This is a genomic window from Hydrogenophaga sp. L310 (assembly GCF_055703065.1).
The window spans coordinates 333,691-389,982 of the sequence record NZ_JBVPZA010000003.1; the positions used below are offsets into that span (position 1 = coordinate 333,691).

The 56,292-nt window shown below is 65.0% G+C and carries 51 protein-coding genes and 1 tRNA gene (2 of these 52 cut by a window edge); 22 read left to right on the forward strand and 30 right to left on the reverse strand.

From position 1 onward, the window contains the following. Positions 1-390: the 3' portion of a hypothetical protein gene (locus AC0GNO_RS08300; RefSeq protein ID WP_472903673.1), read on the forward strand. The gene continues 54 nt to the left of window position 1, outside the view; 390 of the gene's 444 nt are visible here — the last part of the coding sequence; its start codon lies off the left edge, out of view; the stop codon is at positions 388-390. A 74-nt stretch (positions 391-464) separates the two neighbouring features. Here the strand turns inward: AC0GNO_RS08300 and AC0GNO_RS08305 are convergent, their stop codons facing one another. The 3 genes from AC0GNO_RS08305 to AC0GNO_RS08315 all read right to left on the reverse strand — a co-directional run bounded on the left by AC0GNO_RS08305 (position 465) and on the right by AC0GNO_RS08315 (position 3,580). Next, positions 465-1,580 carry an acyl-CoA dehydrogenase family protein gene (locus tag AC0GNO_RS08305; protein WP_472903674.1) on the reverse strand — a complete coding sequence of 372 codons (1,116 nt, stop codon included), beginning with the start codon at positions 1,578-1,580 and terminating at the stop codon, positions 465-467. Positions 1,581-1,591: 11 nt separating this feature from the next. After that, a complete protein-coding gene (locus AC0GNO_RS08310) occupies positions 1,592-2,773 on the reverse strand; it encodes an acyl-CoA dehydrogenase family protein (RefSeq protein WP_472903675.1) in 1,182 nt (393 codons plus the stop codon). Between the two features lie 78 nt (positions 2,774-2,851). Beyond that, positions 2,852-3,580: a YceH family protein gene (locus AC0GNO_RS08315; protein WP_472903676.1), complete on the reverse strand. Its 729-nt coding sequence runs from the start codon at positions 3,578-3,580 to the stop codon at positions 2,852-2,854. Between the two features lie 14 nt (positions 3,581-3,594). Between AC0GNO_RS08315 and purN the strand changes: the two genes are divergently transcribed. Next, positions 3,595-4,188, forward strand: coding sequence for a phosphoribosylglycinamide formyltransferase (gene purN / locus AC0GNO_RS08320; protein WP_472903677.1), 594 nt, complete (start codon positions 3,595-3,597; stop codon positions 4,186-4,188). Here purN and AC0GNO_RS08325 read toward each other — a convergent pair whose 3' ends face one another. Beyond that, complete coding sequence (locus tag AC0GNO_RS08325) at positions 4,189-5,808, reverse strand: peptide chain release factor 3 (RefSeq protein ID WP_472890106.1); 1,620 nt, start codon at positions 5,806-5,808, stop codon at positions 4,189-4,191. It lies immediately after the preceding gene. A gap of 34 nt (positions 5,809-5,842) precedes the next feature. Here AC0GNO_RS08325 and AC0GNO_RS08330 point away from each other — a divergent pair, with 34 nt between their 5' ends. Further along, the gene (locus AC0GNO_RS08330; protein ID WP_472903678.1) at positions 5,843-7,111 is read left to right on the forward strand and encodes an RsmB/NOP family class I SAM-dependent RNA methyltransferase; all 1,269 of its coding nucleotides are present in this window, start codon (positions 5,843-5,845) and stop codon (positions 7,109-7,111) included. A 166-nt stretch (positions 7,112-7,277) separates the two neighbouring features. Next, entirely contained in the window at positions 7,278-8,504 is a 1,227-nt protein-coding gene (locus AC0GNO_RS08335; protein ID WP_472903679.1) for a DesA family fatty acid desaturase, read from the forward strand. 187 nt (positions 8,505-8,691) lie between these two features. Here the strand turns inward: AC0GNO_RS08335 and rpmG are convergent, their stop codons facing one another. The 3 genes from rpmG to trxB all read right to left on the reverse strand — a co-directional run bounded on the left by rpmG (position 8,692) and on the right by trxB (position 10,266). After that, positions 8,692-8,862: a 50S ribosomal protein L33 gene (gene rpmG / locus AC0GNO_RS08340; protein ID WP_068173845.1), complete on the reverse strand. Its 171-nt coding sequence runs from the start codon at positions 8,860-8,862 to the stop codon at positions 8,692-8,694. 11 nt (positions 8,863-8,873) lie between these two features. After that, positions 8,874-9,107, reverse strand: coding sequence for a 50S ribosomal protein L28 (gene rpmB, locus AC0GNO_RS08345; protein WP_177136162.1), 234 nt, complete (start codon positions 9,105-9,107; stop codon positions 8,874-8,876). Positions 9,108-9,318: 211 nt separating this feature from the next. Beyond that, on the reverse strand, positions 9,319-10,266 hold the full coding sequence (gene trxB, locus AC0GNO_RS08350; protein ID WP_472890109.1) for a thioredoxin-disulfide reductase: 948 nt from the start codon (positions 10,264-10,266) through the stop codon (positions 9,319-9,321). A gap of 160 nt (positions 10,267-10,426) precedes the next feature. Between trxB and AC0GNO_RS08355 the strand changes: the two genes are divergently transcribed. The 10 genes from AC0GNO_RS08355 (at position 10,427) to AC0GNO_RS08400 (ending at position 22,140) form a co-directional block, all read left to right on the forward strand. Beyond that, a complete protein-coding gene (locus tag AC0GNO_RS08355) occupies positions 10,427-11,101 on the forward strand; it encodes a Crp/Fnr family transcriptional regulator (protein ID WP_305361967.1) in 675 nt (224 codons plus the stop codon). Positions 11,102-11,230: 129 nt separating this feature from the next. Then, entirely contained in the window at positions 11,231-13,585 is a 2,355-nt protein-coding gene (locus AC0GNO_RS08360; protein ID WP_472903680.1) for a DNA translocase FtsK, read from the forward strand. Positions 13,586-13,632: 47 nt separating this feature from the next. Beyond that, on the forward strand, positions 13,633-14,280 hold the full coding sequence (lolA, locus tag AC0GNO_RS08365; RefSeq protein ID WP_472903718.1) for an outer membrane lipoprotein periplasmic chaperone LolA: 648 nt from the start codon (positions 13,633-13,635) through the stop codon (positions 14,278-14,280). A gap of 28 nt (positions 14,281-14,308) precedes the next feature. Further along, positions 14,309-15,604: a replication-associated recombination protein A gene (locus AC0GNO_RS08370; RefSeq protein WP_472903681.1), complete on the forward strand. Its 1,296-nt coding sequence runs from the start codon at positions 14,309-14,311 to the stop codon at positions 15,602-15,604. 226 nt (positions 15,605-15,830) lie between these two features. Then, positions 15,831-16,760: a branched-chain amino acid ABC transporter permease gene (locus tag AC0GNO_RS08375; RefSeq protein WP_305361970.1), complete on the forward strand. Its 930-nt coding sequence runs from the start codon at positions 15,831-15,833 to the stop codon at positions 16,758-16,760. Between the two features lie 17 nt (positions 16,761-16,777). Next, positions 16,778-17,863 (forward strand): branched-chain amino acid ABC transporter permease, encoded by a 1,086-nt coding sequence (locus tag AC0GNO_RS08380; protein ID WP_472890112.1) that lies wholly within the window; start codon positions 16,778-16,780, stop codon positions 17,861-17,863. A 15-nt stretch (positions 17,864-17,878) separates the two neighbouring features. Then, on the forward strand, positions 17,879-18,649 hold the full coding sequence (locus tag AC0GNO_RS08385) for an ABC transporter ATP-binding protein (protein ID WP_472890113.1): 771 nt from the start codon (positions 17,879-17,881) through the stop codon (positions 18,647-18,649). Positions 18,650-18,661: 12 nt separating this feature from the next. Further along, the gene (locus tag AC0GNO_RS08390) at positions 18,662-19,378 is read left to right on the forward strand and encodes an ABC transporter ATP-binding protein (RefSeq protein ID WP_472890114.1); all 717 of its coding nucleotides are present in this window, start codon (positions 18,662-18,664) and stop codon (positions 19,376-19,378) included. Positions 19,379-19,541: 163 nt separating this feature from the next. Then, the gene (gene lysS / locus AC0GNO_RS08395; RefSeq protein WP_472903682.1) at positions 19,542-21,089 is read left to right on the forward strand and encodes a lysine--tRNA ligase; all 1,548 of its coding nucleotides are present in this window, start codon (positions 19,542-19,544) and stop codon (positions 21,087-21,089) included. 22 nt (positions 21,090-21,111) lie between these two features. After that, on the forward strand, positions 21,112-22,140 hold the full coding sequence (locus AC0GNO_RS08400) for a metallophosphoesterase (protein ID WP_472903683.1): 1,029 nt from the start codon (positions 21,112-21,114) through the stop codon (positions 22,138-22,140). Between the two features lie 6 nt (positions 22,141-22,146). Here AC0GNO_RS08400 and AC0GNO_RS08405 read toward each other — a convergent pair whose 3' ends face one another. From AC0GNO_RS08405 to AC0GNO_RS08420, 4 genes are all read right to left on the reverse strand, one after another. Then, positions 22,147-23,949: a sensor domain-containing diguanylate cyclase gene (locus AC0GNO_RS08405; protein ID WP_472903684.1), complete on the reverse strand. Its 1,803-nt coding sequence runs from the start codon at positions 23,947-23,949 to the stop codon at positions 22,147-22,149. Positions 23,950-24,106: 157 nt separating this feature from the next. Then, positions 24,107-25,066, reverse strand: coding sequence for an RNA polymerase sigma factor RpoH (gene rpoH, locus AC0GNO_RS08410; protein ID WP_472903685.1), 960 nt, complete (start codon positions 25,064-25,066; stop codon positions 24,107-24,109). 257 nt (positions 25,067-25,323) lie between these two features. Next, a complete protein-coding gene (locus tag AC0GNO_RS08415; protein ID WP_472903686.1) occupies positions 25,324-25,923 on the reverse strand; it encodes a PAS domain S-box protein in 600 nt (199 codons plus the stop codon). A gap of 42 nt (positions 25,924-25,965) precedes the next feature. Further along, complete coding sequence (locus AC0GNO_RS08420) at positions 25,966-28,524, reverse strand: chemotaxis protein CheB (protein WP_472903687.1); 2,559 nt, start codon at positions 28,522-28,524, stop codon at positions 25,966-25,968. A 339-nt stretch (positions 28,525-28,863) separates the two neighbouring features. Here AC0GNO_RS08420 and AC0GNO_RS08425 point away from each other — a divergent pair, with 339 nt between their 5' ends. Then, positions 28,864-29,457: a hypothetical protein gene (locus AC0GNO_RS08425; protein ID WP_472903688.1), complete on the forward strand. Its 594-nt coding sequence runs from the start codon at positions 28,864-28,866 to the stop codon at positions 29,455-29,457. Between the two features lie 224 nt (positions 29,458-29,681). Here AC0GNO_RS08425 and AC0GNO_RS08430 read toward each other — a convergent pair. From AC0GNO_RS08430 to AC0GNO_RS08470, 9 genes are all read right to left on the reverse strand, one after another. Next, positions 29,682-29,769 (reverse strand) — tRNA-Ser (locus AC0GNO_RS08430). 66 nt (positions 29,770-29,835) lie between these two features. Next, positions 29,836-30,519: an urease accessory protein UreG gene (ureG, locus tag AC0GNO_RS08435; protein ID WP_472903689.1), complete on the reverse strand. Its 684-nt coding sequence runs from the start codon at positions 30,517-30,519 to the stop codon at positions 29,836-29,838. A 50-nt stretch (positions 30,520-30,569) separates the two neighbouring features. After that, entirely contained in the window at positions 30,570-31,292 is a 723-nt protein-coding gene (locus AC0GNO_RS08440; RefSeq protein ID WP_472903719.1) for an urease accessory protein UreF, read from the reverse strand. Next, positions 31,279-31,875: an urease accessory protein UreE gene (gene ureE, locus AC0GNO_RS08445; protein ID WP_472903690.1), complete on the reverse strand. Its 597-nt coding sequence runs from the start codon at positions 31,873-31,875 to the stop codon at positions 31,279-31,281. Before ureE ends, AC0GNO_RS08440 begins: the two co-directional genes overlap by 14 nt. A gap of 21 nt (positions 31,876-31,896) precedes the next feature. Continuing rightward, entirely contained in the window at positions 31,897-33,615 is a 1,719-nt protein-coding gene (gene ureC, locus AC0GNO_RS08450) for an urease subunit alpha (protein WP_472903691.1), read from the reverse strand. A 27-nt stretch (positions 33,616-33,642) separates the two neighbouring features. Beyond that, entirely contained in the window at positions 33,643-33,948 is a 306-nt protein-coding gene (locus AC0GNO_RS08455; protein ID WP_472903692.1) for an urease subunit beta, read from the reverse strand. 9 nt (positions 33,949-33,957) lie between these two features. Continuing rightward, complete coding sequence (locus tag AC0GNO_RS08460; protein ID WP_472903693.1) at positions 33,958-34,119, reverse strand: hypothetical protein; 162 nt, start codon at positions 34,117-34,119, stop codon at positions 33,958-33,960. A 128-nt stretch (positions 34,120-34,247) separates the two neighbouring features. Beyond that, positions 34,248-34,550, reverse strand: a complete 303-nt coding sequence (locus tag AC0GNO_RS08465; protein WP_077329814.1) for an urease subunit gamma — start codon at positions 34,548-34,550, stop codon at positions 34,248-34,250. A gap of 55 nt (positions 34,551-34,605) precedes the next feature. After that, positions 34,606-35,469: an SHOCT domain-containing protein gene (locus AC0GNO_RS08470; RefSeq protein WP_472903694.1), complete on the reverse strand. Its 864-nt coding sequence runs from the start codon at positions 35,467-35,469 to the stop codon at positions 34,606-34,608. Between the two features lie 205 nt (positions 35,470-35,674). On the opposite strand from AC0GNO_RS08470, the gene AC0GNO_RS08475 reads away from it, so the two are divergent. Both AC0GNO_RS08475 and AC0GNO_RS08480 read left to right on the forward strand, forming a co-directional pair. After that, positions 35,675-39,085 (forward strand): hybrid sensor histidine kinase/response regulator, encoded by a 3,411-nt coding sequence (locus tag AC0GNO_RS08475; RefSeq protein ID WP_472903720.1) that lies wholly within the window; start codon positions 35,675-35,677, stop codon positions 39,083-39,085. Further along, the gene (locus tag AC0GNO_RS08480) at positions 39,085-40,122 is read left to right on the forward strand and encodes a response regulator (protein WP_472903695.1); all 1,038 of its coding nucleotides are present in this window, start codon (positions 39,085-39,087) and stop codon (positions 40,120-40,122) included. The genes AC0GNO_RS08475 and AC0GNO_RS08480 overlap by 1 nt, the downstream gene beginning before the upstream one ends. A gap of 81 nt (positions 40,123-40,203) precedes the next feature. On the opposite strand, the gene AC0GNO_RS08485 is transcribed toward AC0GNO_RS08480, so the two are convergent. The 3 genes from AC0GNO_RS08485 to AC0GNO_RS08495 all read right to left on the reverse strand — a co-directional run bounded on the left by AC0GNO_RS08485 (position 40,204) and on the right by AC0GNO_RS08495 (position 42,325). Then, the gene (locus AC0GNO_RS08485; RefSeq protein ID WP_472903696.1) at positions 40,204-40,527 is read right to left on the reverse strand and encodes a hypothetical protein; all 324 of its coding nucleotides are present in this window, start codon (positions 40,525-40,527) and stop codon (positions 40,204-40,206) included. 402 nt (positions 40,528-40,929) lie between these two features. Then, a complete protein-coding gene (locus AC0GNO_RS08490; protein ID WP_472903697.1) occupies positions 40,930-41,130 on the reverse strand; it encodes a hypothetical protein in 201 nt (66 codons plus the stop codon). Between the two features lie 28 nt (positions 41,131-41,158). After that, positions 41,159-42,325 carry an ATP-binding protein gene (locus AC0GNO_RS08495; RefSeq protein ID WP_472903698.1) on the reverse strand — a complete coding sequence of 389 codons (1,167 nt, stop codon included), beginning with the start codon at positions 42,323-42,325 and terminating at the stop codon, positions 41,159-41,161. Between the two features lie 229 nt (positions 42,326-42,554). On the opposite strand from AC0GNO_RS08495, the gene urtA reads away from it, so the two are divergent. From urtA to urtE, 5 genes are all read left to right on the forward strand, one after another. Beyond that, the gene (gene urtA, locus AC0GNO_RS08500) at positions 42,555-43,817 is read left to right on the forward strand and encodes an urea ABC transporter substrate-binding protein (RefSeq protein ID WP_472889554.1); all 1,263 of its coding nucleotides are present in this window, start codon (positions 42,555-42,557) and stop codon (positions 43,815-43,817) included. A gap of 141 nt (positions 43,818-43,958) precedes the next feature. Next, complete coding sequence (gene urtB, locus AC0GNO_RS08505) at positions 43,959-45,584, forward strand: urea ABC transporter permease subunit UrtB (protein WP_472903699.1); 1,626 nt, start codon at positions 43,959-43,961, stop codon at positions 45,582-45,584. Positions 45,585-45,589: 5 nt separating this feature from the next. Then, on the forward strand, positions 45,590-46,720 hold the full coding sequence (gene urtC, locus AC0GNO_RS08510) for an urea ABC transporter permease subunit UrtC (protein ID WP_472903700.1): 1,131 nt from the start codon (positions 45,590-45,592) through the stop codon (positions 46,718-46,720). Beyond that, positions 46,717-47,592 (forward strand): urea ABC transporter ATP-binding protein UrtD, encoded by an 876-nt coding sequence (gene urtD / locus AC0GNO_RS08515; protein ID WP_472889535.1) that lies wholly within the window; start codon positions 46,717-46,719, stop codon positions 47,590-47,592. Before urtC ends, urtD begins: the two co-directional genes overlap by 4 nt. A 25-nt stretch (positions 47,593-47,617) precedes the next feature. Then, the gene (urtE, locus tag AC0GNO_RS08520) at positions 47,618-48,310 is read left to right on the forward strand and encodes an urea ABC transporter ATP-binding subunit UrtE (RefSeq protein WP_472889553.1); all 693 of its coding nucleotides are present in this window, start codon (positions 47,618-47,620) and stop codon (positions 48,308-48,310) included. 33 nt (positions 48,311-48,343) lie between these two features. Here urtE and AC0GNO_RS08525 read toward each other — a convergent pair whose 3' ends face one another. The 7 genes from AC0GNO_RS08525 to AC0GNO_RS08555 all read right to left on the reverse strand — a co-directional run. Beyond that, entirely contained in the window at positions 48,344-49,174 is an 831-nt protein-coding gene (locus tag AC0GNO_RS08525) for an urease accessory protein UreD (protein ID WP_472903701.1), read from the reverse strand. Between the two features lie 26 nt (positions 49,175-49,200). Then, a complete protein-coding gene (locus AC0GNO_RS08530; RefSeq protein WP_472889533.1) occupies positions 49,201-49,677 on the reverse strand; it encodes a nucleoside deaminase in 477 nt (158 codons plus the stop codon). Continuing rightward, positions 49,674-50,435, reverse strand: a complete 762-nt coding sequence (locus tag AC0GNO_RS08535) for an ABC transporter permease (RefSeq protein WP_177136246.1) — start codon at positions 50,433-50,435, stop codon at positions 49,674-49,676. The genes AC0GNO_RS08530 and AC0GNO_RS08535 overlap by 4 nt, the downstream gene beginning before the upstream one ends. 10 nt (positions 50,436-50,445) lie before the next feature. Next, positions 50,446-51,279 (reverse strand): ABC transporter ATP-binding protein, encoded by an 834-nt coding sequence (locus AC0GNO_RS08540; RefSeq protein ID WP_472889531.1) that lies wholly within the window; start codon positions 51,277-51,279, stop codon positions 50,446-50,448. 68 nt (positions 51,280-51,347) lie between these two features. Next, positions 51,348-52,379, reverse strand: coding sequence for an ABC transporter substrate-binding protein (locus AC0GNO_RS08545; protein ID WP_472903702.1), 1,032 nt, complete (start codon positions 52,377-52,379; stop codon positions 51,348-51,350). A gap of 302 nt (positions 52,380-52,681) precedes the next feature. Then, positions 52,682-54,979, reverse strand: a complete 2,298-nt coding sequence (locus tag AC0GNO_RS08550) for an NADP-dependent malic enzyme (protein WP_472903703.1) — start codon at positions 54,977-54,979, stop codon at positions 52,682-52,684. A gap of 91 nt (positions 54,980-55,070) precedes the next feature. Continuing rightward, positions 55,071-56,292 carry the 3' portion of a M20 family metallopeptidase gene (locus tag AC0GNO_RS08555; RefSeq protein ID WP_472903704.1) on the reverse strand. It continues 32 nt past the right edge of the window, so the window shows 1,222 of its 1,254 coding nt (coding positions 33-1,254); the start codon falls outside the window, past its right edge — the gene reads right to left on this strand; the stop codon is at positions 55,071-55,073.

Sequence of the window (56,292 nt, forward strand, 5' to 3'; positions counted from 1 at the left end):
AGCGTGTGTTCTGTGCTCATAGCGGTTGTAGCGGGATGCGGTGGAGGATCTGATCCACTTGGAGTTGCAGATGGTGGCGGGAGTGGCGGTGACTCGTCTTCAAGTGTGAGCGAGCAGCGCTTATTAGAGGCCTATGACAAGGTCTCATGTGGAATGAAAATCGAGGATGTGGAGAATCTCACCGGAGCAAAAGCATCCCCAAATGGCGACACATGGTCTTGGTATGAGTCGTTTTTTGAAGACAAGGCAGAACTCAGGGTTTATGCTGGAACCGCAAGTACTACTTCATATGGGTTTCCAGCAGATGGCATCGCTAGAGCCCATAGTGCGTACTATTCATACGAATCTCGCGGCTACTTTGTGAATCGTGATTTGTGCTCATCTAAGTAATTGCCTCTGAAGAATCCTCCGGCCAGCATGAACACTGGCATCTGAGGCGATTTTGGAGGTCACAAGGGGAGGACTCAGGCAAACACCCCCGCCGTGTCCTCCATCCGCGCCGACACCTCCCCCAGGTGGTGCAGCGTGTCGCCAAAGGTCAACTCCAGCTGGGTCAGCTTCTTGAAATAGTGGCTGCCGATGTACTCGGCGGTCACGCCGATGCCGCCGTGCAGCTGCACCGACTGCTGGCCTACGAAGCGCATCGATTGGCCCAGTTGCACCTTGGCCCGCGCCATCGCGCGGCGGCGCTCGGTCGCCGGGGCGTTCAGCTTCAGGCAGGCGTAGAAGCTCATGGAGCGGGCCAGTTCCAGCTGCATCTTCATGTCGGCCACGCGGTGGCGCAGGGCCTGGAAGCTCGCGATCGCCACGCCGAACTGCTTGCGCGTGTTCATGTAGTCCACCGTCAGCGCCACGGTCTTGTCCATCACGCCCACGGCTTCGGCGCAGGCCGCGGCGATGCCGATGTCCACCGCATGTTCCAGCGCGGTCAGGCCGTCGGTGGTGATCAGGCTGGCGGGTGCATTCTGCAGCGTCAATTCGGCGGCACGGCCGCCGTCCTGCGTGCCGTAGCCCTGGGTGCTCACACCGCTGGCGCTGCGCTCCACCAGGAACAAGGCGAACTGTCCGTTGGCCACCGCGGGCACGATGAAGGCGTCGGCCTGGTCACCGGCGGGCACCACGCTCTTGGCGCCGCTCACCGTCCAGCCACTGCCGGCCGGGGTGGCGGTGGTATTGCAGGCATCCAGCCGGTAGCGCGCACCGCGTTCCTGCTGCGCCAGCACCACCAGTGCCTCGCCCGAGGCGATCTTCGGCAGCCAGGCGGCCTTGACGTCCGCGCCGGCGTAGCCACCGATCACGCCGCCCGCGGTCAGCGTCTGGGCCAGCGGCTCCAGCACGATGCCGCGGCCCAGCTCTTCCATCACCACCATGCCCTCGACCGGGCCCATGCCCAGGCCGCCATCGGCTTCGCTGATGTACAGGCCCGCCAGGCCGAGATCGGCCAGCTCGTTGTAAGCACCGCGGTCAAAACCGCCGGCCTTGACGATGGCGCGGCGGCGTTCGAAGTCGTAGCCCTTGTCCACCCATTTGCGCACGGCGTCGCGCAGATGTTCCTGATCGTCGGAAAAATCGAAGTCCATGTTGTGTCTCCTTAGCCGAGGACCGTCTGGGCCACGATGTTGCGTTGCACTTCGTTGCTGCCACCGTAGATGGTGGTCTTGCGCAGGTTGAAGTAGGTGGATGCGAGCGGCGCGTTGCCCACCTCGCCACCCGGGAAGTCGCCCTGCCAGCCGGCTTCCATGGCTTCTTCGATGAAGGGCGTGGCAAACGGGCCGGCGGCCAGCATCATGAGTTCGGCGTAACGTTGCTGGATTTCGCTGCCCTTGATCTTGAGCAGGCCGGCGATGTCGAGCGAGTTCTTGCCCGATTTCTCGGCGCTCAGCACGCGCAGCACCAGCATCTCCAGCGCCACCACGTCCACCTCCAGCAGGGCGATCTGGTCGCGGAAGCGGCTGTCGTCCCACACGCCTTCGGTTTTGGCGATGCGCTTCAGGCGCTCCAGCTCGCGCTTGGCGCGGTTCACGTCGGCGATGTTGGTGCGCTCGTGGCTCAGCAGGTGCTTTGCGTAGGTCCAGCCCTTGTTCTCTTCACCGATCAGGTTCTCGGCCGGCACCTTCACGTTGTCGAAGAAGACCTCGTTGACTTCGCACTCGCCGTCGAGCAGCTTGATCGGGCGCACGCTCACCCCCGGCGACTTCATGTCGATCAGCAGGAAGCTGATGCCGGTCTGCGGCTTGCCCTCGGTGCTGGTGCGCACCAGGCAGAAGATCCATTCGCCGTACTGGCCCAGCGTGGTCCAGGTTTTCTGGCCGTTGACGAGGAAGTGGTCGCCCTGGCGCTCGGCGCGGCATTTGACCGAGGCCAGGTCGGAGCCCGAGCCCGGCTCGCTGTAGCCCTGGCTCCACCACACGTCGCCGCTGGCGATGCCGGGCAGGAAACGTTCCTGCTGCTCCTTGTTGCCGAAGGCCATGATGACCGGGGCCACCATCACCGGGCCGAAGGGCACGATGCGCGGCGCACCGGCCAGTGCGCATTCTTCTTCAAACAGGTGTTTCTGCACCGCGGTCCAGCCCGGGCCGCCGAACTGCTGGGGCCAGCCGTAGCCCAGCCAGCCCTTTTTGCCGAGTATCTTCGCCCAGCGCTGCATGTCGTCGCGGCTCAGGCGCAGGGCGTTGTGGACCTTGTGGGCGATGTCGGCGGGCAAATTGTCCTTGACCCAGGCGCGAACTTCTTCGCGGAACGCCTGCTCTTGCGGCGTGAATGCCAAATCCATGCTTGTCTCCTGGTGGATGGCAAGTCCCAGATAGCAGGGCCTCGCTCAACGCCGCACAGTTTGGCACGACCGTTCGTTTTACCCCTGTCCGGGCTGCGACAAGCCCAGTTGCTCGTGCAGGTTTTGCAGCTGGGCCCGCAGAGATTCCACTGTCTCCTCCAGGCTGGCCAGTCGACGGGTGAGTGCGATCACTTCGTCTTCGGTGGCACCGCTACCGCTGTGGCTGGCGGGTGCACTCAGCGCGTACATGTCCACCGGACCGCAAAGCAGGTGGGCCCAGCGCTGTTCCCGGGCACCCGGCGCGCGCGGCAGCTTCACCACCAGCGCACCGCCCTTTTCAGGCGAACGGTCCTGCAGCTCTTCGAGGAACGCGTCCACCGAGGCGATGTCGAGGAACTTGTACCAGCGCTCGGTGTTCAGGCGCAGCTCGCCCGCGGTCTGAGGCCCGCGCAGCACCAACATGCCCAGCAGCACGGCGGACTGTTCGGGCACGCCCACGGCGCGCTGGAAGTTGTGTTCGTAGCGCGTGACGCGGCCACCGCTGGTCTCCACCACCATGTGCAGCTGACGCAAGCCGTCGATGGCTTCGGCGATTTCGCCCTCGGTCAGCGAGAGCACCGGTTCCCGGCTCGACTTCTGGTTGCAGCCGCTCTGCAGGCTGTTGAGTGTCAGCGGGTAGCTGTCGGGCACGGTGCGCGCCTTTTCCATCAAGGTTCCCAGGACACGGGCCTCGGTGATGGACAGGGGGCGCTGGTCAAAGCGGTGCACGCGGGGACCGGCGGGAGAGGTTGGGTGTTCCAGGGTCATTACACTTCTTGGCCATGTCAGCCGTTCATAAAAACATCGTTATTCTGATCTCAGGCAGCGGCTCGAACATGGCCGCCATCGTCAAGGCCGCCGAGCGGCGTCATTGGGGTGCTCGGTACGGCGCCCGTGTGGCGGCCGTCATCAGCAACAAGGCCGACGCCGCAGGTCTTGAATTCGCACGCAAACACCAGATCGCCACCGCCGTGTTCGATCACAAGGCCTTCGCGTCGCGCGAAGCCTTCGATGCCGCGCTCATGACCGAAATCGACCACCACGATCCAGCGCTGGTGGTGCTGGCCGGCTTCATGCGCATCCTCACGCCCGGCTTTGTGGCGCACTACGAAGGCGGGCTGGTGAACATCCACCCCAGCCTGCTGCCCGCGTTCACAGGGCTGAACACCCACCAGCGCGCCATCGACATGGGCTGCAAGTTCGCCGGCGCCACCGTGCACCGCGTGACCGCTGAGCTCGACCACGGCGACATCCTGGATCAGGCCGTGGTGCCCGTGCTGCCGGGCGACACCGCGCAAGCGCTCGCCGAGCGTGTGCTGACGCAGGAACACATCATGTACCCGCGCGCAGTGGAGCAGCTGCTCGCCGCCGGCTGATCAGACGCCTTTTGCGAATACCAGGCCCGCGTGTTCCCGCATGGCGTGGAACTTGATCTTCGGCCAGTTGGCCTCGACCGCGCGCAGCGTGGCCGCGTGGTCCACCAGCAGCGTGGGCGCGTCCACGGCGTCCAGCGCCACGCGGTGGCTGTTGGCGTCGATGAACTTCTTGAGCTCGATTTCGCCACCGTCCTCTGGCGCACAGGTGACCCAGCGTGCCACCTGGTAAGGGCTGCCCATGATGCGGGCCTTGACGCCGTATTCGTGTTCCAGCCGGTGCGCCACCACTTCAAACTGCAGCTGGCCCACGGCGCCCAGCAACAGCACCGAGCCCGCCACCGGGCGGAACACCTGGATCGCACCTTCTTCACCGAGCTGGGTGAGGCCGGCGCGCAGCTGCTTGCTGCGCAGCGGATCGGCCACTTCCACGCTGCGGATGATTTCCGGCGCGAAGAAGGGCAGGCCGGTGAACTGGAGGCTTTCGCCTTCGGTCAGCGTGTCGCCGAGCTGCAGCACACCGTGGTTCGGGATGCCGATGATGTCGCCGGCAAACGCCTCGTCCAGCAGCTCGCGCCGCTGCGACAGGAAGCTCACCACGGTGTTGGGCCGCAGGTCCTTGCCGCTGCGCACCACCCTGAGCTTCATGCCGCGCTCGAAATGACCGCTGGCCACGCGCACGAAGGCGATGCGGTCGCGGTGCGCCGGGTCCATGTTGGCCTGGATCTTGAACACCACGCCGGTGAATTTGGCTTCTTCGGGGTGCACCACGCGCTGGATGGCGGGGCGGTCTCCCGGGGGGGGCGCCAGGTCCACCAGCGCGTCCAGCACTTCGCGCACGCCGAAGTTGTTGACGGCGGAGCCGAACAACATGGGCGTCTGTTTGCCGGCGAGGAATTGCGCTTCGTCGAACGCGGGCGAAGCGCCTTCGACCAGTTCCAGTTCGCCTTTGGCCTGTTCGAACTCCGCGCCAAAGCGCTTCAGGCTCTCGGGGTTGTCGAGGCCAGCGAGCACGTCTTCATCGCCGCCGCGGCGGTCCTCGCCCGCAGCGAACACGCGCATCTGGTCGGTGCGGCGGTCGTACACGCCGCGGAAGGTTTTGCCCATGCCCACGGGCCAGGTGAACGGCACGACCGTCATGCCCAGCTCGCGCTCGATCTCGTCCATCAGGTCCAGCGGCGCCTGCACCTCGCGGTCCATCTTGTTGACGAAGGTGAGGATGGGCGTGTTGCGCGCGCGGCAGACCTGCAGCAGGCGCCGCGTCTGAGGTTCCACGCCGTTGCCCGCGTCGATCACCATCAGCGCGGCATCCACGGCGGTCAGCACACGGTAGGTGTCTTCGCTGAAGTCCTGGTGACCGGGCGTGTCGAGCAGGTTGATCACGCAGTCGCGGTATTCCATCTGCATCACGGAGGAGGCCACCGAAATGCCGCGCTGCTTCTCGATCTCCATCCAGTCGCTGGTGGCGTGGCGCGCGGCCTTGCGTGCCTTCACGCTGCCGGCGATGTTGATGGCGCCCGAGAACAGCAGCAGCTTCTCGGTCAGGGTCGTTTTACCCGCGTCGGGGTGGGAGATGATGGCGAAGGTACGGCGACGCTTCACCTGTTGGGCAATTTCGGACATAGCCCATGATTATCGCGGGTGGGACAATAGGACGATGCACCCCAAAGCCCTCCTGGACGAATGTTCCGCCCTGATCGAACAGGTTTTCAAATTTGACCACCCCACCGACGCCGTGGTCGCGCGCCATTTTCGCGAGAACCGGTCGCTCGGGCCCCGCGAGCGCGCCACGTTGTCGGACACGGTTTACGCCATCCTGCGCGAGCGCCTGAAGTTCGAATGGCTGGCCCGCTCGGGCACAGGTTCCAAGTGGCGGCGCCTGGCGATCCTGGGCTTCCCGGGTGATCGCGACTTCCTCAAGAGTGCGTTGACCGAGGTTGAAAAGACCTGGTGGGACCACTGTCTGGCGGTGAAAGATGCCGACCTCATGGCGCAGCACCGCCACAACCTGCCCGACTGGCTGGCCACAGCGCTGGGTGAACAGGTGGGCGACGAGTTCGACGCGCTGGTGGCGAGCCTGAACCAGCCCGCGCCGCTGGACCTGCGCGTCAATGTGCTGAAGAAAAAGCGCGAAGCGGTGTTGGCCGAGTTGCGCCAGGCGGGGTTGGCATGTGAGTCCACCCCATATTCCCCGTTGGGCATCCGCCTGCAGGGCAAACCTTCTCTGGCCAAACTGCCGGCCTTTGTGCAGGGCGACGTGGAGGTGCAGGATGAAGGTTCGCAACTGCTGGCCCTGCTGCTGGATGCCAAACGGGGCGAAATGGTGGTGGACTTCTGTGCCGGCGCTGGCGGCAAGACGCTGGCCATCGGCGCGGCCATGCGCAACAGCGGGCGGCTCTACGCCTTCGACACCTCCGGGCACCGCCTCGATGCGCTCAAGCCGCGGCTGGCGCGCAGCGGTTTGTCGAATGTGCACCCGGTGGCGATTGCGCACGAACGCGACGACCGCATCAAACGCCTGGCCGGCAAGATCGATCGCGTGCTGGTGGATGCGCCCTGTTCCGGGCTGGGCACGCTGCGCCGCAGCCCCGACCTGAAGTGGCGCCAGACGCCGCAGACCGTGGCGGCCCAGGCTGAACTCCAGCAGGCCATTCTGAACAGCGCGGCCCGATTGCTCAAGCCGGGCGGGCGGCTGGTGTACGCCACCTGCAGCCTGCTGCCGGCAGAGAACGAAGCGGTTGCCGCGGCCTTTTCAGAGGCCCACCAGGACTTTGAGCCCGTGCCGGTGGCAGGCCTGCTGGCCCTGGCTCAGGTGCCGCAGGCAGACAGCCTGTGCCAGGGCGAGGATGGTCAATGGCTCCGTTTGTGGCCACATCGGCATGCAACGGATGGCTTTTTTGCTGCCGTCTGGCGGAAAAAGTCCTGAAAGAGCGGCAAATGAGCTATTTCGCCTGAACAGTTTCCCCACGGGGAGCTGCCCGGCGATTGTTGATTGACACCCCCGGCTTTAAAATGGCACGTTGCTTCGCCCCTGTCCTGAACGGGAGCGTTTGGCAGCCTGACGCCTTCGTGGGCGGTTGAATAGGACCTTGATGATTGCTTCTGATTTCGAGTTTTTTGCCAGTTTGTGGGATGGCCTGATCCAGTTCCTGGCCCATGGTCTGACCGGTGCGGCCTGGTGGCAGGTGCTGCTGGTCGCTTTGGTGTTCACCCACATCACCATCGCCAGCGTCACGATCTACCTGCACCGCCACTCGGCGCACCGTTCGCTGGACCTGCACCCCATTCCCTCGCACTTTTTCCGCTTCTGGCTCTGGATGACCACCGGCATGGTGACCAAGGAGTGGACGGCGATCCACCGCAAGCACCACGCCAAGTGCGAGCGCGAAGGTGACCCGCACAGTCCGGTGGTTTTTGGCATCAAGAAAGTGTTCTTTGAGGGCAGTGAGCTCTACCGCGCCGAAGCCAAGAACCAGGAAACGCTGGACCGCTATGGTCACAACACGCCCGACGACTGGGTGGAACGGCACTTCTACACCGGTCGCTCACGCCTGGGTGTGGGCCTCATGCTGATCATCAACGTCGCACTGTTTGGTGTGCTGGGGGTGTCGGTCTGGGCGCTGCAGATGATGTGGATCCCGATCACGGCAGCCGGCATCATCAACGGCATCGGCCACTGGTGGGGTTACCGCAACTTCGAGGCGGCCGACGCCAGCACCAACGTGTCCCCGTGGGGCATCCTCATCGGTGGCGAGGAACTGCACAACAACCACCACACCTACCCGACGTCGGCCAAGCTGTCAGTCAAACCCTACGAGTTCGACATCGGCTGGATGTACATCACCATGCTGAGGTCGGTGGGTCTGGCCACCGTGAAGAAGCTGCCACCCAAGATGGCGTTTGGCGACGTGAAGCCGGTGGCCGACGAAAAAACGCTGGAGGCGATCATCGCCAACCGCTATGAAGTGATGGCGGGTTACGCGCGCGAGATGCGTGCCGCCTGCCAGCGTGAAGTCGAAGGCCTGAAGGCCCGCAGCGCGGACGCGTCCGTGCTGGATGCGGCCCGCCGCTGGCTGCACCGCGATGACGACAAGGTGCCTGCCGACGTCAAGCCGCAACTGGCCCAGGCCCGTGCCGAACACCCGGTGCTCGACAAGATGGTCACGATGCGCGAAGAACTGCGCGCCCTGTGGTCCAGCACGAACGCCACGCGCGATCAGCTGTCGGCCGACCTGCAGGCCTGGTGCCGGCGCGCCGAAGAAAGCGGCATTGCTGCGTTGCGCGACTTCTCGATTCGCCTGCGCTCCGCGCACGCTTGAGCTTGTCCATCCCCCGCCGCGCTGCGCGCGACCCCCTCAAGGGGGCAGCGCTGGCGGCCCGGCGGAGCCGGTTCCGCGGCGTTCCGGGTTAAGGCACTCGCTCCGGATAGATGGTTTTCTCTTCGTCTGGGCAACAAAAAAGCCGCTGTTTTCACAGCGGCTTTTTTGTTGGGGGTATCCGGCTGAATTACTTCAGCTTGATTTCCTTGTAGTCCACGTGCTTGCGAGCTTTGGGATCAAATTTCTTGATCAGCATCTTCTCGGGCGTGGTCTTCTTGTTCTTGGTCGTGGTGTAGAAGTGGCCGGTACCCGCAGTGGATTCCAGCTTGATCTTTTCGCGTCCGCCTTTGGTTGCCATGTTGGTGCTCCTTAAGCTTGGCCGCGTGCGCGCAGGTCTGCGAGCACGGCGTCGATACCGTTCTTGTCGATCAGGCGCAGGGCAGCACCCGACACGCGCAGGCGAATCCAGCGGTTTTCGCTTTCGACCCAGAAACGGCGGTATTGCAGGTTCGGCAGGAACCGGCGCTTGGTTTTGTTGTTGGCGTGGGAAACATTGTTCCCGACCATGGGCTTCTTGCCCGTGACGTCGCAGACGCGTGCCATGAGGACACTCCGATACTTTTATACAGCCGGTCACGCAGGACGCTGGAGACGGTATTCCCGTTCCGCATCTGGCAACCCAGCCTCACCTCGCCAGAAAAGGGTGGCGGTAACCCAAGTTTGTAGCGCACGACCAAAACCGGCCATTCGCAGCAAAGCCTTGAATTATAGCGCGGGCAGGTTGGTCTGGCCAGCGCCGCCCGGCGGGGTGCCCTCAGGCCTCGTTCTGCTCCAGAAAACGCTGGGCGTCGAGTGCCGCCATGCAGCCGGTGCCGGCGCTGGTGATGGCCTGGCGGTACACATGGTCCTGTACGTCGCCGGCCGCAAACACGCCAGGCACGCTGGTCATGGTGGCCATGCCCTTGAGCCCGGATTGCGTGACGATGTAGCCGTCTTTCATCTCCAGTTGGCCTTTGAAGATGTCGGTGTTGGGGCTGTGGCCGATGGCGATGAAGCAGCCGGTGAGCTTGAGGTCTTCGGTCTCGCCGGTTTTCACGCTTTTCAGCCGCACGCCGGTCACGCCGCTCTGGTCGCCCAACACCTCGTCGAGCGTGAAATGGGTCTTGAGCTCGATCTTGCCCGCGGCGACTTTCTCCATCAGCTTGTCGACCAGGATGGGTTCGGCCTTGAACGTATCGCGACGGTGCACCAGACTGACTTTGCGGGCGATATTGGACAGATACAGGGCTTCTTCGACGGCCGTGTTGCCGCCGCCCACCACCGCCACGTCCTGCTCGCGGTAGAAAAAGCCGTCGCAGGTGGCGCAACCGCTCACGCCCTTGCCCATGAAGGCTTCTTCAGAGGGCAAGCCCAGGTACTTGGCCGAGGCACCGGTGGCGATGATCAGGGCATCACAACTGTATTCACCACTGTCACCCTTGAGCACAAAAGGACGTTTGGAAAAGTCGACTGCGTTGATGTGGTCGAAAACGATCTCGGTCTTGAAGCGTTCAGCGTGTGCCTGGAAGCGCTGCATCAGTTCCGGGCCCTGCACGCCATCCACGTCGGCCGGCCAGTTGTCCACGTCGGTGGTGGTCATGAGCTGGCCACCCTGGGCGATGCCGGTGATCAGCACCGGGTTCAGGTTCGCACGTGCCGCATACACTGCAGCCGTGTAGCCCGCGGGGCCGGAACCTAGAATAAGAACTTTGGTGTGCTTCATGGTGCAAATCCCCATCAAAGAGTGGGGGTGTGTGGTTTAGAGTTGAGATTCATTGCGACGCGTTTGGGGCCTTGGCGTCTTTCGCCATGCGGGCGTCCGGTCTTTCGAAGCATTGTAGGGAAGAGCGCTGCATCCGCAGTCTGACCAGAGGTATATACGCATGTCCATCCTGTCCAATCTGGATTTGATTCGCCGGGTCCCGCTGTTTTCCACGCTGACGCAGGCGCAGGCCGAGTCTGTTGCAGATGCGGTCATCAAACGGCGTTTCAAGCGCGGCGAGTGCATCGTTGAACAGGGCAAGAAGTCCAATTTTCTGGCCATCGTGCTGACGGGGCGCGCTCGTGTGGTCACCACCGATGTGCGTGGCCGGGAAGTCATCCTGGCCACCATGAACCCGGGCGACTATGTGGGCGAGATGAGCCTGATCGACAACCAGCCGCATTCGGCCACGGTCCGTGCCGAGGTGCAGACCGATGTGTTGATTCTGGGGCGGCCGGAGTTCGCCCGTTGCCTGCCCGAAAACACCTCCATGGCCTATGCGGTGATGAAAGGATTGGTGCAGCGCCTGCGTTATGCCGACCGCAAGATCGAGTCCCTGGCGTTGATGGATGTTTACGGCCGCGTGGCCCGGGCCTTGCTGGAGTTCGCGCGACCCGACAAGGACGGGCAACTGGTGATTCGGGAACGGGTGTCCCGCCAGGATGTGGCCAAGATGATCGGTGCATCGCGAGAAATGGTCAGCCGGGTCATGAAAGACCTGGAAGACCGGGGGTTCATCGAGGTGGGCGAAGACGGCACCACCGTGGTCAAGGAACGGCTCAACACGCTGGGCTGAAGCCCCTGCGTGGGCTGCGCTGGTCGCGACCCGGATTCTCCCGGCCAATCGCTGCACCTGTTACCGGTTTACCGGCTCCTGGCCCGGGTGGGCTTGGGGTAAGCTTGTTGCCGAACCGCAGCAAGGACCATGACTTATTCACTCAATACACTGAATGCCGACCGGGCTCAAGCCACGCCTGGAGGTATGGCCCGTTTCACCCAGGAGATTGGGCTGGTGGTAGGTGCTGCAGTCCTGGCCTTCTGGCTCCTCGCGTTGCTCAGCCATTCGCTGGCTGATCCGGCCTGGAGCACGACCGGGTCTCGGGCCGAAGTGGGCAACTGGGGCGGCCATCTGGGCGCGCTGCTGGCCGATGCGAGCTACTACCTGTTGGGCTGGTCGGTCTGGTGGTGTTTTTTCGCCGGTTTGCGGGCCTGGCTGTCGGCGTTGGCCGGGCGGTTGCGTGGCCAGCAACCCCAGGCCGTCTCGCGGGATGCGCATGGGGCTGTGCACTGGTGGCAAACCCCTTGGGCGCGTCGTCTGGCCTATGTGCTGGCGTTGCTGGTGTTGCTGAGCGCGAGTGGGGTGCTGGAATGGAGTCGCCTGTATCGGCTGGAGCCGCATCTGCCGGGAACCGTGGGGGGCGTGCTGGGTCATGCGCTCGGACCCGTTGCGGTGCGCTGGCTGGGTTTCACCGGCTCGGCGCTGGCCATGCTGGCTTTGCTCGTGATCTGCCTGCCCAGGGTGTTCCGGTTTTCCTGGGGGCAATGGGCCGAGCACCTGGGCGCCTGGCTGGACAACTGGTTCGAATCGCGCCGCGAAAAACGCGAGGCGGTCGAAGACCAGCGCATCGGGGAGATGGCTGCGCGAGCGCGCGAAGAAGTGGTCAAGGTCGAGCGCGTCGAGAGCGAAGAGCACCACCCCACCCCGGTCCTGATCGAGCCCACACTGGTGGATGTGCCCAAGAGCGAGCGTGTGGCCAAGGAACGCCAGAAGCCCTTGTTCGTCGAGATGCCCGACAGCAAGCTGCCGCAGGTGGATCTGCTGGACAGTGCGCCATTGCACCAGGCGGGAGTGGACAGCCAGACGCTGGAGATGACCAGCCGCCTGATCGAGAAGAAGCTCAAGGACTTTGGCGTCGACGTGCGCGTGGTGGCCGCAGCACCCGGTCCGGTGATCACCCGTTACGAAATCGAGCCGGCCACGGGGGTCAAGGGCTCGCAGATCGTGAACCTGGGGCGCGATCTGGCGCGCTCCTTGTCCCTGGTGTCGATCCGTGTGATCGAGACCATTCCGGGCAAGAACCTGATGGCGCTGGAACTGCCCAACGCCAAGCGGCAGATGATCAAGCTGAGCGAGATCCTGGGCTCGCCGGTCTACAACGACGCCAAGTCGCTGCTCACCATGGGCCTGGGCAAGGACATCGGTGGCCAGCCCATCGTGGCCGACCTGGCCAAGATGCCGCACTGCCTGGTCGCCGGCACCACCGGTTCGGGCAAGTCGGTCGGCATCAACGCCATGATCCTGTCGCTGCTTTACAAGGCCGATGCCAAGGACGTGCGCCTCTTGCTGATCGACCCCAAGATGCTGGAGATGAGTGTCTACGAAGGCATTCCGCATTTGCTCGCCCCCGTGGTCACCGACATGAAGCACGCCGCCAACGGACTGAACTGGTGCGTGGCCGAGATGGAGAAGCGCTACAAGCTCATGAGCAAGCTCGGCGTGCGCAACCTTGCGGGCTACAACGTGAAGATCGACGAGGCCAAGGAGCGTGGTGAAATCATCGGCAACCCGTTCAGCCTCACCCCCGAACAGCCGGAACCGCTCGAACGCCTGCCCTACATCGTGGTGGTGATCGACGAGCTGGCCGACCTGATGATGGTGGTGGGCAAGAAGATCGAAGAACTGATCGCCCGCCTGGCGCAGAAGGCGCGCGCCGCCGGCATCCACCTGATCCTGGCCACGCAGCGCCCCAGCGTGGACGTGATCACCGGCCTGATCAAGGCCAACATTCCCACCCGCCTGTCGTTCCAGGTCAGCAGCAAGATCGACAGCCGCACCATCCTCGACCAGATGGGCGCCGAAAGCCTGCTGGGCATGGGCGACATGCTCTACATGCCTTCCGGCACCGGCTTCCCTGTTCGGGTGCACGGCGCGTTTGTGAGCGACGAAGAGGTGCACCGCGTGGTGGCCTATCTGAAGCAGCAGGGTGGTGAACCCAACTACATCGACGGCGTGCTGGAGAGTCCGGCGAGCGATGGTGAGGGGGGTGACATGTTCGGTGAGGGCGGTGGCGACGGCAACGAAAAAGACGCCCTGTACGACCAGGCGGTGGAGATCGTGCTCAAGGACCGCAAGGCCAGCATCTCCTATGTGCAGCGCAAGCTGAAGATCGGCTACAACCGCGCCGCGCGTCTGCTGGAAGACATGGAAAAAGCGGGCATGGTCAGTGCACTGACCTCCAGCGGTCAACGCGATATTCTGGTGCCTTCGCGCGGTGAATGATGTTCGGGCCTGAACCTTGTGGCCGCGGCCGGGTCCCAATCCACATGATCAAAAAATTGTTTACCACGGTGACCACGGTCACTGCCCTGACATTCACAACCTTGCCCGCACAGGCCGACGGCCTGAAAGACCTAGAAACCTTCCTGAGCGAGGTGGGCAGTGCGCAGGCCGGCTTCACCCAGGTGGTGACCTCGCCGGTGCGCAACGGTGAAACCGTGGCGCGCCGCAAGACGTCGAGCGGGCGCTTTGAATTCCTGCGGCCCAACCGTTTCCGCTTCGAGTACACAAAGCCTTTCGAACAGACCATCGTGGCCGATGGCCAGACGCTGTGGCTGTACGACGTGGACCTGAACCAGGTGACGGCGCGCAAGCAGCAGGAGGTGCTCGGCAGCACCCCCGCGGCCCTGATCGCGGCGGGCACCGATCTGCGTGCCCTGTCCGAAGTGTTTGAGCTCAAGGCGGCGCCCGCCGCGGAGGGCCTGGAATGGCTGGAGGCCCGCCCGCGCAACAAGGACGGACAGTTGCAGAGCGTGCGCGTCGGCTTCCGGCAGGGCCAGCTCGCCGCGCTGGAGATCGCCGACAGCCTGGGCCAGCGCTCGGTGCTGACCTTCAACCAGTGGCAGGACAACGCGCCGATGAAGGCGGAGCGGTTTCGCTTTCAGCCGCCTGTCGGCGCCGATGTGATCCGGCCCTGAGCGTGCACACCGCCTTGAAAGCAGGTCTTTGAGTTCACACGCCGCGCCGCACACGCCGCTGGCCGAGCGCCTGCGCCCGCGCACGCTGGCCGAGGTGATCGGGCAGCACCACCTGCTGGGTGAGGGCATGGCATTGCGGCTCGCGTTCGAATCGGGCCAGCCACACAGCTGCATCCTCTGGGGTCCGCCGGGTGTGGGCAAGACCACCATCGCGAGGCTCATGGCCGATGCCTTTGATGCCCAGTTCATCACCATCAGCGCGGTGCTGGGCGGCGTGAAAGATATCCGGGAGGCGGTGGAGCAGGCTCAGGCCGCACGCGATGGGCTTCAGGCGCAACACACCATCGTTTTTGTCGACGAGGTGCACCGTTTCAACAAGGGCCAGCAGGACGCCTTTCTGCCGCATGTGGAAAGCGGGCTGTTCACCTTCATTGGCGCGACCACCGAAAACCCCTCGTTCGAAGTCAACTCGGCGCTGCTGTCACGCGCGGCGGTCTATGTGCTGCAGCCGTTGGGCGAAGACGATCTGCGCCAGCTGATCGCCCGGGCGCAAGGCATCGGTGCAGTGCCCCCGGTTGAAACCGCCGCCGCCGACCGCCTGATCGCCTACGCCGATGGCGATGCCCGCCGCCTGCTCAACACGCTGGAGACGCTGGCGGTGGCGGCCACGCGCGAGAAACTCGCCGAGGTGACGGACGCCTGGCTGATGCGTGTGCTGGGTGAGCGCATGCGTCGCTACGACAAAGGTGGCGAGCAGTTCTACGACACCATCAGCGCCCTGCACAAAAGCGTGCGCGGTTCCGACCCGGACGCCGCGCTGTACTGGTTCGTGCGCATGCTCGACGGCGGTGCCGACCCGCGCTACATGGCGCGCCGCTTCATCCGCATGGCCAGTGAAGACATTGGCCTGGCCGATCCGCGCGCGCTGCGTCTGGCGCTGGACGCGGCCGAGGTGTACGAGCGCCTGGGCACGCCGGAAGGCGAGCTGGCGCTGGCCGAATGTGTGGTCTACCTGGCCGTTGCGCCCAAGTCCAACGCGGTCTACAAGGCCTTCAACGAAGCCAAGGCGTTCGTGAAGAAGGACGGCACGCGCCCGGTGCCCATGCACCTGCGCAATGCACCCACCAAGCTCATGAAGGAGCTGGACTACGGAAAAGGCTACCGATATGCCCACGATGAGGCGGGCGGCTTCGCGGCGGGTGAACGCTACCTGCCCGATGGCATGGCCGGGCCTGATTTTTACCGTCCGGTCGAGCGTGGCCTAGAAATCCGCATCGCCGATAAGCTGCGCGAACTCAAAAAACTGAATAATCAGAATAACTAATGCAGCGCGATTCGCGCTGATGCAGCCGCGCGGGAAAATCAAAAATCAGGGTAAACCCGCGCCGCATAAGGGCTTACACGCATCGGACCCTCTGAAACGCCTAGCTACAATCCGCCCACCAACCCGCAGTCTGTCCTGTTTCAAGGTCGAGCCTGGCGGGTTTTTTGCTAACTCAAGGCAGACAGACCAGGCACCCGCCTGGCTGGAAAAACACGGAGAAGTTTGTATGGACGTTTTGCTGCAGCAGATCATCAACGGCCTGGTTCTGGGCAGTATGTATGCGCTGGTGGCGCTGGGGTACACCATGGTGTACGGCATCATCGGCTTGATCAACTTTGCGCACGGTGACGTGCTCATGGTGGGTGCGCTCACCAGCTGGACGCTGATCGGCTGGATGTCGAGTGCCTGGGCCGGCATGCCTGGCTGGCTTTTGCTGCTGGTGGCCACGCTGATCGCCATGGTGGTCTGTGGCGTGCTGAACTTCACGATCGAGAAGCTGGCCTATCGGCCACTGCGCAATTCCCCGCGGCTCGCGCCGCTGATCACCGCCATCGGCATGTCGCTGCTGTTGCAGACCTTTGCCATGATCATCTGGGCGCCGAACCCGAAGTCCTACCCGTCGACCCTTTCGCGTGAGCCGATCGAGTTCGCCGGTGCCGTGATCTCGGTGACACAGATCACCATCCTGGCCACCACGGTCATCACGCTGGCTTTCCTCATGTGGCTGGTCAACCGGACCAACCTGGGCCGCGCCATGCGGGCCACGGCCGAGAACCCGCGCGTGGCGGCGCTCATGGGCATCAAGCCCGACATGGTGATTTCCGCCACGTTCATCATCGGCGCCATGCTCGCGGCCATCGCAGGCGTGATGTGGGCATCGAACTATGGCACGGTGCAGCATGCCATGGGCTTCATGCCCGGCCTGAAGGCCTTCGTGGCTGCCGTCATGGGCGGCATCGGCAACCTGGCCGGTGCGGTGGTGGGCGGCGTCGCCCTGGGTCTGATCGAGTCGCTGGGTGCGGGCTACCTGGGCCAGCTGACCGGCGGCGTGCTGGGCAGCCAGTACACCGACATCTTCGCCTTCATCGTGCTGGCCCTGGTGCTGACGTTGCGGCCGTCCGGGCTGCTGGGCGAGCGTGTGGCCGACCGGGCCTGAGGGTCAAGGAACACATCATGATGAACACCAAATCCGGAAAACTCATCGCCTACCTGCTGGGCGCTGTCGCGCTGCTGTTGTTGCCCATCATCCTGCAATCGACCGGGAGCAACTCCTGGGTGCGCATTGTCGACATCGCGCTGCTCTACGTGCTGCTGGCGCTGGGCCTGAACATCGTGGTTGGTTACGCCGGCCTGTTGGACCTGGGGTACATCGCCTTCTTCGCGGTGGGGGGTTACATCTTCGCTCTGGTGGGCTCGCCCCACCTCACCGACACCTTCCCGGCCATCGCGGCCATGTTCCCCAACGGTATCCACATCAGCATCTGGCTGGTGATGATCCTGGCGGCGGGGGTCGCGGGCATTGTGGGGGTCATCCTGGGTGCGCCCACGCTCAAGTTGCGGGGTGATTACCTGGCCATCATCACACTGGGTTTTGGCGAGATCATCCGCATCTTCCTGCTCAACATGGACCGCCCGGTGAACATCACCAACGGCCCCAAGGGCATCAGCCAGATCGACACCATCTCGGTCTTTGGCCTGGACCTGGGCAAGCGCCTGACCATCGGTGACTACACCTTCCAGCCCGTCACGCTGTATTACTACCTGTTCCTGTTTTTCGTGGTGGGGGCGGTGATCCTCTCCTACCGCCTGCAGGACTCGCGCATCGGCCGCGCCTGGATGGCCATCCGTGAAGACGAAATCGCCGCCAAGGCCATGGGCCTGAACACGCGCAACCTCAAGCTGCTGGCTTTCGGCATGGGCGCCACGTTTGGTGGCGTCTCGGGCGTGTTGTTCGCTTCGTTCCAGCGCTTCGTGTCGCCCGAATCCTTCTCGCTGATGGAGTCGGTGATGGTCGTGGCGATGGTGGTGGTGGGTGGTATTGGCCACATCCCTGGCGTGATTCTGGGGGCCCTGTTGCTGGCCGGTTTGCCGGAGGTGCTGCGCCACGTGGCCGGTCCTCTGACCGAATGGACCGGTGGTCGCCTGGGCCCTGAAATTCTGCGCCAGCTGCTGATTGCGCTGGCCATGGTGGTGGTGATGCTGATCCGTCCCAAGGGCTTGTGGCCCTCGCCGGAACACGGCAAATCGCTGGCGAAATGAGCGGAGTCAAGTTGCATGTCTGAAACCATTCTCAAAGTCGCCAACGTCTCCAAACGCTTCGGGGGCCTGCAGGCCCTGAGCGATGTGGGCATTGAAATCCTGCGCGGTCAGGTCTACGGCCTGATCGGACCCAACGGCGCTGGCAAGACCACGTTTTTCAACGTGCTGACCGGGCTGTACACGCCCGACAGCGGCACGTTTGAACTGGCGGGCAAACCCTACACGCCCTCGGCTGTGCACGAAGTGGCCAAGGCCGGTATCGCGCGCACCTTCCAGAACATCCGCCTGTTCGCCGAAATGACGGCGCTGGAAAACGTGATGGTGGGGCGCCATGTGCGCACCCATTCCGGCCTGGTCGGTGCGGTGTTCCGCACGCCCGGCTTCAAGCGCGAAGAAGCGCAAATCAGGGAGCGGGCCCGCGAGCTGCTCGACTACGTGGGTATCGCCAAGTTCGCTGACTACAAGTCGCGCACGCTGAGCTACGGCGACCAGCGCCGACTGGAGATCGCGCGCGCCCTGGCCACCGATCCGCAGCTGATCGCGCTGGACGAGCCTGCCGCCGGCATGAACGCCACCGAAAAGGTGCTGCTGCGCGAACTGATCGACCGCATCCGCAAGGACAACCGCACCATCCTGCTGATCGAACACGACGTGAAGCTGGTGATGGGCCTTTGCGACCGGGTGACGGTGCTCGATTACGGCAAGCAGTTGTCTTCCGGGACACCGGCCGATGTGCAGAAGGACCCGAAAGTGATCGAGGCCTATCTGGGCACGGGCGGAAGCTGAGGACACAAGAACATGGCAAACACACTACTCAAAATCAGCGGCCTGAAGGTTTCTTACGGCGGCATCAAGGCCGTCAAGGGCGTCGACCTGGAAGTGCGCGAGGGCGAGCTGATCTCGCTCATCGGCTCCAACGGCGCGGGCAAGACCACCACCATGAAGGCGGTGACCGGTTCGTTGGCCTTTGAAGGCGGCGACATCGAATACCTGGGCCAGAGCATCAAGGGCCGCGGTGCCTGGGACCTGGTCCGGCTGGGGCTGGCCATGGTGCCGGAAGGCCGGGGCGTGTTCACCCGGATGAGCATCACCGAGAACCTCCAGATGGGCGCCTACATCCGCAAGGACAAGGCGGGCATCGCCAACGACATCGAGCGCATGTTCGGCATCTTCCCGCGCCTGAAAGAGCGCAAGGACCAGCTGGCCGGAACGATGAGCGGCGGCGAGCAGCAGATGCTGGCCATGGCGCGTGCGCTCATGAGCCAGCCCAAGGTGCTGCTGCTGGACGAGCCTTCCATGGGCCTGTCGCCCATCATGGTGGACAAGATCTTCGAGGTGGTGCGCGACGTCTCGGCCCAGGGGGTCACCATCCTGCTGGTGGAGCAGAACGCCCAGCGCGCGCTGCAGATCGCCAACCGGGGCTACGTGATGGATTCCGGCGAAATCACCATGACCGGCACCGGCCAGGACCTGCTGGTGGATCCCAAGGTCCGCGAAGCCTATCTGGGACATTGACACCCCCCCGCGCCGCCTGCGGCGTCACCCCCCCCAGGGGGCAACGCGAGCGGCCCGGCAAAGCCGGTTCCACCGCGTTCTGGGTTTGGGGACCTTCGCACCGGAACTTACAATAGCGGGTTGCGCTTCTTCAGGCGCAGCCCGTTTTTTCTTGCCCCACACCATGACCACCGAACACGCCCACGCCACCCCCGCCACCGACGACAACCAGCTGATTGCGGAGCGGCGTGAGAAGCTCAAAGCCTTGCGCGATGCGCAGCAGCGCGGCGAGGGTGTGGCGTTCCCGAACGACTTCAAGCCGGTGGACAAGGCCGAGGCGCTGTTTGCCACACACGCTGAAGCCACCAAGGAATCGCTGGAGGCCACGCCGGTGCGCGCCTGCGTGTCGGGCCGCATGATGCTCAAGCGCGTGATGGGCAAGGCCAGCTTCGCCACCTTGCAGGATGCGTCGTTTGGTCCGAGCGGCGGCCGCATCCAGATCTATCTGAACACCGACAGCGTGGGCGCACCGATGCTGGAGACCTTCAAGCATTGGGACCTGGGCGACATCATCGCCGCCGAAGGCGTGCTCATGCGCACGCGCACCGGCGAGCTGACCATCCACGCTGACCAGATCCGCCTGCTCACCAAGAGCCTGCGCCCGCTGCCCGACAAGTTCCACGGCATCCACGACCAGGAAATCAAGTACCGCCAACGCTATGTGGACCTGATGACCGACGAGAGCGCCCGCAAGCGCTTCGTCACCCGCAGCCAGGCGCTGTCCAGCATCCGCGACTTCATGGTCAGCCACGGCTTCCTCGAAGTGGAAACGCCGATGTTGCACCCCATTCCCGGTGGCGCCAATGCCAAGCCCTTCAAGACGCACCACAACGCGCTCGACCAGGAGATGTTCCTGCGCATCGCGCCCGAGCTGTTCCTCAAGCGCCTGCTGGTGGGGGGGTTTGACCGCGTGTTCGAGATCAACCGCAACTTCCGCAACGAAGGCATCAGCGTCCGCCACAACCCCGAGTTCACCATGATGGAGTTCTACGCGGCGTACTGGAACTACCACGACCTGATGGACTTCAACGAGCAGCTGATCCGCCACGTGGTGCGCCAGGTGCACGGCGACACGCCGTTGAGCTACAACGGCAAACCGGTGGACGTTTATTCACCGTTCGAGCGCCTGACCATCCGCGAAGCGATCCTGAAATACACCGAGGCGGGCGAGGGCGTGGACAACCCCGGGTGGCTGATTCCCGCGCTGAAGCAGCTGGGCATGACCGAAGCCAAACACCAGCTCAGCACGCGCAGCCTGGCCAGCCTGCAGGTGCTGTATTTCGAAGAGACGGTGGAAGAGAAGCTCTGGAACCCGACCTTCATCATGGAGCACCCGACGGAAATTTCACCGCTGGCGCGCGCCAACGACGACCGTCCCGAGGTGACCGAACGCTTCGAGCTCTACATCACCGGCCGCGAATTCGGCAACGCCTTCTCGGAACTGAACGACGCCGAAGACCAGGCCGCACGTTTCCACGCGCAGGTGTCGGCCAAGGACGGTGGTGACGAAGAAGCCATGTACTACGACGCCGACTTCATCCGCGCACTGGAGTACGGCATGCCGCCGGCCGGCGGCTGCGGCATCGGCATCGACCGCCTGATGATGCTGCTGACCGACAGCCCCAGCATCCGCGACGTGATCCTCTTCCCCGCGCTGCGCCGAGAGGCCTGACGCGAACGCCCACATGCCGCCCATGAGCCGGGCGCTGCGCTGGGTCTGGCGGCTGTTCGCCCTGGGCCTGGCGCTGGCCCTGGCCGTCAGCCTCTGGGACTACCAGGACCGCTGGCACACGCCCGGTTACTGGTTGCGCAACCTGGTGATGCTCTGGCTCTACTGGGCGCCCCGGCTGGCCGGGCCTTTCCTGCTGATCGGTCTGGTGGGGGTCGCGGTGACCGGGCGCGGGTTCCTGCGCTGGAAGGCCGGGGTGGCGGCCTTGCTGGTTGTGGTGGGGCTGTGGTCCTCGCTGGTGGAGCCCGGTCTTTCGCGGGTGCGACAGACGACGATCATCGGCTTGCCCCCAGGCGCCGAGCCGGTGCGCCTGGCCGTCATCGCCGACATTCACTGGGGCCTGTTCTTCCGCGATCACCAGCTCGAACGCCTGGTGCGCCAGCTCAACGCGCTGGAGGTGGATGCGGTGCTGGTCGCCGGCGACTGGACCCATGAACCCCGGCGGGACCTGAAGACCGGTCTGGCCCCGCTGGCGGCCATCCGGCATCCGGTGTTTGGCGTGCTCGGCAACCACGATGTCGAAGCGCCCGGTCCGGACCTGACCCAGCCGCTGCGTGATGCGCTGCAAACCCATGGCGTGCAATTGCTGGAAGGAAGGCGCCTTGCCTGGAAAGGCTGGGAGCTGGTTGGGCTGGACGATGGCTGGGGTGGCCGGCCCGAGGCGCAGATTCGCGCGCTCTGGCCCGAGGCCTCCGGACCCGCCACGGGTCCGGGCAACCGCCTGGTGGTGACCCACCAGCCCGACACGGTGGCGCTGCTGCCGCCGGGTGCCGCCCACCTTTCGGTGGCCGGACACACGCACGGCGGACAGATCTGGATTCCCGGTCTCACCCCCTGGGTGCTGCGCAACACGAACACGCGGCAGCCCTGGTGGAACGGCCTCTACGACACGGCGGCGGGGACACTTCTGGTCACGCCCGGGATCGGGACCATCGGTTTGCCGGCGCGCCTGGCGGTGATGCCGACCATCGAACTGGTCGAACTCACTCCCTGAGAGGCTTCAGCAGTTGAGCGTCTGGATGCTCTTGTGCGGGGTTTTCTTCAACTCGTCCAGCGCGATGCGCAGCCAGTCCAGGTGCGCCTGGGCATTCTCCTGAAGACCCAGCGTCTCCTCGGGCAGCAGGGCCACCACCACCTTGCAGCGCAGCGTGGTCCCCACGGGCAGTTGCGAAGACGGGCGCAGGCCACCCGCAACGATGCTCGTGGCCGCGGCCACCGCCTGCGCCGAGCGGACCGGCCCTTCCATCAACAAGGCAAAGCTGTGGTCATCAACCCGGGCGGCGGTGTCCACATCCCGCGCGACCGAGCGCAGCAGCGAGCCCGTGAGCACCAGGGCACTGTCGGCGACCTCCCTGCCGTGTTCCTGATCGAACCAGGTGTGGTTGTCCAGATCGATCAGCAACAGCGCACTGCGGTGGCGGTAGCGCTGGGCGCGGATCAGGCTCTCGTGCAGGCGCAGCATGAAGTTGTGGCGGTTGGTCAGGCCGGTGAGCGGCTCGGTCAGCGCCAGCGCCTTGGCACGGGCCTGCGACTCGTGTTGCATGGACGAGCGCTGCAGCAGGCCATAGATCAGCAAGGGCGCTTCGAAGGCTGCGGCGATCACCAGGCCGTACTGCGGGAGAAAGCCCGAGGAGATGAGCCCGAAGTTGCGCATCACCGGCAGCGCGCCGGCCAGCAGCACCGGCAGGATGCCCAGCGCGATCCAGCGCGCCCAGCCCTCCCGGCTGCGCCAGGCGGTCCAGAGCATGACGAAAACCAGCAGCATGGTCAGCGCGCCGGTGGTGGTGATGGCCTCGAGACTCCACTGGGACGGGGCCGCCTGGTCCCAGGCCACCAGGCCCAGCATCGCCGCGGCCAGGGTGAGCGATAGGCGGTTCAGCCAGCGCCCGATGCGCCGCGGTTGCACCAGGTGGCGCACGAACAGCAGCCCGGCCACCGCCGCCAGCGGCATCAGCACAAACTCGGCCGCGCCGTTCCAGCGCGCGAAATCGGGCCACAGGAACTGCCCCCCCACCCCCAGCGAGGCGGCCAGCGAGAGCCCCAGCAGCGTGATGTAGATCGCGTAGGCGGCGAAGCTGCTGTCGCGGAACACCAGCGCGTTGGCCACCGCCACGACGACGAGCAGCAAGGTCATGCCGAAATAGGCGCCCAGCATGAACTGCTGCAGGATGCGCTGCTCGCGCAACTGGTCGTGGCTGTGGATGAACAGCTCGCCCGAGAACGGCACGCGCGCGTGTTCGATGCGCACCCAGTAGGCCACCGGCGCATCGCTGCGCGGGGCCAGCTTGAACACGGGATAGCGGTCGGGAGACGCCCAGGCGCTGACTGGCAAACGGTCGCCTGCGTGCTGCTCAAGCCAGCTGCCGTCGGCGTTGCGGTGGAACAGGCTGACGCGGTCGGTGCCCGAGCGCGCCAGCTCCAGCTCCCAGTGCGAGCGGTTGTCCTGGCTCCAGGCGGTGAAGCCGATCCAGAGCGCGGCCTTGCCTTCCAGCCGCAGGCGGTGTTGCCACGCACGCAAGCCGAAAGGCAGATCGGCCTGGCGCTGCTCCACGTCCTGCACCGTGAGCTGGCCTCCAGGGTCCACCCACCAGGCACTGCGCTGGGCCAGGGACACGCTTTTCATGGAGCCGTCGAGGACCACCGGGGGCAGGCCGGAGGGGGTGGTGGCGGGCACGGCGAATGCGCTGCCGCACAGCGACAGCGTCAGCCAGAGCAGCCACGCCATGAAATGGCGCGCGGGTGTTTGCAAAGGGGTGCGGGTGTGCGGGGCGGGTGCCCGGGCCACCGGATTCGTGTCAAGCATCCCCCGATTCTGTCGCCACGGGTTGCGGGACGAGCGGTCATAGTTGGCACCGGGGGCCATTGCCTGCGGGTTGTGACCTGTTTGTGACACCCGCAGATGTGAAAAAGCCCCAGCCGGCGTGGTGCCGTCTGGGGCCTGGGCGCAGCACTGGACCGGTTTAGGCGAAGGCGGCCAGCGCCTTGCGCATCTTCTTCATGGCCGCGACCTCGATCTGGCGCACGCGCTCGGCGCTCACACCGTATTCGGCCGCCAGCTCGTGCAGCGTCATGCCGCCCGAGCCGTCGTCGTTCACCTTGAGCCAGCGCTCGGTCACGATGCGGCGCGAGCGCTCGTCCAGCTCGCTCATGGCGGTGGCAATGCCTTCCGTGGCCAGCACGTCGCGCTGCGCCGACTCGATCATCGCCGTGGGTTCGTGGGTGGCGTCGGCCAGATAGGCAATGGGACCGAAGCCGTCTTCGCCATCGTCGCCCGGGCTCGGGTCCAGCACCACGTCACCACCCGAAAGCCGTGTTTCCATTTCACGCACTTCGGCGGGCTTGACCTTCAGGTCGCGAGCGACCACGTCCACCTCGCCGTCCGAAAACGCCTCGCGGTGCGTGTCGCCGTCCAGCGCCTCGGCGCGGAAGCCCTGTTTCATCGAGCGCAGGTTGAAAAACAGCTTGCGCTGGGCCTTGGTCGTGGCCACCTTGACCATGCGCCAGTTCTTCAGGATGTATTCGTGGATCTCGGCCTTGATCCAGTGCATGGCGTAGCTCACCAGACGCACGCCCTGTTCGGGGTCGAAGCGCTTGACCGCCTTCATCAGGCCGACGTTGCCTTCCTGGATCAGGTCACCATGTGGCAGGCCGTAGCCCAGGTACTGGCGGGCGATCGACACCACCAGCCGCAGGTGCGACATCACCAGTTGCCCGGCAGCGTCGATATCGTTGTGGTCGCGCAGGCGGCGCGCGGCGCCCTGTTCCTCGTCCAGCGTCAGCAGTGGCATGCGGTTGACGGCCGAAATGTAGGCATCCAGGTTGCCCAGCGCAGGCAGCGTCAGCGAACGGCTCGCCCATGGGCTGGACACAGCCAGTGTGCTGGACGGCAAGGCCGCGGGTGCAAGTAGTGCAGTGGTCATGTAGAAGAACCCTCCTAAGGTCGGTCTTTTATAAATACTAGCACTCACTAAGAGGGAGTGCTAATTGAATAGTTCCATGACCCTGATGCAAAGAACCACTCGGACGCTGAAGGCAACTCGAACATCTGCCACCTGCTTTTGTGAGTGGTTTATAAGTTATTGATTTAAAATGACTTTTTCCGTTTTCAGTGTTACCGGGAAAGTCTGAAACGGCGGGGCCACCGGCGATACCCTTGGCAGGGGGTGTCGAGTGGTCCCTATCCTGGCGACGGCAGCGCCAGCAGCAACAGGAGGAAGTTTGCTGACGAGTCTTCCCTGCCGGCAGTGCCATGCAGCTGGCGAATGACGCCGGCTTGTGGCAACAACTGCAACTCGCAGGTCTCGGGTACGGCGCCATTCCGCGCCCGCGCGAGCATCTCTTGCAATTGTTCGACGCTGGCCGCCGACAGGAAGCTGGCGAGCGGACGACCCAACAATTCATTGCTCGCGGCGCCGAGCAGCCGGGCGCCCGCCAAGTTGGTTTCGCACAGCACGGTGGCCTCGTCGATGATCAGGTACGCTGCGGGCGCATGTTCGAAGAGGGTTGTCTGGCGGATCAAGGCGCTTTCCAGCTCGATTCTGGAACGGCGAAGTTCTTCGTCCTGCATCTCCACTTCGACCTGGTGGACCTGGAGTTCGTGCAGCAACGCAAGGGCATCGCCTGCCGTGGAGGGCGAGGACGCGAGCTTGAACAACACAGCCATCGCCTCCGATGTGCTGGCGCGCGAGAGATCGCTTCGGATCCCGTCCGTCAACTGGGTCGTCGCCCGCTCGCGCAAGCTCGTCAGATAGGAAGAGGTTTCAACAAGTTGTGACATGAATACTTCCGAAAGGTGATGTCTCGACAGGGTGTCTGCACTCTACTCCTTGCGTAGGCGCGCTTCGAGTTTTTTGGCCGCGGTGATATCGATCAGCGTGATCACCACCCCCTGGATGGTGTCGGCGAGCGTTCGATAGGGTTTGATTCGCACCAGAAACCACAATCCATCAGAGGTCGTGATCTCTTTCTCGGTCAAATTCAGTGTCTTGAGTGTTTGTCGGGCATCTTCATTGAGCGTGGGGTAGTTGAGCGTGCTGGCCAGATCGGTCAGAGGCCGGCCAATGTCGCCTTCGCGAAGGTGGAAGATGCGCGTGACCTGCTCGGTATATCGACGTACATTCAAGGCGCTGTCAAGGAACAGCGTGGCGATGTCCGTGCTGTTGAGCAGGTTTTGCATGTCGCTCTGCGCCAGAGCGAGGTCGTCCAGTTTCGTCTGCAGCTCCTGGTTCAGCGTCTGAAGCTCCTCGTTCATCGACTGCGATTCTTCCTTGGAGGTGGTCAGCTCTTCGTTGGCCGACTGAAGCTCCTCGTTGGTGGACTGCAACTCCTCATTGGCCGCCTGCAGCGCTTCCGCGGAAGCGCCCATCTCCTGGCGCAAGGCGTGGATCTCGTCCTTGCAGCGCTTCAGTTCTTCGACCATGTGCGGGTCTGGCACACCCTCCGCGGTCCTGCGCCGGCGCTTGGCTGTGGGTGGCGCAAACACCTCGCGAAAGACGATCATGACCAGGCCAGCCAGCGAATGAGGCTCCTGCATCACCTTGACGGTCACATCCAGTGAGGTCTGGACAGGCTCTTCGCCCAGCCGAAGACCGCGCACCTCCACGCTGCCCTTTTCTTGAATGGCTTGTCGCAGCGCTGCCGCAATCTGCGTCCGGATGGTGGGACGGGCCATCACATGGATGTTCCAGTTGGCTTTTCCGGACGCTGGCTCCAGGTACTTGCCTACGCTGCCATTGATGTAGACAACGTCGCCCTGGTCGTTGACGAGCACGGCGGCGGGGGAAAACTCATGAAGCAGCACTTGCTCGGCATGGGTCTGCAGATTGGCGGGAAGCACGGTCGAAGGGGACACCTTGAACTCCTGGGGAAGCCGGTTCGTCGCCCGGCGAGGGCTGGTAGGAAAGTACACCGAGCCAGCGTTGAGTGGATTTTCCGTGCGCCAATAAAGCCGGGACTTCTGATCGATCGGCGTGAAAAGCGCATGCGATTTCCCGATGGTCTCCGAGCCCCCCAGCAACAGCGCACCGCCAGCGCGCAAGCTGTAGCTGAAAAGGGGCATCAGGCGACTTTGCAGCGTCGCATTGAAATAGATCATCAGATTTCGGCACAAGAGCAGGTCCAGCCGGGTAAACGGCGGGTCGAGAATCACATCGTGCTGCGCGAACAGCACCATTTCCCGAATCTCGTTGTTGATCAGGAACCCGCTGCCCTGAGCCGTGAAAAACCGGGCCAACCGGGTCGAATCGACCTCGTCCGCGATACGCTGCGGATAGTGGCCTCGGCGGGCTGCGTTGATCGCATCGGGGCTCAGGTCGGTGGCGAAGATCTGCAGTGAACAACGCTCCGCGCCAGCGATCGCTGCAACCGCTTCCTTGAAGATCATGGCCAGGGAGAAAGCCTCTTCGCCCGTGGAGCAGCCCACCACCCAGGCCCGCAAGGCGGTTTCCGGCGTACAGCGCGCCAGCAGCGTGGGCATGACAACGTCCTTGAGTGCCTGCCAGACCGATGGATCGCGGAAGAAACTGGTCACGCCAATGAGCATCTCCTTGAAAAGCAGGTCCAGCTCCTGCGGGTTCTCCCTCACGAACTGTTCATACGCCTCATGGGTGCTCAAGCCGTGTACGCCCAGGCGTCGCTGGATGCGTCGGCGCAGCGTGCTGGGTTTGTAGTCCGAGAGGTCGTGTTTGCTGCGCTCTTTCAGCAAACGCAAGATCGCTCCCAGCGCTTGCGCACCGGCGTCATCATTGCCCTCGGGCAACGAGGGAATGCCGTTCTTTTCTTCGATGACGCGAATGATGCGATCGGGCAAATCGGAGGCCAGGCCGATGATATCGACGCAACCTGCGGCGATGGCACTCTGGGGCATGGAGTCGAACTGCGCCGACTCAGGCAACTGCGCCAGCGTCAAACCGCCCTGCGACTTGATGGCCTGCAAACCCAGGGTACCGTCTGACCCCATGCCGGACAGCACCACGCCAATCGACTGTTCTCCCTGGTCGCGTGCGAGCGATGAAAAAAACAGATCGATGGGCAGTCTCATGCCCCGGGGCTGAACCGGTTCTTCCAGGTGCAACAGTCCCCCCGCCACCGTCAGCTCCTTGTTCGGCGGAATCACGTAGACGACGTCCGGTTCAAGGCGCATCGTGTCGGTCGCCTCCAGCACCGGCATGGCCGTTGAGCGCTGCAAAAGTTCAACGAGCATCGCTTTCTGCGTGGGATCCAGATGCTGGACAACGACGTAGGCCAGACCGCTCGACAGTGGGACATGCGCCAGGAATTGCTCGAGCACGGCCAGTCCCCCGGCCGACGCGCCCAGACCCACGGCACGAACCGCACTTGAAGAGCGTGCACCGATGTCGTGGCTGGGGGGGTGGCTCATGCCCGATTATCGGGTGGCGACCCTCCGTCTCCGGTCACATTCAACCTCGAGTCGGGCGAGCCATGGAAAACGGGCCGCGAGGGTCCGTTGTTCCTGGCATGTTGGCGGAGAGGTTTTCCGTACGTCCTTGACGTGCACCTGAACACCGTGTGGCGTCGAGCAAAGAACGCCCCGACGTTCCCCAAGCCCATAGAGCTGGGGAACAGGTGCACTCGATTTTTAATGTGCGACGTCCGGGCATTCTTGAATGGGGTCGCCGCATGAGCACCCACCAGAAAGCACAAAGCCCGATACCGGCCACCAACCTGCAGGAGCAAGCCATGCCCAAAATGCAACAAAATGTTTGGTACATTCATCGGGGTGGCTGTTCGAACGCTGTCCGACGTTGCCGAGGCGCTGCGGCGGGTCGGGTTTCGCTGGCACCATCGGCCACCGGATGCATCTGTCGCGTTCGACACACCCGCTGCAATGGGCGTGGAGCGCCACCCTTCGCCGAGCTTCGCTCCCCCGTTTCTTTGGGCCGGGTGGCAAATCAAGGTGTGTTCTCAAAAAATGAAAGAAATGGCAATGAAAAAAATCCTGTCCGCGCTGGCAATCGGCTGCGTTTCCCTGTTCGTTTCCGCGCCTGCGCTCGCGGAGAACCTCGACTTCACCCTGGTCAACAAGACAGGCTATGTCATCAGTGAGGTCCATGTTTCCTCCGCGGCGTCCAACGCCTGGGAGGAAGACGTCATGGGACAAGATTTGCTCGACAACGGCGAGAGCGTCGACATCGAATTCGAGAAGGGTTCCAAGGGCTGCAAATGGGACCTGAAGGTCACCTATGACGACGAGGAGGAGGCTGTGTGGAAAGGTTTCGATCTGTGCTCGATATCCGAAGTCTCCCTTCGCTATGACCGCAAGAAGGGCCGGACCTGGGCCAACGTCAAATAAATCGAACGTGCGTTGGACACAGCATGGCGGCCCTGCGGGGCCGCCTTTTCGTTGACGGCAGCGTCAATCCACAACGTGGATCGCCCGTCAGGCGCCGGCAGGGCTGCGGTGTCCGCGGTGCCGACCCCGCAGCATGTTCCGGATCAGCGCGATTCGACAGGATGGGCAGCGGGGTGGGTTGCACAGCAAAAACGGGCCTTGAGGGCCCGTTTTTCATGGTGTGCTGGCGGAGACGGTGAGATTCGAACTCACGGACCCTTGCGGGTCGGCAGTTTTCAAGACTGCTGGTTTAAACCACTCACCCACGTCTCCGGATGCGGTTGTCGCGAGCAGGATTTTAGCCTGTGGCCCGCCTGATCGCGGCCCATCGAGCGGGAATCAGGTCGCGGCCGCTTCGCTGGCCGGGTTTTCCTGGCGCAGCATGCCGCGGGTTTCGATGAAACGCACCACCTCGTCCACGCCGTCCAGCGTTTTCAGGTTGGTCATGACCCAGGGGCGGCGCGCGCTGTCGGGGCGCATGCGCGCGGTGTCGGCCTTCATCACCTCCAGGTCGGCGCCCACGTGCGGGGCCAGATCGGTCTTGTTGATGACGAAGAGGTCGCTCTTGGTGATGCCGGGGCCGCCCTTGCGCGGTATTTTTTCGCCCGCGGCGACGTCGATCACGTAGATGGTGAGGTCGCTCAGTTCGGGGCTGAAGGTCGCGGCGAGGTTGTCGCCGCCGGACTCGATGAACACGATGTCGGCGTCGGGGTGTTCCGCCAGCATGCGGTCGATCGCTTCGAGGTTGATGGAGCAGTCTTCGCGGATGGCGGTGTGCGGACAGCCGCCGGTCTCCACACCCATGATGCGGTCCGCCGGCAGCGCGCCGCTGACGGTCAGCAGGCGCTGGTCTTCCTTGGTGTAGATGTCGTTGGTGATGGCGATCAGGTCGTAGCGCTCTCGCATGGCCTTGCACAGCATCTCCAGCAGCGTGGTCTTGCCGGAACCGACAGGCCCGCCAATGCCCACGCGCAGCGGGGGCAGGTGTTTGGTGCGGTTCGGGATGTGGTGCAGGGCGCTCATGGGGTGTACCTTGGTGGGGGCTTCGACAAGCTCAGCCTGAACGGGGAAAGTCAGGACCGGAAGAGTCTGGAGTATTGGGTTTCGTGGCGGGCCGAGTGGATGGCGAGCAGGGGCGTGAAGGCTTGGCGTTCGCTGTCTTCCAGCGCCATGGCGTGGCCCACGGCGACCGGGATCTCGCGCGCCAGCCGCGCCAGCATGCGCTGGCCCGCGCTCTGGCCCAGCGGCACGGACTTGATGGCGGCCTGCACCATGTTCTCGGCCCAGCCGAAGGCAAAGCCGATCAGGCTGTCGCGCACACTGGTGTCGGCGCTGGCCGCTGCGCAGGCCATGGCCACGGGGTAGCTGGCGGGGCTGAGCCTGGCCGACTGCAGGCGCTCAAACACGCCCGCGCCGAGTTCGCCCAGGCAACGCGCCCACTCCAGCATCGAGCGGCCCATCTGTTCGGTCTGCAGGCGGAACTCGTGTGTTTCCCGGGTTTGCAGCACCCAGGCGTTGAGCGCCTGGATGCGGGCCAGATCGCCGGTGCGCCAGGCGGGAATGGCCTGCGCGACAACAGCCAGATCGGCGCGCGCCAGGCCCAGGTGCAACTGGTCGATGAGCCATTGCGCGGCACTGGCTTCGTCGCTCACCAGCCCGGCGTCCACGGCGGCTTCCAGACCTTCGGAGTAGGAGAAGCCACCCACTGGCAGGGCCGGCGAGGCCAGCCACAGGATCTGCAGCAGGCCGGCGGTCGAGCTCGGCGATGAGGCGGTGCCGGCCTCAGCCGTGCTCATGTCCTGCCGCGTGGTCGTGTCCGTGGGCATGGTGCCCGTGCCCGTGCGCGTGGCCGGCGTGGCCATGGTCGTGTGTCCGACCGCCATGGGCATGGCCGTGCCCGCTGGCGTGTTGTACGTAGGCGCCGCCCTCGGGTTCGAAGGGTTCGCGGGTTTCCACCACCGTGAGGTGCATGGCGCGCAGCATGTCGGCCAGCACGTGATCGGGTTCGATCTTGAGGTGGTCGGGCTGCAATTCGATGGGCACGTGGCGGTTGCCCAGGTGGTAGGCGGCGCGCATGAGGTCGAAGGCGCCGTCGTGCGTGTGGCCGTGGTGGTGGTCGGTGCAGGCGGTGATGCGCAGCACGGTTTGCGGCGCAGCGACCACGCGGATGAGTGAGCCATCCTGGGTGATCAGCACATCGCCGCCGCGCACCACGGTGCCGCGCGGCAGGAAAACGCCCACGTTGCGGCCGTCGGACGCGGTGGCGTCAAAACGGCTCTTCTGGCGCACATCCCAATCCAGTTCGATGTGCGCGGCACGGCGCACCAACACCGGGGCGAGGCCCTGGGCCTGGGGGATGAGCTTGGAAGCTTGAAGCATGAATGGCAGAGGTCGGGATGGTCAGAACAGGAAGTATCGCTGCGCCATCGGAAGTTGGCTGGCGGGCTCGCAGGTCAGCAGCACGCCGTCGGCGCGCACGGTGTAGCGCTGCGGGTCGATCTCCATCTTCGGCAGGTAGCTGTTGTGCACCATGCTCGCCTTGGTGACGCTGCGGCAGTTCTGCACCGCCACGGTGGCTTTCTGCAGGCCGTAGCGTTCGCCCACGCCCGCGCGCAGGCCGGCCTGCGAAACAAAGGTGAGGCTGCCCTTGGCGAGTGCGCCGCCGAAGGCGCCGAACTGCGGCCGGTAGTGCACCGGCTGCGGCGTCGGGATGGAGGCGTTGGGGTCGCCCATGGCGGCCAGCGCGATGCTGCCGCCCTTCAGGACCAGGGCGGGCTTGACGCCGAAGAAGGCGGGTTTCCAGACCACCAGGTCGGCCCATTTGCCCACCTCCAGCGAACCGATGATGTGCGACATGCCGTGTGCAATCGCTGGGTTGATGGTGTATTTGGCGATGTAGCGCTTGACGCGGAAGTTGTCGTTGCGGCTGCTGTCTTCGGGCAACGAGCCGCGCTGGCTTTTCATCTTGTCGGCCGTCTGCCAGGTGCGGATCACCACCTCGCCCACGCGGCCCATGGCCTGGCTGTCGCTGCTCATGATGCTGATCGCGCCCAGGTCGTGCAGGATGTCCTCGGCGGCTATCGTCTCGCGGCGGATGCGGCTTTCGGCGAAGGCCAGGTCTTCGGGGATGGCCGCGTCCAGGTGGTGGCAGACCATCAGCATGTCGACGTGTTCGTCGAGCGTGTTGACGGTGTAGGGCATGGTCGGGTTGGTCGAGGAGGGCAGGAAGTTGGCCTCGCCGACCACGCGGATGATGTCGGGCGCGTGGCCGCCGCCCGCGCCTTCGGTGTGGAAGGCGCAGAGCGTGCGGCCTTTGGTGGCCGCAATCGTGTCTTCCACGAAGCCCGATTCGTTGAGCGTGTCGCTGTGGATCGCCACCTGCGTGTCGGTTTCTTCGGCCACATCCAGGCAGTTGCTGATGGCGCTGGGCGTGGTGCCCCAGTCTTCGTGCAGCTTCAGCCCGATGGCGCCGGCGTTGATCTGTTCGCGGGCGGGTTCGGGTCGGCTGGTGTTGCCTTTGCCCAGGAAACCCAGGTTCATGGCGAAGCCGTCGGCCGCCTGAAGCATGCGTTCGATGTGCCAGGGGCCGGGCGTGCAGGTGGTGGCGAAGGTGCCGGTGGCCGGGCCGGTGCCGCCACCGAGCATGGTGGTCACGCCCGAAGCCAGGGCCTCGTCCACCTGCTGCGGGCAGATGAAGTGGATGTGGCTGTCGATGCAGCCCGCGGTGACGATGCTGCCTTCGCAACTGATGACCTCGGTGCCCGGGCCGATGACGATGTCCACGCCCGGCATGGTGTCGGGGTTGCCCGACTTGCCGATGGCCACGATGTGGCCGCCCTTGAGGCCGATGTCGGCCTTGACGATGCCCCAGTGGTCGATGATGAGCGCGTTGGTCAGCACCGTGTCCACCGCGCCTTCGGCACGGGTTCTTTGCGACTGCGCCATGCCGTCGCGGATGGTCTTGCCGCCGCCAAACTTGGCTTCTTCGCCGTAGCCGCCCGCGGCCAGGGTGAAGTCTTTTTCCACCTCGACGATCAGGCCGGTGTCGGCCAGTCGCACACGGTCGCCGACGGTGGGGCCGAACATGTCGGCGTAGGCGCTGCGGGGGATGCTTGCCATCTGCTCAATCCTTGCGTTGTTCGGTCTTCAGACCTTGCCTTGCACCAGACCGCGGAAACCGATCACGACACGGTCGCCGGCAAAGTCCACCAGTTCCACCGTGCGTTGTTGCCCGGGCTCAAAGCGCACGGCGGTGCCGGCCGCGATGTTCAGGCGCATGCCTTTGGCGGCATCGCGGTCGAAGCCGAGCGCGCCGTTGGTTTCGGCAAAGTGGTAGTGCGAGCCCACCTGCACCGGCCGGTTGGCGGTGTTCTGCACCACCAGCGTGAGCGTGCGTCGGCCGGGGTTGAGGGCGTGTTCGCCCGCGTCCACCAAGTATTCACCGGGGATCATGGCCGCCCCTCACTTCTTCGAGAGCCAGACCGCCAGCGCGATCAGGCCGGCCACCGCCACAAAACCCAGCGCGTCGGTGGGGTGCCAGTGGCTGCCGAACAGGCCGTGACCGTCATGGGCGAAGGCGGGCAGAGACGCAAGGGCAGCGGAAAGGGTGAGCAGCGATTTCATGTCTGGGCTCCAAATAAAAACAGGCGGTCGGCGCGAAGTGTCTGAGTCTGGGGATGCGGTGGAACCGGCTCCGCCGGGCCACTCGCATCGCCCCCTGGGGGGTGACGCGCGGAGCGCGGCGCGGGGGGTCACGGTATGGGATCGTGCACCGTCACCAGCTTGGTGCCATCCGGGAACGTGGCCTCCACCTGGATGTCCGGGATCATTTCGGCAATGCCCTCCATCACGTCGGCGCGCGTGAGCACGTTGCGGCCTTCGCTCATGAGCTGGGCCACGGTCTTGCCGTCGCGAGCGCCTTCCATCACAGCGGCGCTGATCAGGGCCACGGCCTCGGGGTAGTTGAGCTTCAGGCCACGCGCCTTGCGCCGCTCGGCCAGCAGGGCGGCGGTGAAGATCAGCAGCTTGTCTTTCTCTCGAGGGGTCAGTTCCATGGCGCGTTCTTTGTTCGGTTGATGGAACCTGTGAGCAAATTCCGTGCCCCTGGCCTCAGAGCCGGGCCAGCAGCTCGGCCTTTTTGGTGCTGAATTCGGTGTCGGTCAGCAGGCCCTTGGCGTGCAGGCCGGCCAGGCGTTCGATGGCGGCAAAAATGTCGGGCGAACCGGTGTCGGGTGGGTTGTTGGGCTGGAAGCCGCCTGACAGCGGCGCCTGGGCTGGCACGGCCATGCCGTCGCGCGAGACCACGGGCAGGCTGTCCACGTCGATCAGGCCGTACTGGCTGGAGAACGACAGCGTGCCGCCCGCGGATTGTTGCTGCGAAAAACTGCCGATCTGGTGGTCCATCGTGTCGTACACCGTCACCGAGCCATGGACTTCGATCGCCAGGCGCCGCGCCTGCGCGAAATAGGCGTAGCGCACGTTGTTCTGGGCGCCGGTGCTGTTGGGCCAGCGCAGGTCGGCGGGCCACCAGTCGCCGCTGGTGCCGGGTGCGGGCGGCACAAACAGGCTGTTGGCGCCGAAGCCGCTCACCTGTGATCCGTTTTCGCCCTGGCCCTGCACGCCGTCGCCAGCGCGGTTGGCCTGGATCTGGTTGTAGGCGCTGCCGCCCTGGCTCTGGCTTTGAAAGCTGCCGCTGCGCAGCAGGTCCGGCTGGTTGGCGATTAGGTTGGACAGCTCGCTGCACAGGTTGTCGACCCGGCCCTTCAGGTAGTTGTTGAACATGTCCGAGACCATGGTCATGCCGCCGCGCATCCACTGGCCCGAACCGCTGAATTCGGGGTGGTTGAACTGGGCCATGCTGCCGTTGCCGTTGATCACGGATTCGAGCATGGAGAGCGTGGCGTCGAAACTGAAGCCGTGGCGCTGGGCGATGTGATTGAGGGTCTGCTGACCCTGGGGGGAGAGTTGTCGCATGCTGAAAGTGGCCGTCCGGTGATGGACGTTGCAGTTTCGCAGAAGCCCGTCACTCCGGCAGCCGTGGCATGAAAGCTGCACCGGCCCTGGGGTGAACCCCGAGTCCGCCATTCCCGTCCCCGTCAGCGCCGCACCCCTGGGCGAGGCCCCACAACGCATCATCAAGGTGCGCCGCGACTACAACAGCTGGGTCGGCAGCGAGACCATGGAAGATTACGCGCTGCGCTACACGCCGCAGCGCTTTCGCAAGTGGAGCGAATGGCGCGTGGCCAACACGGCGTTCGGTGCTGCCTCGTTCCTCATTCTTGAAGCGGTGGGCGCCACGCTGCTGGTGCAGTACGGCTTTGTCAACGCGTTCTGGGCCATCCTGGTCACCGGGCTGATCATCTTCCTGGCCGGCCTGCCCATCAGCGTCTACGCCGCGCGCTACGGCGTCGACATGGACCTGCTCACGCGCGGTGCGGGTTTCGGCTACATCGGCTCGACCATCACCTCGCTGATCTACGCTTCGTTCACCTTCATCTTCTTCGCGCTCGAAGCGGCGGTCATGGCCTACGCGCTGGAGCTGGCGCTGGACATCCCGCCCGCCTGGGGTTACCTGGTCTGCGCGCTGGTGGTGATCCCGCTCGTGACCTACGGGGTGTCGGTCATCAGCCGCTTCCAGGTCTGGACCCAGCCGCTGTGGCTGGTGATGATGCTGGTGCCGTTCGTGGCGGTGTGGACGCTCGATCCCGGTGCGTTCTCCAATGTGGTGCATTACGGTGGCGAGTCTGGTGCGGGCGCAGTCTTTGATTGGCACCTGTTTGGTGCGGCTCTCACGGTCGGCATCGCGCTCATCACGCAGATGGGCGAACAGGCCGACTACCTTCGTTTCATGCCGGCGCCGGAAAAAGGCAGGGCCTGGCGCTGGTGGGTCGGTGTGCTGGCTGGCGGGCCGGGCTGGGTGATCCTGGGCGTGCTCAAGATGCTGGGCGGCGCGCTGCTGGCTTACCTCGCCATCAGCCACATGGTGCCGCCCGACCGCGCGGTAGACCCGAACCAGATGTACCTCGCGGCCTACGAATATGTGTTCCCGAACTACGGCTGGGCGGTGGCGGCGACGGCGCTGTTCGTGGTGGTGTCGCAGCTCAAGATCAACGTCACCAACGCCTACGCCGGCTCGCTGGCCTGGAGCAACTTCTTCTCGCGCCTCACGCACAGCCACCCGGGTCGCGTGGTCTGGGTGGTGTTCAACACGCTGATCGCTTTCATGTTGATGGAGATGAACGTGTTCCGCGCGCTGGGCGAGGTGCTGGGGCTCTACAGCAACCTGGCCATCGCCTGGATCATGGCCGTGGTGGCCGACCTGGTGATCAACAAACCGCTGGGCTGGAGCCCGCCAGGCATCGAGTTCAAGCGCGCGCATCTGTACGACATCAACCCCGTGGGTGTGGGCGCCATGGGTCTGGCCTCGGCGCTGTCGATTGCGGCGCACATGGGCCTGATGGGCGAGGGCGCACAGGCGTTTTCGGCGGTGATTGCGATGGTGACGGCGCTGATCGCTTCGCCACTGATTGCGTGGGCGACGCGGGGGCGGTACTACATTGCTCGGGCTTCGGACTCGGTGGGTGGTTGCGGCGCCTGCCCTCTCCCAGAGGGCGAGGGAGTGAACGCAGCGCACACTCTCCAGACCTGCGTCATCTGCGAGCGCGAGTACGAAGCGCCCGACATGGCGCACTGCCCGGCTTACCAGGGCCACATCTGTTCGCTGTGCTGCACGCTCGATGCGCGCTGTGGTGACCTCTGCAAGCCCCACGCGCGCCTGTCTGAGCAGTGGCAGGGCGCCTTGCGCACGGTGCTGCCGCAGCGCATGTGGCGCTACCTCGAAGCGGGCCTGGCGCACTACCTGTTGCTGATGCTGGTGGTGGCGCCGGTGCTCGCGGCGGTGCTCGGGCTCTTGTACCGGCAGCAGGTGCAGGGCCTGGGGCAGGGGCTCGAAGCCGTGGCCGACGCCAGCCTGCTCGACGCTGCATTGCGCACCGGCTTCCTGCGGGTCTACGCCGTGCTGCTGCTGATCGCGGCGACGGTGGCCTGGTGGCTGGTGCTGGCGCACAAGAGCCGCTTGGTGGCGCAGGAAGAGTCGAACCGCCAGACGCGGCTGCTCATGCACGAGATCGAGTCGCACCGCCAGACCGATCAACAGCTGCAGCGCGCGCGCCAGGCCGCCGACCTGGCCAACCAGGCCAAGAGCCGCTACATCAGCAGCATCAGCCACGAGCTGCGCACGCCGCTCAACAGCATCCTCGGCTACGCCCAGCTGCTGCAGGAAGACGACGACATCGCGCCGCACCGCGCGCAGGCCATCAAGGTCATCCACCGTGGCGGCGAACACCTGCTGTCGCTGATCGAGGGCACGCTGGACATCGCGCGCATCGAGTCCGGCAAGCTCAAGCTCGATGTGAAACCCATGGCCTTTGCCGACGCCATGCAGGAAGTGGCGAGCATGTTCGAGCTGCAGGCCGCGGCCAAGGGCCTGCGCTTCGTGTTCGAGAGCGGCAGCCGCCTGCCCGACGCCGTGCGCGCCGACGAAAAGCGCCTGCGCCAGATCCTCATCAACCTGCTGGGCAACGCGGTGAAGTTCACGCGCCAGGGCGAGGTGCGGCTGCGCGTGACGCACGCGCGCGAAATGGCCGTGTTCGAGGTGCATGACACCGGCCCGGGCATGGCCGCGCAGGAGCTTGACCGGGTGTTTGAACCCTTCGCGCGCGGCCAGGCCGAGGCCGCTGCCGCGACCGGTGCGGGCAGCACCGGCACCGGTCTGGGCCTGACCATCGCCAAGATGCTGACCGACCTCATGGGCGGCGAGATGACGGTGCGCAGCACCCTGGGCGAAGGCTCGGTGTTCAGCGTGCGCCTGTTCCTGCCCGAGCTGCACGGCGCTGTGGTGCGGCGCGAGACGGTGGCGCCTTCGATCACCGCCTACGAGGGCGAGCGCCGGCGCGTGCTGGTGGTGGACAACGAAGAGAGCGACCGCGAGCTCATCGCGCGCTGGCTGCAGCCGCTGGGCTTCGAGGTGCTGCTGGCCACCAGCGGCCACGACGCGCTGGCCATCCTGGACGCGCTCGACCCGGCGGGTGAGGGCGCACCGCACGCCATCTTCATGGACCTCGCCATGCCCGGTATCGACGGCTGGGAAACCCTGCGCCGGATGCGTGCGCGCGGCTGGGACCATGTGCCGCTGGCCATCGTCTCGGCCAACGCGTTTGACAAAGGACTCGACAACGACTTGGGCCACAGCCCGCAAGACTTCTTCGTCAAACCCGTGCGGCGCGACGACCTGCTCGCCTGGCTGGGGCAGCGCCTGGGCCTGCAATGGATCACCGCAGAGGGTGCGGCGCAGACCGGGCAGCGGGCGCATGCGCCTCAGGCCCCGGCAGCCAGCAGCGCGGCCGAGCTGGCGCCGCTGCTCGAACTCGTGCGCCTGGGTTACTACAAGGGCATCGTCAACTGGCTGGACGACTGGGTGCGCCAGCGCCCCGAGCAGGCCGACTTTGCGCAGGGCCTGCGCACGCTCGCGCGCGAGTTCCGGTTCGAGGCGATCGAACAGCGCCTGCAACAAAGCGCCACGCTTCCATGATGAACACCGACACCCCTGTCCCAGAGCGCCTGTCGGCGCAACTTCCACCGCCCGATGCTCTGGTGGTGCTGATCGTGGACGACGTGCCCGACAACGTCGCCCCGCTGCACGACGCGCTCGACGAAGCGGGCTACACCGTGCTGGTCGCACTCGACGGCGAGGCAGCGATCCGCCGTGCGCGTCAGGCCCTGCCCGATGTGATCCTGCTCGACGCGGTCATGCCCGGCATCGACGGCTTCGAGGTCGCACGCCGCCTCAAGGCGGACCCGGCCACGGCGGCCATCCCCATCATCTTCATGACCGGCCTCACCGAGACCGAGCACCTGGTCGCCGCGCTCGACGCCGGCGGTGCGGACTACGTCACCAAACCCATCAAGCCGCGCGAGGTGATGGCGCGCATGGGTGTGCACCTGCGCACCGCGCGCCATGTGCGCCAGGGCGCGGTGGAGCGCAGCCAGGCGCGTTACGCGCTCGACGCCTTCGGCTACGCCACCATCACCGTGCGCGAGCGCGACGGCCGCCTGATGTGGCAGACCCCGCTGGCGCGCGAGCTGCTGCAGCGCTACTGCGGCACCACCGCACCCGAGACCCCGGCCGAGGTGCTGCAATGGCTGCGCCGCCACCTCGGCGAGGCCCAGGCCCAGCGCGAGCCACCGAGGCTCACGCTCGACCACGGCCCGCGCCGCCTCACCTTCCGGCTGCACCAGCGCGTGGGCGACCAGGACGGGAGCGAAACCGTCGAAGCGCCGGGCGAGGGCGGCGACTGGCTGATCGTGATGCAGGAAACGTCGGACGCCAGCGTGCTCGAAGCCATGGGCCAGGCCTTTGGCCTCACCGCGCGCGAAGCCGAAGTCCTGTACTGGGTGGCCAAGGGCAAGATCAACCGCGACATCGGCGACATCCTGGGCTCCAGCCCGGCGACGGTGAAGAAACACCTGGAACGCATCTACGCCAAGCTCGGCGTGGAAACCCGCACGGCGGCCGCTGCGATGGCGATCAACCGTGTGCCGCTGCTGCAGCCGCAGCACGGGGGGTGACCATCACCGGACTTGCCGGGGAAAAGCCAAGCTGGCTTGTCGCCTGCATTGATCTGCTTCACCACCCGGTCAAAGTCGCTCTCAAAGATGGTGGTCTACCTTGCGCTGAATCTCCCGCTCGCCCTCGGTTTGAACCATTAAGTACGGCTTAACAGTTGCCTCGCGCTCCAGTTCGTTGTCGGTATAGATGCGTTTCAAGTGCTGGCTGATGGCTGGTACCGACACGTCGTACAGCGTGGCCATCATCTTCTGCGTGAGCCAGAGATTTTCATCCTCGTAGCGCATCTCCACCCTGGTGCTGCCGCCAGCCGTGGCTGCGACGAAGGTCAGGTACTCCGCCGCCGACGAGCGAACGAGGGAGATCTCTTGTTGCTTGGTGGTGGTTGAAGGGGTTTTCTTGCTCATGACCAATGTTGCATTCGTATGGCGCTAGGTGGCGGATCATGATAGCGACGGCGTTCCGTAGCCCAGCGCTCGGCGCAGCACAAAAGGGGGAAGCCTTGACGAATGCAGCAATTTCATCGCGGATTTCCCTGTTTCTGCGGCGGCTACCATTGGTGGTTTTGAACCCCCCATTCCAGCAAGGGCTGACGACGTGCTCATTGGCGGTGAGCTGATCACCTACCGGGAGGGTGGGGCGGACCAGACCAATTCCGGATTGAGGTTCTACGAGGCGAGCGCAGGCGCCTTTGTCTGTCCTTCCTGTGGACACCCTGTCCACCAGCCGTAGATGCCGATTGGCAGGACCCGTCTGAACCTGGCGAGATACCGTTGCTCAGAACGCTCGGCGTCGTGATGTGTTTGGGTTCAATCCTGATTTCCCGCCGAACGCTTGTTCGATGTCAGGGCTGCAGGGTCGAGAAGCACCAGCTCACCCTGTACGCTGATGACAATGAAGGTGCCCGTTTGAGCTGCGATTTCTCGCGCTCTTTCTGAGGCGCGGACCAGAGCCTGTAGCGAATGCCTCAGGTCAGGGTCTTGTGCTGTGTCGATGGGTGGCGGCTTCATGGGTGCTCAGCTCCTGCTGTCGGTTGTCTCATTTGACATTCTGGATCTCCGCGCACAGCGCATGTAAAGACATCGCCAACACATCCTCTTTCAACCGGTAGCTCTCGTTCCCCGGATACACCACCAGCTTGCGGTCAGGCTGCAAGTCTTCGCAAGCCGAGTGAAAACCGCGTTCCAGCTTGGGCGCGGTGCTGCGCTTGATTTCAATGGCCCAGCGTTCGCCGCTGGGCCATTGCAGCAGCAGGTCCACCTCGGCGCCGCCGCTGCTGCGGTAGAAAAAGGCTTGCACACCGCGCGGCGCACAGGCGATCAGGTTTTCGACGCAGAAGCCTTCCCAGCTGGCACCCACCACGGGGTGGGAGAGCAGGTCGTCTTTGGTGGTGATGTGCAGCAGCGCGTGCACCAGCCCGCTGTCGCGCACATACACCTTGGGTGACTTGACGAAGCGTTTGCCCTGGTTGTCGTGCCAGGGCGGCAGGCGGCGCACCAGCAGCAGGTCGCTGAGCAGGTCGATATAGCTGGCGGCGGTTTTGCCGTCCACGCCAATGTTGCGGGCCAGTTGGGCGACGTTGAGCTGGCCGCCCTGATGGTGGGCGAGCATGGTCCAGAGGCGGCGCAGCGTTTCGGCTGCGATGCGGGGGCCAAACTGCGGAATGTCGCGTTCCAGGTAGGTGCGGATGAAGTTCTCGCGCCAGCGCAGGCTGCGCACGTCGCTGGGGCTTTGCAGGCTGTCGGGGAAGCCGCCGCGCAGCCACAGGCTGTCTTGCAGGTCCACGCCGGTCTCAAGCATGGTCAGGCCGGTCATGTCGAGGTAGCTGATGCGCCCGGCCAGGGTCTCGCCCGATTGCTGCAGCAAGTCCCAGGAGGCCGAGCCGAGCAACAGGTATTGACCGGCGGTTTTGCCGCTGCGCCGGGCCTGGTCGATCAGGCCACGCAGCAGGGGGAAGAGGGCGGGAGTGCGGTGGACCTCATCGAGGATGACGAGCTTGTCCAGGTGGTCGGAGAGGTACAGCTCGGCGTTGTCGAGCTTGGCGCGGTCGCGCTCGGACTCCAGGTCCAGGTACACCGAGGGGCGGTCTTGCGCCACGGCCAGGGCGAGTGTGGTTTTACCCACTTGGCGCGGGCCGAGCAGGGCGACGGCAGGGTTGTGGGCGAGTTCGAGCGCCAGTTCCTGGGCAATGGAGCGTTTAAACATCCTTGCAATTATGGAACTTAATTCCTGAATTGCAAGGATAAATTTAAACCAACCTGACCATATCAAAGCCCCACGCCATACGCCCCACATACGCCACCCGGCGTACATACGCCGATCAGGGTTCTCCCTAGCATCCATCTGTCCGCTGTGAAACGCCCGAACAAGGGCGGCAACGGCGGCAAGAGTCACCCCCTCAACAGAAGTTTTCGAACCTGGAGAAGTCTTCATGATGCAACGTCGATTCACCCTCAAAGCCCTGACGGTCGCCACCGCCCTGGGCGCGTTTGGTCTTTCCGCCCACGCTGCCGACACCATCAAGGTCGGTGTGCTGCACAGCCTGTCGGGCACGATGGCGATTTCGGAAACCGTGCTGAAAGACGTGGCCCTGATGGCCATCGACGAGATCAACGCCAAGGGTGGCGTGATGGGCAAGAAGATCGAGCCTGTGGTGGTTGACCCCGCCTCCAACTGGCCGCTGTTCGCCGAAAAGGCCAAGCAGCTGATCGACCAGGACAAGGTCGCTGCGGTGTTCGGCTGCTGGACCTCGGTCTCGCGCAAGTCGGTGCTGCCGGTGTTTGAAGAGAAGAACAACCTGTTGTTCTACCCGGTGCAGTACGAAGGCGAAGAGCTGTCCAAGAACGTGTTCTACACCGGTGCCGCGCCCAACCAGCAGGCCATCCCTGCCGTGGAATACCTGATGAGCAAGGACGGCGGATCGGCCAAGCGCTGGGTGCTGCTGGGCACCGACTACGTGTACCCCCGCACGACCAACAAGATCCTGCGTGCCTTCCTGAAAGCCAAGGGCGTGGCGGACGCCGACATCATGGAGGAGTACACCCCCTTCGGTCACTCCGACTACCAGACCATCATCGCCAACATCAAGAAGTTCGCGGCTGCGGGCAAGAAGACGGCTGTGGTCTCCACCATCAACGGCGACTCCAACGTGCCGTTCTACAAGGAGCTGGGCAACGCCGGCCTGTCGGCCAAGGACGTGCCTGTTGTCGCCTTCTCGGTGGGCGAGGAAGAGCTGCGCGGCGTGGACACCAAGCCGCTGGTGGGCCACCTGGCCGCCTGGAACTACTTCATGAGCATCAAGAACCCGACCAACGCCGAGTTCACCAAGAAGTGGGCCGCCTACGCCAAGGCCAAGAACATCGCCGGTCACAAGGACAAGCCGCTGACCAACGACCCGATGGAAGCGACCTACATCGGCATCAACATGTGGGCGCAGGCGGTCGAGAAGGCCAAGAGCACCGACACCGACAAGGTGATTGCAGCGATGGCCGGTCAGACCTTCAAGGCGCCGGGCGGCTTCACCAGCACCATGGACAAGGAAAACCACCACCTGCACAAGCCGGTGTTCATCGGTGAAGTGAAGGCCGACGGCCAGTTCAACGTGGTCTGGAAGACACCGGGCCCGGTGGTCGCCGATCCGTGGAGCGACTACATCGTCGAAAACAAGGGCAAGAAGAACGTGCCCATGATGAAGTAAACCAGGGCTCCGGCCCTGGAGGGGCCGGGGTGCGCGGGCGCCGCTGTGCGGCGGCGCCTGCTGCAACCCGGCCTTTGGTTTTTCTGTCATTTCCCCCGAGTCTTTCTGCCCCTTGTGCAGCCAACCGAGAAAGACGGACCCATGCGTCCCTACCCCCATTTTTCTGGCCGATGGCTGCACAGCGCCCTTCGCCTGCTGGCGGCGGCCTGCCTGGCGGCCAGCGGCCTGGCCCATGCGCTCACCCCGGCCGATGCCCAGGTGCTCGCCACCGGCGAGAGCGACGAGCGCATCGCCACCCTGAACCGGCTTGCCGTGGCCACCGACGACAAGGCCGCAGCGACCCTGATCCAGGCCATGGCCGACGAGGCCGTGCGCGTGCAGGGCACGCAGGTGCTGATCGTGCGCGATGAAGCGGCGGTTGACGCCGTGACCGGTGAAGCCGTGGCGCTCACCGACGAAGCGCAGGACGTGACCATCAACAACCGCATGCGCGGGGCGATCGAAACCGCGCTCGCCGGCATGCAGCTCGTGGACGGCGACCCCGAGCGCCAGCGCGAAGCGGCGCTGAGCCTGCAGCGCGGCAGTTTTGACGAGCCCGACGTGGCGCAGCTGCCGCTGATCGAACGCGCGCTGGCCGCCGATATCGACCCCCAGGCCCGCCAGACGCTGGAGCTGGCTCAGGCCGCCGTGCTGCTGGCCAGCGAGGACGAGGCGCAGCGCCTGGCCGCGGCGCAGAAGCTGGGCGAGACGCGCAAACCCGAGGTGCGCCCCCTGTTGCTGCAACGCCTGGAAAGCGAAACCAGCGCCGCCGTCAAAGGCGCCCTGCAATCGTCGCTGGAGGCACTGGACCGCACGCTCGCCATCGGCAGCGCACTGGCGCAGGCCTTCACCGGCATCAGCCTGGGCAGCATCCTGCTGCTGGCCGCGCTCGGCCTGGCCATCACCTACGGCCTCATGGGCGTGATCAACATGGCGCACGGCGAGCTGATCATGATCGGCGCCTACGCCACCTGGGGTGTGCAGGCGCTGTTCCGCAACCACCTGCCGGGTGCGTTCGACTGGTACCTGCTGGCCGCGCTGCCGGTCGCTTTCATGGCCTCGGCCCTGGTCGGCGCGGCGATGGAGCGCACCGTGATCCGCTTCCTCTACGGCCGCCCGCTGGAGACGCTGCTCGCCACCTGGGGCATTTCGCTGGTGCTGATGCAGGGCGTGCGCAGCCTGTTCGGCGCGCAGAACGTGGGGGTTGAAAACCCGAGCTGGATGAGCGGCGGCGTGACGCTGCTGGGCAACCTGAACCTGCCCTGGAACCGCATCGTCATCATCGGCTTTGCGGCGGCCGTGCTGATCGGCGTGACGCTGCTGATCACCCGCACGCGGCTTGGCCTGTTCGTGCGCGGCGTGACGCAGAACCGGCCCATCGCATCCTGCATGGGTGTGAACACCGCGCGCATCGATACCTACGCGTTTGCATTGGGCTCTGGCATCGCCGGCCTGGCGGGCTGCGCACTGAGCCAGATCGGCAACGTCGGGCCCGACCTGGGCCAGAACTACATCGTGGACTCGTTCATGGTGGTGGTGCTCGGTGGCGTGGGCCAGCTCGCCGGCACGGTGTACGCCGCGCTGGGCCTGGGCCTGCTCAACAAGTTCATCGAAGGCTGGGCCGGCGCCGTGCTGGCCAAGATCGCGGTGCTGGTCTTCATCATCGTCTTCATCCAGAAGCGGCCGCAAGGGATCTTTGCCATGAAGGGCCGGAGTGCCGAAGCATGACCAACATGACCACACCCCCCGTTCCCGCGTCCGTCACGCTGCCGCACGCCGGCCCGCTGCTCACCCGCACCGGCTGGAGCGCCTTCGTCGTGGCGCTGCTGGTGGTCTGCGCCGTGGCGCCGCTGCTCAACCTGTTCGTGCCCGAAGGCAGTGCCTTCCACCTGAGCGACTACATGGTGGGCCTGCTGGGCAAGATCATGTGCTACGCCATCTGCGCGCTGGCGATGGACCTGATCTGGGGCTACACCGGCATCCTCAGCCTGGGCCACGGCCTGTTTTTTGCGCTCGGTGGCTATTTGATGGGCATGTACCTCATGCGCCAGATCGGCACCGATGGCAACTACAAGAGCGAGCTGCCCGACTTCATGGTCTTCCTGGACTGGAAGGAACTGCCCTGGCACTGGGCGCTGTCCGACAGCTTCATCGCCACGCTGCTGCTGATCGTGCTGGTGCCGGGCCTCGTGGCCTTCGTGTTCGGTTACTTCGCCTTCCGCTCGCGCATCAAGGGCGTGTATTTTTCCATCATCACGCAGGCCCTCACCTTCGCCGCGTTGCTGCTGTTCTTCCGCAACGAGACCGGCCTGGGCGGCAACAACGGTTTCACCGACTTCAAGCGCATCCTGGGCATGCCGCTGGCCACGCAGAACATGCGCATGATCCTCTTCGTGCTCACCGGCCTCACGCTGCTGGGTTTCTTCCTGTGGGCGCGCTGGCTGGTCAACAGCAAGTTCGGCCGCGTGCTGCAAGCCGTGCGCGACGCCGAGAGCCGCGTCATGTTCTGCGGCTACAACCCGCTGCCCTACAAGCTCACCATCTGGACGATCTCGGCCGTCATGTGCGGCATTGCCGGGGCGCTGTACGTGCCGCAGGTCGGCATCATCAACCCGGGAGAAATGAGCACCGCGGCCAGCATCGAGATCGCGGTCTGGGCCGCGGTCGGCGGCCGCGCCACGCTGGTCGGCCCCATCATCGGCGCCTTCATCGTCAACGGCGCCAAGAGCTGGCTGACCGTGACCTTCCCCGAGTTCTGGCTGTATTTCCTGGGGGCGTTGTTCATCGCGGTCACGCTGTGGATGCCACAGGGGGTGGTGGGGTTGGTGAAGAAGCTGCGCATGGGCAAAGGAGTCAAGGCATGACGCCCGACCTGATGGAAGAAGGCGCGCAGCGCTTTGAAAAACTGCAGACCGCGGGCGTGCTGGGCCGGACCGAGTCGGGTGGCCGCGCCGCGAGTTACGGCCGCATCCACACGCCCGGCGAAGTGGACACCACGCACGGCCGCATCCTGTACCTGGAAGACGTGCATGTCAGCTTCGACGGCTTCAAGGCCATCAACGGCCTGAGCCTGGACATCGCGCCCGGCGAGCTGCGCTGCATCATCGGGCCCAATGGCGCGGGCAAGACCACGATGATGGACATCATCACCGGCAAGACCCGGCCCGACAGCGGCCATGTGTTCTTCGGCAGCACGATTGATTTGTTGCGTTACCGCGAGCCCGAGATCGCCGCTTTGGGCATCGGCCGCAAGTTCCAGAAGCCCACGGTGTTCGAGCAGCTCAGCGTGTACGAGAACCTGGAGCTCGCGCTGGCGACCGACAAGCGCGTGCGCCACAGCATGGTGTTCCGCCCGACGGGCGAAGAGAAGGACCGCCTCGGCGAGGTGCTGACCACCATCCACCTGGCCGACAGCGCGGCGCGTCTGGCGGGCAATCTGAGCCATGGGCAGAAGCAGTGGCTGGAGATCGGCATGCTGCTGATGCAGGACCCGAAGCTGCTGCTGCTGGACGAGCCCGTGGCCGGCATGACGGATGAGGAGACGGAGCGCACGGCCCAGCTGTTCCTTTCGCTCAAGGGCAAACACTCGCTGATGGTGGTGGAGCACGACATGAGCTTCATCCGGACCATTTCGGAGAAGGTCACGGTGTTGTGTGATGGCTCGGTTCTCGCTGAAGGCACGCTGGATGAGGTGCAGGCGGATGAACGGGTGATCGAGGTTTATCTCGGTCGCTGAAGAAACCACGGAGAAAGCCATGAGCCTGCTCGAAGTCAAACAAGTCAACCAGTACTACGGCGGCAGCCACATCCTTCGCAACGTCAACCTCAGCGCCGAGCTGGGCCAGGTGACGGTGGTGCTGGGCCGCAACGGCGTGGGCAAGACCACGCTGCTCAAATCGCTCATGGGTCTGGTGCCCATCAAGAGCGGCAGCATCTCGCTCGATGGTGTGGCGATCGACAAGGCCACACCCTACGAACGCGCCCGCATGGGCGTGGGCTTCGTGCCGCAGGGGCGCGAAATTTTTGGACGCCTCACCGTGCAGGAAAACCTGCAGATGGGGCTGGCCTACAAGAAAGGCGGCACGCCGATTCCGGCCGAGCTGTTCGAGCTGTTCCCGGTGCTCAAGCAAATGCTCGGCCGCCGTGGCGGTGACCTCTCCGGTGGGCAGCAACAGCAGCTGGCGATCGCCCGTGCGCTGGCCGCGGGGCCGAAGTTGCTGATCCTGGATGAGCCCACCGAAGGCATCCAGCCCAACATCATCAAGGACATCGGCAAGGTGATCCGCATGCTCGCCGACCGCGGCAACATGGGCATCGTTCTGGTGGAGCAGTACTACGACTTCGCCGAAGAGCTGGCCGACCGCTACGTGGTGATGGAGCGCGGCGAGGTGATCGCCAGCGGCCCGGGCAGCGAGATGCAGGCGAGGGGCGTGCGCCAGCTGGTGGCGATCTGAGGGTGGTCGCGCAGGGGCGATCACCAGCGCCTTTCACACCCGCCAGATGCGGGGTGTCGCGGCGCCCAGTCCCCACGCGGCGGGACGCAGTTCGGTCCAGACGCGCTGGAACAGCGCCATCAAGGGTTCCACCAGCGGCGCCACGGCGCGCAGCACCAGCAGCTGCGGGTGGGGACAGGTGGCGCCGGCCTGTGTGCTCTGTGGCTCGGCATCCAGCACGCCGCGCACCACCTCCAGCAGGTGCTCGCGGCGCTCTCGCGTGAGCGCCGTGCCGCAGGCCAGCCAGAGTGTGCCGATGCAGCGCTGGCCACCCAGGCCCAGCGGCGATTCGAGCAGCCGGGTGTCGGCCGCGTCGATGCGCGCCTGCTCCAGCCAGAGGCCCGGCAGCTCCAGCCGCTGGTTGAAACAGCCGTGGTCAAACGCCTGGCCGGCCATGGGCAGGCCGAGCGCGGTCACGTCCCAGGCCAGCAGCTCGGCGCCTTCGGCGAGCGTGGCGCTCAGGCGGTTGTGGGCCCGGCAGCCGGGGTAGGCGACGGCCTCCAGCGGCAGCCATTCGAACCGGGCACCGGTATCGAGCACGAGGTTCACCTGCTGGGTGGTGGGCAGGCCATCGGAGGCGTAGAAGCGTGTGGCGCCCGGGGTGCTGATGAGGCCGTGTGCGCCGCGGCCCACGTGCACCCGCACATCCAGCACATCGCCACCCACGAGCCCGCCGGGCGGGTGGATGATGACGTTGTGGCAGATCGCGTCGCCCTCGGGGTAGAGGCTTTTGAAAATGCGCAGCGGGCCGTTGTGTTCGTGGCGGAGCACGGTGCGTTGGGCTTCCAGGCGGTAGTCGAGATTCAGTTGGGCGTGCCAGGACATGGCGTGAGTTTAGGTTCCCCGCGTCGCTATCTGGTTTGCCAGAAGTCGCGGTGCGGGGCGAGCATCTCGGCTTCCAGTTCGGCCACCGGGCCGATGACTTCGATGCATTTCTGACCGCGCGCAATCAGCTCGCGGCAGGGCAGGGACAGGGTGGGGTTTTCTGCGTGGCTGCCGGTGAGCGCGAGCAGGGCTTCTTCGCTCGCGCCGTAGACGATGCGCCCGATGTTGGCCCAGTAGACCGTGCCGGTGCACATGGCGCAGGGTTCGAAGGTGGTGACGAGCGTGCAGCGCGCCAGGTATTCCCCGGGCCAGTTGCCCGCCGCCGTGCGGGCGAGTGTGGACTCGGCGTGGTTGACGGTGTCGATGTTGCCCTGCTCGGCCAGCACCGTCTCGCCATCGGGCGCGACCAGCAGGGCGCCGAACGGATGCCGGCCCATGCTGGCGGCGCGCAGCGCCACCTCGTTGGCGCGACGCAGATGCCGCAGAACCTGATCGGCGTTCATTCAGCTCTTCTGTGTGCCCAGCCCGTGGTGTGTTTTTCCACGAAGCTGAACAGTTCGTACATGGCCATGGCCATCGCGCCCACCACCAGCAGGCCGCTGAAGGCCAGGCCCATCTGCATGGAGCTGCCGGCCGAGATCAGCAGGTAGCCGATGCCTTCGTTCGAGGCGGTCATCTCCGACACCGTGGTGCCCACGAAGGCCAGCGTGATGGCGACCTTGAGCGAGCCGAAGAAGTAAGGCATGGAGCGCGGCAGGCCGACCTTGGTCAGCACGTCCCAGCGCTTGGCACCGAGCACCCGCAGCACGTCTTCCAGCTCGGGCTCCAGCGTGGCGAGTCCGGTGGCGATGTTCACCATGATGGGAAAAAAGCTGATGAGGAAGGCGGTCAGGATCGCCGGACCAACGCCGATGCCGAACCACACCACCAGGATCGGTACGAAGGCCGCCTTGGGCAGCGCGTTGAAGGCCGTCATGAGCGGGTACACCGCGGCATAGGCCAGGCGCGAGCTGCCGATCAGAAAGCCCAGCAGCACACCGACCACGATGGCGATGCCGAAGCCGGCCATGGTCACCCAGTAGGTGCGCCAGGCGTGGCCCAGGATGGTGACCTTGTGCTCCAGCGTCTGCTCCCAGATCCGCGAGGGGCTGGGGAAGATGAACTCCGAGACGCCGAAGCCGCTGGTGATCACTTCCCAGATCACGATGATGGCGATCAGCAGCAGAAAGGGCGACCAGCGTTCGACTTGTTTTTTGTTCATGGCGTGCTTCTCACTGGTTGATCGTTGCACCGGCCTTGCGCATGGCGCCAATGTGGCCCCTGAGTTCATGGACGATGTTGGTGAACTGCGGCGTGTAGGTCACTTCGAGGTCGCGCGTGCGTGGGATGTCGATCTCGCGCTGCACCACGAAGCGCCCCGGGCTCTTGCTCATGCAGTACACCGTGTCGGCCAGGAACACGCTCTCGCGCAGGTCGTGCGTGACCAGGATGACGTTGAAGCGCTGCGCCTCCCACAGGTCGCGCAGCGTGCACCAGAGTTCTTCACGGGTGAAGGCGTCGAGTGCGCCGAAGGGCTCGTCGAGCAGCAGCATCTTGGGCTCGTGGATCAGGGCGCGGCAGATGCTGGCGCGCTGCTGCATGCCGCCCGAGAGCTCCCAGGGAAACTTCTTTTCCATGCCGCCGAGGCCCACGGATTCCAGCAGCTTTTTCGCGCGCTCCTCGAATTCCTTGCGCCGGTCCTTGAACTGGCTGCGAAAAGGCTCGACGATCTCCAGCGGCAGCAGCACGTTGTCGAGCGTGGTGCGCCAGGGCAGCAGCGACGGCGCCTGGAAGGCCATGCCCGAGATCTTCAGCGGACCGGTCACGGGCTGGCCGTCGATCAGGATCTTGCCCATGCTGGGCATCTTCAGCCCGGTGGTGAGCTTCATGAAGGTGGACTTGCCGCAGCCCGAAGGGCCGACGATGGCGATGAACTCGCCCTTCTTCACCTTGAGGTTGATGTCTTCAACCGCGAAGATGTTCCTGGCCAGCAGGTCGTCGTTGTAGGCGAGCCAGACCTGGTCGAAATCGACAAAGGGCTTGTCGGTGGTGGTGGCGTTGGACATGCGGGTTTCCGAAAAAAAGGCCAGCCGCTCCGCAGAGTGTCTGGCCCAGGTCCTGGTCTGGAAAGGGCTTATTTTTTGGCCGGCGGCAGCACGTTGAGTTCGGCGGCGCTGGGCAGCAGGCTGCCGTTCCACACCGCCTTGGGATCGACGCGGGTCTTGGTGCCGTAGGCATCCGACACCTGCGAGGCCATCAGCGAAAGCCGGCCGGGGTTGACCTGGCCGAAGCCTTCCTTGCGCGCGTCGGGGCTGGCCACCACCGAGTCCACGGCGAGCTGCAGGCGGCGCGTTTCCAGCGCCACGTTGATGATGCCGTCGCGCGCCTTCACGGTGCCGATGGTGTCGGCCGGGCTGGCCATGACTTCCTTGGCGCCCTTGGCGAACGCGGTCAGGAAGGCCTTGATGGCGGCCGGGTTTTCCTTGATCAGCTTGGGGCTGGCGATGATGGCGTTGCCGTAGAGCTTCACACCGTGGTCGGCGTAGGGCAGGATCACCACGTCTTCGGCCTTCACGCCGCGCGCTTCGAGGTTGAGCAGCGAGGTGAACGAGAAGCCGGTGATGGCGTCGATGTCACCGCGCACCAGCATGGTTTCGCGCAGCGGCGGGTCCATCGAGGTCCAGGCCACGTTGCTCACGGCGTTGGCTTTCTGGAAGATCGGGAAGCCCTTGCGGCCGGCGTCGAACACTGGGGCGCCGAGCTTCTTGCCGCTCAGGTCGGCGGGCTTGGTGATGCCGCTCTTCTTGAGCGCCAGCACGGCGGCGGGCGTGTTGTTGTAGACCATCATCACGGCCACCGGCTTGTTGGGGGCGTCCGGGTTGTTGGCGTGGAATTCCATGAGGGCGGCCATGTCGGCAAAGCCCATGTCGTAGGTGCCCGATGCCACGCGGGTGACGGTGCCACCCGAGCCGTTGCCCGAGTCGATGATCACGTCCAGCCCGGCGGCCTTGAAATAGCCTTTGGCGGCGGGCTGCAGGAACAATGCGGCCGGGCCTTCGAAGCGCCAGTCGAGCTGGAACTTGATCGGTGTCTGCGCGTGGGCGCTGGCAAAGGCGGCAGCTGCGGCCAGGGCGGCGGTGGTCTTGAGGAAGAAGCGCTTGTTCATGGGGTCTCCGATGGTCGGCGTGGGGTGGCCGGGTGGGCGCGGGGCGGCTCCCGGATGCGAAGGTTCATCAGCAATAAGGATGCCAGTGTGATCGGCATGCATCCCGGGACTTGAACACAGTATGTGTATACACATTTTTGTGACTCCGGGGCTGGACGTCATCAGGGCCAACCCTGAACGGTGCACGCCCAGGTGGTGTGGCACCGTTGTGGTGCTGTCCTGTTTCGGTGCGGTGGGGTCCGCCGGGGCAAAAAAAGGGACGCCTCGGCGTCCCCCTGGGTTGTTGCGGACCGCGCAGGCGCTCAGGCCTTGTGACTCGCGGCGGCCAGGGCCGTCATGTTGAGCACGCGGCGCACGGTGGCGGCGGGCGTGAGGATGTAGGCCGTGGCCGCTGCACCCATGAGCACCGGGCCCACCGTCACGCCACCGCTGGTGGTGGTCTTGAGCACGTTGTAGAGGATGTTGGCCGAATCGAGGTTCGGACAGATCAGCAGGTTGGCCGAACCGGTGAGCGTGGTCTGCGCGTCGTAGCTGCGGCGGATTTCCTCCTGCAGGGCGGCGTCGCCGTGCAGTTCACCGTCGCACTCGATCCCGGGATGCTGCGCCACGAAGAGGTCGCGCGCGGCGCGCATCTTCCTGGCCGAGGTCCGCTTGCTGGAGCCGAAGCTCGAATGCGAGAGGAAGGCGATCTTGGGCGGTATGCCGAAACGCTGCACCTGCTGCGCGGCCATGAAGGCGATCTCGGCCAGCTGTTCGGCGTTCGGGTCCTCGTTGACGTAGGTGTCGGCGATGAAGATCGGGCCGCGGTCGGTCATGAGCGCGTTGACGGCGGCGTAGTTGGTCACGCCAGGCTGTTTGCCCAGGATCGCGTCGATGCGTTCCAGATGGGTGCTGTAGCTGCCCACCAGGCCGCAGATCAGCGCATCGGCATCACCCAGCGAGAGCATGAGCGAGCCGATGATGGTGTTGGAGCGGCGCACCGCGGCCTTGGCCACTTCGGGTGTGGCGCCGTTGCGCGCCATGAGCTTGTGGTAGTGCTCCCAGTACTGGCGGAAGCGCGGATCGTCCTCGGGGTTGGTGTTTTGCACGTCCACACCCAGACGCATGCGCAGGCCAGCCTTTTGAATGCGTGCGGCGATCACGGCGGGGCGCCCGATCAGGATGGGCACGGCGAGCTGGTCGTCGATCGCCATCTGGGCGGCGCGCAGCGCTCGCTCGTCTTCACCGTCGGCGAAGGCGACCCGTTTGCGCTCCGGAGGCAGGGCCTTGGCGGCGTTGAAGATCGGCCGCATCAGGATGCCGGTCTGGTAGACGAAGCGTCCCAGGCTCTCCTTGTAGGCCACCATGTCGGTGATGGGGCGGGTGGCCACGCCGGAGTCGGCAGCGGCTTGCGCCACGGCGGGCGCGATCTTGAGGATCAGGCGGGTGTCAAAGGCCTTGGGGATGATGTAGTCGGGGCCGAACACCAGCTCCTGCCCGGCGTAGGCGGCGGCCACTTCGTCGCTGATCTCGCTCTTGGTCAGGTCCGCGATCTGGCGCACGCAGGCCAGCTTCATCTCTTCCGTGATCTTGGTGGCACCACAGTCGAGCGCACCGCGGAAGATGTAGGGGAAACACAGCACGTTGTTGACCTGGTTCGGGTAGTCCGAACGGCCGGTGGCGATGATGCAGTCGGGCCGCGCGGCCTTGGCGATCTCGGGCCGGATCTCGGGCTCGGGGTTGGCCAGCGCCAGGATGATGGGTTGCGAGCCCATGCTTTTGACCATGTCGGCATCCACCACGCCCGCGGCCGAGCAGCCGAGGAACACGTCGGCGCCCTGCATCGCATCGGCCAGCGTGCGCGCGGCGGTGGTTCGGCAGTAGCGCTGCTTGGATTCGTCGAGCTTGCCGCCCGCGACGTCGGCGCGTTCGGTGTGGATCACGCCCTTGGAGTCGCAGACCAGGATGTTCTCGATGTTGACACCGAGGTTGACCATCAGGTCCAGGCAGGCGATGGCCGCGGCGCCCGCGCCCGACACCGCCATCTTCACCTGACCGATCTGTTTGCCGACCAGCTCCAGTCCGTTGATCAGGGCGGCGCTGGAGATGATGGCGGTGCCGTGCTGGTCGTCGTGGAAGACGGGGATCTTCATGCGCTCGCGCAGTTTCTTCTCGATGTAGAAGCACTCGGGCGCCTTGATGTCTTCGAGGTTCACGCCCCCCAGCGTGGGCTCCAGCGCGGCAATGATGTCGACCAGCTTGTCCGGGTCGCGCTCGGCGAGTTCGATGTCGAACACGTCGATGCCGGCGAACTTCTTGAACAGGCAGCCCTTGCCCTCCATCACCGGCTTGCTCGCCAGCGGGCCGATGTCGCCCAGCCCGAGCACGGCGGTGCCGTTGGTGATGACGCCGACCAGGTTGCCGCGCGCGGTGTATTCCGAAGCCAGCGACGGGTCGGCCTCGATGGCCAGGCAGGGATAGGCGACACCGGGCGAATACGCCAGCGACAGGTCGCGCTGGTTGGACAGCGGCTTGGTCGGGGTGACGGAAATCTTGCCCTTGCCGGGCGAGCGGTGGTATTCGAAAGCGGCGTCGCGCAGGGCTTGTTCAGCGGGTGTCATGGTCTCTCCAGAATCGGGCCGCCCGGCGTGGGCGGGCGGTCATTGTGGCACGCTGCCCGCCGACCATCTGCGGGGACATTCCACAGGTGGCTCAGGCGGCCTGCAGCACATCCAGCAGGGTGCGGGCAACCACTTTGGTGGCGCGCCGCAGGTCTTCCAGCAGCAGGTTCTCGTCGGCGCGTTTGGCATTGGACTCGCGCACGGTGCGCGGGCCGGCGCCGTAGATCACGCCCGGGATGCCGTGTTCGCCGTAGATGCGCACGTCGGTGTAGAGCGGTGTGCCGACGGCCGGAATGGGCTCGCCGAACAGTTCCTGCCCGTGTTTCTTGATCGCTTCGACCAGCGGCTGGTTGCCGGGCAGGGGCTTGAGCGCACGCGCCAGCAGGATGCGTTTCACGTCCACGCTGATCGCCCGGCCACCGCGCGGCGGGTTGAAGCTGGCGGCCGCTTCGGCGATGGTGCGGCGCAGGGCCGCTTCCACCTCGGCCGGGTCTTCCTCGGGGATCATGCGGCGGTCCACCTTGAGCACCACCTTGCCGGGGATCACGTTGGTGTTGGTGCCGCCGCTGATCTGGCCCACGTTGAGGTAGGGGTGGGTGATGCCTTCGACGCTGGAGGTGACCTTGAGGTAGTCGGCGTTGAGCGCGTAGAGCGCGTTGAGGATGTGCACCGCGCCTTGCAGCGCGTCGGTGCCGCTGTCGGGGATGGCGGCGTGTGCCATGTCCCCGTGCACCGTCACCTCCAGCTGCAGGCAGCCGTTGTGCGCCACCACCACCTGGTAGCTGAAGCCGGCGGCGATCATCAGGTCGGGTTGGGTGAGGCCGTTCTTGAGCAGCCAGTCCGGGCCGACCTCGCCGCCGTATTCCTCGTCGTAGGTCACGTGCAGTTCGACGCCGCCTTTGAGCGGCAGGCCGAGCGATTCGAGTGCGCGGATGGCGAAGCTGAAGTTGGCGATGTCGCACTTGCTCACGGCGGTGGCGCGGCCGTAGATCCGGCCGTCCACGATTTCGCCGCCGTAGGGGTCGTGCGTCCAGCCTTCGCCGGGTGGCACCACGTCGCCGTGCGCGTTGAGCGCGATGGTCTTGCCACCCTCGCCGAAGCGGCGGCGCACAATCAGGTTGGTGATGGTCTCCAGGCCGGCGGCCTTCACCTCGGCTTCGGGCACAGCGTGTTTTTCGGCGGTCAGGCCCATGGCGGCCAGCAGTTCGGCCGTGCGCTCGGCGTGGGGCGCGTTGTTGCCGGGCGGCGTGTCGGTGGGCACGCGCACGAGTTCCTGCAGGAACCGCACTTCTTCGTCGAAGTGGGCGTCGATC

What these genes read in the sequence shown, in the direction of transcription:
- urtA (WP_472889554.1), top strand. Translation starts at nt 42,555, where the DNA reads ATGCAACGTCGATTCACCCTCAAAGCCCTGACGGTCGCCACCGCCCTG.
- AC0GNO_RS08460 (WP_472903693.1), bottom strand. Translation starts at nt 34,119, where the DNA reads ATGAAATCGCTGCTCACCCTTTCCGCTGCCCTTGCGTCTCTGCCCGCC.
- AC0GNO_RS08485 (WP_472903696.1), bottom strand. Translation starts at nt 40,527, where the DNA reads ATGAGCAAGAAAACCCCTTCAACCACCACCAAGCAACAAGAGATCTCC.
- AC0GNO_RS08325 (WP_472890106.1), bottom strand. Translation starts at nt 5,808, where the DNA reads ATGTCCGAAATTGCCCAACAGGTGAAGCGTCGCCGTACCTTCGCCATC.
- AC0GNO_RS08465 (WP_077329814.1), bottom strand. Translation starts at nt 34,550, where the DNA reads ATGGAACTGACCCCTCGAGAGAAAGACAAGCTGCTGATCTTCACCGCC.
- AC0GNO_RS08335 (WP_472903679.1), top strand. Translation starts at nt 7,278, where the DNA reads ATGATTGCTTCTGATTTCGAGTTTTTTGCCAGTTTGTGGGATGGCCTG.
- AC0GNO_RS08490 (WP_472903697.1), bottom strand. Translation starts at nt 41,130, where the DNA reads ATGAAGCCGCCACCCATCGACACAGCACAAGACCCTGACCTGAGGCAT.
- AC0GNO_RS08545 (WP_472903702.1), bottom strand. Translation starts at nt 52,379, where the DNA reads ATGAACAAGCGCTTCTTCCTCAAGACCACCGCCGCCCTGGCCGCAGCT.
- AC0GNO_RS08385 (WP_472890113.1), top strand. Translation starts at nt 17,879, where the DNA reads ATGTCTGAAACCATTCTCAAAGTCGCCAACGTCTCCAAACGCTTCGGG.
- AC0GNO_RS08375 (WP_305361970.1), top strand. Translation starts at nt 15,831, where the DNA reads ATGGACGTTTTGCTGCAGCAGATCATCAACGGCCTGGTTCTGGGCAGT.
- urtB (WP_472903699.1), top strand. Translation starts at nt 43,959, where the DNA reads ATGCGTCCCTACCCCCATTTTTCTGGCCGATGGCTGCACAGCGCCCTT.
- rpmB (WP_177136162.1), bottom strand. Translation starts at nt 9,107, where the DNA reads ATGGCACGCGTCTGCGACGTCACGGGCAAGAAGCCCATGGTCGGGAAC.
- AC0GNO_RS08495 (WP_472903698.1), bottom strand. Translation starts at nt 42,325, where the DNA reads ATGTTTAAACGCTCCATTGCCCAGGAACTGGCGCTCGAACTCGCCCAC.
- AC0GNO_RS08470 (WP_472903694.1), bottom strand. Translation starts at nt 35,469, where the DNA reads ATGCGACAACTCTCCCCCCAGGGTCAGCAGACCCTCAATCACATCGCC.
- AC0GNO_RS08440 (WP_472903719.1), bottom strand. Translation starts at nt 31,292, where the DNA reads ATGAGCACGGCTGAGGCCGGCACCGCCTCATCGCCGAGCTCGACCGCC.
- ureC (WP_472903691.1), bottom strand. Translation starts at nt 33,615, where the DNA reads ATGGCAAGCATCCCCCGCAGCGCCTACGCCGACATGTTCGGCCCCACC.
- AC0GNO_RS08330 (WP_472903678.1), top strand. Translation starts at nt 5,843, where the DNA reads ATGCACCCCAAAGCCCTCCTGGACGAATGTTCCGCCCTGATCGAACAG.
- AC0GNO_RS08315 (WP_472903676.1), bottom strand. Translation starts at nt 3,580, where the DNA reads ATGACCCTGGAACACCCAACCTCTCCCGCCGGTCCCCGCGTGCACCGC.
- AC0GNO_RS08310 (WP_472903675.1), bottom strand. Translation starts at nt 2,773, where the DNA reads ATGGATTTGGCATTCACGCCGCAAGAGCAGGCGTTCCGCGAAGAAGTT.
- AC0GNO_RS08530 (WP_472889533.1), bottom strand. Translation starts at nt 49,677, where the DNA reads ATGAACGCCGATCAGGTTCTGCGGCATCTGCGTCGCGCCAACGAGGTG.
- AC0GNO_RS08455 (WP_472903692.1), bottom strand. Translation starts at nt 33,948, where the DNA reads ATGATCCCCGGTGAATACTTGGTGGACGCGGGCGAACACGCCCTCAAC.
- ureE (WP_472903690.1), bottom strand. Translation starts at nt 31,875, where the DNA reads ATGCTTCAAGCTTCCAAGCTCATCCCCCAGGCCCAGGGCCTCGCCCCG.
- purN (WP_472903677.1), top strand. Translation starts at nt 3,595, where the DNA reads ATGTCAGCCGTTCATAAAAACATCGTTATTCTGATCTCAGGCAGCGGC.
- AC0GNO_RS08525 (WP_472903701.1), bottom strand. Translation starts at nt 49,174, where the DNA reads ATGTCCTGGCACGCCCAACTGAATCTCGACTACCGCCTGGAAGCCCAA.
- AC0GNO_RS08405 (WP_472903684.1), bottom strand. Translation starts at nt 23,949, where the DNA reads ATGCTTGACACGAATCCGGTGGCCCGGGCACCCGCCCCGCACACCCGC.
- trxB (WP_472890109.1), bottom strand. Translation starts at nt 10,266, where the DNA reads ATGAAGCACACCAAAGTTCTTATTCTAGGTTCCGGCCCCGCGGGCTAC.
- AC0GNO_RS08355 (WP_305361967.1), top strand. Translation starts at nt 10,427, where the DNA reads ATGTCCATCCTGTCCAATCTGGATTTGATTCGCCGGGTCCCGCTGTTT.
- AC0GNO_RS08415 (WP_472903686.1), bottom strand. Translation starts at nt 25,923, where the DNA reads ATGTCACAACTTGTTGAAACCTCTTCCTATCTGACGAGCTTGCGCGAG.
- ureG (WP_472903689.1), bottom strand. Translation starts at nt 30,519, where the DNA reads ATGAGCGCCCTGCACCACATCCCGAACCGCACCAAACACCTGCCCCCG.
- AC0GNO_RS08360 (WP_472903680.1), top strand. Translation starts at nt 11,231, where the DNA reads ATGACTTATTCACTCAATACACTGAATGCCGACCGGGCTCAAGCCACG.
- rpmG (WP_068173845.1), bottom strand. Translation starts at nt 8,862, where the DNA reads ATGGCAACCAAAGGCGGACGCGAAAAGATCAAGCTGGAATCCACTGCG.
- AC0GNO_RS08480 (WP_472903695.1), top strand. Translation starts at nt 39,085, where the DNA reads ATGAACACCGACACCCCTGTCCCAGAGCGCCTGTCGGCGCAACTTCCA.
- AC0GNO_RS08550 (WP_472903703.1), bottom strand. Translation starts at nt 54,979, where the DNA reads ATGACACCCGCTGAACAAGCCCTGCGCGACGCCGCTTTCGAATACCAC.
- AC0GNO_RS08420 (WP_472903687.1), bottom strand. Translation starts at nt 28,524, where the DNA reads ATGAGCCACCCCCCCAGCCACGACATCGGTGCACGCTCTTCAAGTGCG.
- AC0GNO_RS08380 (WP_472890112.1), top strand. Translation starts at nt 16,778, where the DNA reads ATGATGAACACCAAATCCGGAAAACTCATCGCCTACCTGCTGGGCGCT.
- AC0GNO_RS08475 (WP_472903720.1), top strand. Translation starts at nt 35,675, where the DNA reads ATGGAAGATTACGCGCTGCGCTACACGCCGCAGCGCTTTCGCAAGTGG.
- AC0GNO_RS08540 (WP_472889531.1), bottom strand. Translation starts at nt 51,279, where the DNA reads ATGTCCAACGCCACCACCACCGACAAGCCCTTTGTCGATTTCGACCAG.
- urtC (WP_472903700.1), top strand. Translation starts at nt 45,590, where the DNA reads ATGACCACACCCCCCGTTCCCGCGTCCGTCACGCTGCCGCACGCCGGC.
- rpoH (WP_472903685.1), bottom strand. Translation starts at nt 25,066, where the DNA reads ATGACCACTGCACTACTTGCACCCGCGGCCTTGCCGTCCAGCACACTG.
- AC0GNO_RS08535 (WP_177136246.1), bottom strand. Translation starts at nt 50,435, where the DNA reads ATGAACAAAAAACAAGTCGAACGCTGGTCGCCCTTTCTGCTGCTGATC.
- AC0GNO_RS08400 (WP_472903683.1), top strand. Translation starts at nt 21,112, where the DNA reads ATGAGCCGGGCGCTGCGCTGGGTCTGGCGGCTGTTCGCCCTGGGCCTG.
- urtD (WP_472889535.1), top strand. Translation starts at nt 46,717, where the DNA reads ATGACGCCCGACCTGATGGAAGAAGGCGCGCAGCGCTTTGAAAAACTG.
- AC0GNO_RS08425 (WP_472903688.1), top strand. Translation starts at nt 28,864, where the DNA reads ATGTTTGGTACATTCATCGGGGTGGCTGTTCGAACGCTGTCCGACGTT.
- lysS (WP_472903682.1), top strand. Translation starts at nt 19,542, where the DNA reads ATGACCACCGAACACGCCCACGCCACCCCCGCCACCGACGACAACCAG.
- AC0GNO_RS08305 (WP_472903674.1), bottom strand. Translation starts at nt 1,580, where the DNA reads ATGGACTTCGATTTTTCCGACGATCAGGAACATCTGCGCGACGCCGTG.
- AC0GNO_RS08390 (WP_472890114.1), top strand. Translation starts at nt 18,662, where the DNA reads ATGGCAAACACACTACTCAAAATCAGCGGCCTGAAGGTTTCTTACGGC.